Source organism: Mucilaginibacter glaciei (assembly GCF_014773245.1).
Classification (GTDB): Bacteria; Bacteroidota; Bacteroidia; order Sphingobacteriales; family Sphingobacteriaceae; genus Mucilaginibacter; species Mucilaginibacter glaciei.
In genome coordinates, this window is sequence record NZ_JACWMX010000005.1 from 402,887 (window position 1) to 457,801 (window position 54,915).

The 54,915-nt window shown below is 43.9% G+C and carries 65 protein-coding genes and 1 pseudogene (2 of these 66 only partly in view); 20 read left to right on the forward strand and 46 right to left on the reverse strand.

Annotated features, from left to right (window positions below; translation table 11 throughout):
• The 11 genes from IDJ76_RS14200 to IDJ76_RS14250 form a co-directional block, all read right to left on the reverse strand.
• Positions 1-191: the 5' portion of a hypothetical protein gene (locus IDJ76_RS14200; RefSeq protein ID WP_191163993.1), read on the reverse strand. 274 nt of this gene lie to the left of the window's left edge; only the first 191 of its 465 coding nucleotides appear in the window; it begins with the start codon at positions 189-191; its stop codon lies beyond the left edge, outside the window.
• 2 nt (positions 192-193) lie between these two features.
• Positions 194-4,366, reverse strand: coding sequence for a tape measure protein (locus IDJ76_RS14205; RefSeq protein ID WP_191163994.1), 4,173 nt, complete (start codon positions 4,364-4,366; stop codon positions 194-196).
• 5 nt (positions 4,367-4,371) lie between these two features.
• Positions 4,372-4,563 carry a hypothetical protein gene (locus IDJ76_RS14210; RefSeq protein ID WP_191163995.1) on the reverse strand — a complete coding sequence of 64 codons (192 nt, stop codon included), beginning with the start codon at positions 4,561-4,563 and terminating at the stop codon, positions 4,372-4,374.
• An 11-nt stretch (positions 4,564-4,574) separates the two neighbouring features.
• A complete protein-coding gene (locus tag IDJ76_RS14215) occupies positions 4,575-5,048 on the reverse strand; it encodes a hypothetical protein (RefSeq protein ID WP_191163996.1) in 474 nt (157 codons plus the stop codon).
• Position 5,049: 1 nt separating this feature from the next.
• The gene (locus IDJ76_RS14220; protein WP_191163997.1) at positions 5,050-5,823 is read right to left on the reverse strand and encodes a PKD domain-containing protein; all 774 of its coding nucleotides are present in this window, start codon (positions 5,821-5,823) and stop codon (positions 5,050-5,052) included.
• Positions 5,824-5,893: 70 nt separating this feature from the next.
• On the reverse strand, positions 5,894-6,307 hold the full coding sequence (locus tag IDJ76_RS14225) for a hypothetical protein (RefSeq protein ID WP_191163998.1): 414 nt from the start codon (positions 6,305-6,307) through the stop codon (positions 5,894-5,896).
• Positions 6,308-6,425: 118 nt separating this feature from the next.
• Positions 6,426-6,902: a hypothetical protein gene (locus tag IDJ76_RS14230; RefSeq protein ID WP_191163999.1), complete on the reverse strand. Its 477-nt coding sequence runs from the start codon at positions 6,900-6,902 to the stop codon at positions 6,426-6,428.
• Complete coding sequence (locus IDJ76_RS14235) at positions 6,902-7,417, reverse strand: lysozyme (protein ID WP_191164000.1); 516 nt, start codon at positions 7,415-7,417, stop codon at positions 6,902-6,904. Before IDJ76_RS14235 ends, IDJ76_RS14230 begins: the two co-directional genes overlap by 1 nt.
• 2 nt (positions 7,418-7,419) lie before the next feature.
• Positions 7,420-7,929, reverse strand: a complete 510-nt coding sequence (locus IDJ76_RS14240; RefSeq protein WP_191164001.1) for a phage holin family protein — start codon at positions 7,927-7,929, stop codon at positions 7,420-7,422.
• Between the two features lie 78 nt (positions 7,930-8,007).
• Positions 8,008-8,964 (reverse strand): phage major capsid protein, encoded by a 957-nt coding sequence (locus IDJ76_RS14245; RefSeq protein ID WP_191164002.1) that lies wholly within the window; start codon positions 8,962-8,964, stop codon positions 8,008-8,010.
• Positions 8,965-9,022: 58 nt separating this feature from the next.
• A complete protein-coding gene (locus IDJ76_RS14250; RefSeq protein ID WP_191164003.1) occupies positions 9,023-9,991 on the reverse strand; it encodes an HK97 family phage prohead protease in 969 nt (322 codons plus the stop codon).
• A gap of 127 nt (positions 9,992-10,118) precedes the next feature.
• On the opposite strand from IDJ76_RS14250, the gene IDJ76_RS14255 reads away from it, so the two are divergent.
• The 7 genes from IDJ76_RS14255 (at position 10,119) to IDJ76_RS14285 (ending at position 16,234) form a co-directional block, all read left to right on the forward strand.
• A complete protein-coding gene (locus IDJ76_RS14255) occupies positions 10,119-10,556 on the forward strand; it encodes a helix-turn-helix domain-containing protein (protein ID WP_191164004.1) in 438 nt (145 codons plus the stop codon).
• Positions 10,556-12,085, forward strand: a complete 1,530-nt coding sequence (locus IDJ76_RS14260) for a hypothetical protein (protein ID WP_191164005.1) — start codon at positions 10,556-10,558, stop codon at positions 12,083-12,085. Before IDJ76_RS14255 ends, IDJ76_RS14260 begins: the two co-directional genes overlap by 1 nt.
• Positions 12,086-12,087: 2 nt before the next feature.
• Positions 12,088-12,540, forward strand: coding sequence for a hypothetical protein (locus tag IDJ76_RS14265; protein ID WP_191164006.1), 453 nt, complete (start codon positions 12,088-12,090; stop codon positions 12,538-12,540).
• Positions 12,541-12,553: 13 nt separating this feature from the next.
• Complete coding sequence (locus IDJ76_RS14270; protein WP_191164007.1) at positions 12,554-13,858, forward strand: phage portal protein family protein; 1,305 nt, start codon at positions 12,554-12,556, stop codon at positions 13,856-13,858.
• A 332-nt stretch (positions 13,859-14,190) separates the two neighbouring features.
• Entirely contained in the window at positions 14,191-15,168 is a 978-nt protein-coding gene (locus tag IDJ76_RS14275) for a CdiA C-terminal domain-containing protein (protein WP_191164008.1), read from the forward strand.
• Between the two features lie 92 nt (positions 15,169-15,260).
• Positions 15,261-15,794: a phage virion morphogenesis protein gene (locus IDJ76_RS14280; protein ID WP_191164009.1), complete on the forward strand. Its 534-nt coding sequence runs from the start codon at positions 15,261-15,263 to the stop codon at positions 15,792-15,794.
• A complete protein-coding gene (locus IDJ76_RS14285; protein ID WP_191164010.1) occupies positions 15,791-16,234 on the forward strand; it encodes a hypothetical protein in 444 nt (147 codons plus the stop codon). Before IDJ76_RS14280 ends, IDJ76_RS14285 begins: the two co-directional genes overlap by 4 nt.
• Here the strand turns inward: IDJ76_RS14285 and IDJ76_RS14290 are convergent, their stop codons facing one another.
• Positions 16,235-16,453, reverse strand: a complete 219-nt coding sequence (locus IDJ76_RS14290; protein WP_191164011.1) for a hypothetical protein — start codon at positions 16,451-16,453, stop codon at positions 16,235-16,237.
• 256 nt (positions 16,454-16,709) lie between these two features.
• On the opposite strand from IDJ76_RS14290, the gene IDJ76_RS14295 reads away from it, so the two are divergent.
• Positions 16,710-17,024, forward strand: coding sequence for a hypothetical protein (locus IDJ76_RS14295; RefSeq protein WP_191164012.1), 315 nt, complete (start codon positions 16,710-16,712; stop codon positions 17,022-17,024).
• 9 nt (positions 17,025-17,033) lie between these two features.
• On the opposite strand, the gene IDJ76_RS14300 is transcribed toward IDJ76_RS14295, so the two are convergent.
• The 23 genes and pseudogenes from IDJ76_RS14300 to IDJ76_RS14395 form a co-directional block, all read right to left on the reverse strand.
• Positions 17,034-17,513: a DUF1643 domain-containing protein gene (locus IDJ76_RS14300; RefSeq protein ID WP_191164013.1), complete on the reverse strand. Its 480-nt coding sequence runs from the start codon at positions 17,511-17,513 to the stop codon at positions 17,034-17,036.
• 2 nt (positions 17,514-17,515) lie between these two features.
• Complete coding sequence (locus IDJ76_RS14305; protein WP_191164014.1) at positions 17,516-18,100, reverse strand: hypothetical protein; 585 nt, start codon at positions 18,098-18,100, stop codon at positions 17,516-17,518.
• Positions 18,101-18,115: 15 nt separating this feature from the next.
• On the reverse strand, positions 18,116-18,349 hold the full coding sequence (locus IDJ76_RS14310) for a hypothetical protein (protein WP_191164015.1): 234 nt from the start codon (positions 18,347-18,349) through the stop codon (positions 18,116-18,118).
• Positions 18,350-18,352: 3 nt separating this feature from the next.
• Positions 18,353-18,736: a hypothetical protein gene (locus IDJ76_RS14315; RefSeq protein ID WP_191164016.1), complete on the reverse strand. Its 384-nt coding sequence runs from the start codon at positions 18,734-18,736 to the stop codon at positions 18,353-18,355.
• A gap of 1 nt (position 18,737) precedes the next feature.
• Positions 18,738-19,325 carry a hypothetical protein gene (locus IDJ76_RS14320; protein ID WP_191164017.1) on the reverse strand — a complete coding sequence of 196 codons (588 nt, stop codon included), beginning with the start codon at positions 19,323-19,325 and terminating at the stop codon, positions 18,738-18,740.
• A 4-nt stretch (positions 19,326-19,329) separates the two neighbouring features.
• On the reverse strand, positions 19,330-19,719 hold the full coding sequence (locus IDJ76_RS14325; protein ID WP_191164018.1) for a hypothetical protein: 390 nt from the start codon (positions 19,717-19,719) through the stop codon (positions 19,330-19,332).
• Positions 19,720-19,723: 4 nt separating this feature from the next.
• The gene (locus IDJ76_RS14330; protein WP_191164019.1) at positions 19,724-20,068 is read right to left on the reverse strand and encodes a DUF4406 domain-containing protein; all 345 of its coding nucleotides are present in this window, start codon (positions 20,066-20,068) and stop codon (positions 19,724-19,726) included.
• 31 nt (positions 20,069-20,099) lie between these two features.
• Positions 20,100-20,276 (reverse strand): hypothetical protein, encoded by a 177-nt coding sequence (locus tag IDJ76_RS20835; RefSeq protein WP_224746340.1) that lies wholly within the window; start codon positions 20,274-20,276, stop codon positions 20,100-20,102.
• 82 nt (positions 20,277-20,358) lie between these two features.
• A pseudogene (locus IDJ76_RS21250) lies at positions 20,359-21,048 on the reverse strand (DNA cytosine methyltransferase); the annotation flags it as partial.
• Positions 21,049-21,053: 5 nt separating this feature from the next.
• Positions 21,054-21,185: a hypothetical protein gene (locus tag IDJ76_RS21015; protein WP_262892225.1), complete on the reverse strand. Its 132-nt coding sequence runs from the start codon at positions 21,183-21,185 to the stop codon at positions 21,054-21,056.
• Positions 21,178-21,363, reverse strand: coding sequence for a hypothetical protein (locus tag IDJ76_RS14340; RefSeq protein WP_191164021.1), 186 nt, complete (start codon positions 21,361-21,363; stop codon positions 21,178-21,180). The genes IDJ76_RS21015 and IDJ76_RS14340 overlap by 8 nt, the downstream gene beginning before the upstream one ends.
• Before the next feature lie 531 nt (positions 21,364-21,894).
• On the reverse strand, positions 21,895-22,104 hold the full coding sequence (locus IDJ76_RS14345; RefSeq protein WP_191164022.1) for a hypothetical protein: 210 nt from the start codon (positions 22,102-22,104) through the stop codon (positions 21,895-21,897).
• A gap of 7 nt (positions 22,105-22,111) precedes the next feature.
• Complete coding sequence (locus IDJ76_RS14350; RefSeq protein WP_191164023.1) at positions 22,112-22,300, reverse strand: hypothetical protein; 189 nt, start codon at positions 22,298-22,300, stop codon at positions 22,112-22,114.
• On the reverse strand, positions 22,300-22,947 hold the full coding sequence (locus IDJ76_RS14355; protein WP_191164024.1) for a DUF3164 family protein: 648 nt from the start codon (positions 22,945-22,947) through the stop codon (positions 22,300-22,302). The genes IDJ76_RS14350 and IDJ76_RS14355 overlap by 1 nt, the downstream gene beginning before the upstream one ends.
• Positions 22,944-23,249 carry a hypothetical protein gene (locus IDJ76_RS14360; RefSeq protein WP_191164025.1) on the reverse strand — a complete coding sequence of 102 codons (306 nt, stop codon included), beginning with the start codon at positions 23,247-23,249 and terminating at the stop codon, positions 22,944-22,946. The genes IDJ76_RS14355 and IDJ76_RS14360 overlap by 4 nt, the downstream gene beginning before the upstream one ends.
• Positions 23,239-23,622 (reverse strand): helix-turn-helix domain-containing protein, encoded by a 384-nt coding sequence (locus tag IDJ76_RS14365; RefSeq protein ID WP_191164026.1) that lies wholly within the window; start codon positions 23,620-23,622, stop codon positions 23,239-23,241. The genes IDJ76_RS14360 and IDJ76_RS14365 overlap by 11 nt, the downstream gene beginning before the upstream one ends.
• Positions 23,619-23,909 carry a hypothetical protein gene (locus IDJ76_RS14370; RefSeq protein ID WP_191164027.1) on the reverse strand — a complete coding sequence of 97 codons (291 nt, stop codon included), beginning with the start codon at positions 23,907-23,909 and terminating at the stop codon, positions 23,619-23,621. Before IDJ76_RS14370 ends, IDJ76_RS14365 begins: the two co-directional genes overlap by 4 nt.
• Positions 23,906-24,298: a hypothetical protein gene (locus IDJ76_RS14375; RefSeq protein WP_191164028.1), complete on the reverse strand. Its 393-nt coding sequence runs from the start codon at positions 24,296-24,298 to the stop codon at positions 23,906-23,908. The genes IDJ76_RS14370 and IDJ76_RS14375 overlap by 4 nt, the downstream gene beginning before the upstream one ends.
• Entirely contained in the window at positions 24,295-24,927 is a 633-nt protein-coding gene (locus tag IDJ76_RS14380; RefSeq protein ID WP_191164029.1) for a hypothetical protein, read from the reverse strand. Before IDJ76_RS14380 ends, IDJ76_RS14375 begins: the two co-directional genes overlap by 4 nt.
• A gap of 5 nt (positions 24,928-24,932) precedes the next feature.
• A complete protein-coding gene (locus IDJ76_RS14385) occupies positions 24,933-25,838 on the reverse strand; it encodes an ATP-binding protein (RefSeq protein WP_191164030.1) in 906 nt (301 codons plus the stop codon).
• 10 nt (positions 25,839-25,848) lie between these two features.
• Positions 25,849-27,873, reverse strand: coding sequence for a hypothetical protein (locus IDJ76_RS14390; protein WP_191164031.1), 2,025 nt, complete (start codon positions 27,871-27,873; stop codon positions 25,849-25,851).
• Between the two features lie 63 nt (positions 27,874-27,936).
• On the reverse strand, positions 27,937-28,068 hold the full coding sequence (locus tag IDJ76_RS21020) for a hypothetical protein (RefSeq protein ID WP_262892226.1): 132 nt from the start codon (positions 28,066-28,068) through the stop codon (positions 27,937-27,939).
• Positions 28,069-28,072: 4 nt separating this feature from the next.
• Positions 28,073-28,261, reverse strand: a complete 189-nt coding sequence (locus IDJ76_RS14395; protein ID WP_191164032.1) for a hypothetical protein — start codon at positions 28,259-28,261, stop codon at positions 28,073-28,075.
• A 74-nt stretch (positions 28,262-28,335) separates the two neighbouring features.
• Between IDJ76_RS14395 and IDJ76_RS14400 the strand changes: the two genes are divergently transcribed.
• The 7 genes from IDJ76_RS14400 to IDJ76_RS14430 all read left to right on the forward strand — a co-directional run bounded on the left by IDJ76_RS14400 (position 28,336) and on the right by IDJ76_RS14430 (position 36,687).
• Positions 28,336-29,208: a LexA family transcriptional regulator gene (locus IDJ76_RS14400; RefSeq protein WP_191164033.1), complete on the forward strand. Its 873-nt coding sequence runs from the start codon at positions 28,336-28,338 to the stop codon at positions 29,206-29,208.
• Positions 29,205-29,498, forward strand: coding sequence for a hypothetical protein (locus IDJ76_RS14405; protein ID WP_191164034.1), 294 nt, complete (start codon positions 29,205-29,207; stop codon positions 29,496-29,498). Before IDJ76_RS14400 ends, IDJ76_RS14405 begins: the two co-directional genes overlap by 4 nt.
• Positions 29,499-30,104: 606 nt before the next feature.
• Positions 30,105-30,473, forward strand: coding sequence for a BlaI/MecI/CopY family transcriptional regulator (locus IDJ76_RS14410; protein ID WP_191164035.1), 369 nt, complete (start codon positions 30,105-30,107; stop codon positions 30,471-30,473).
• A 72-nt stretch (positions 30,474-30,545) separates the two neighbouring features.
• Positions 30,546-32,576, forward strand: coding sequence for a M56 family metallopeptidase (locus tag IDJ76_RS14415; protein WP_191164036.1), 2,031 nt, complete (start codon positions 30,546-30,548; stop codon positions 32,574-32,576).
• A gap of 133 nt (positions 32,577-32,709) precedes the next feature.
• Entirely contained in the window at positions 32,710-34,431 is a 1,722-nt protein-coding gene (gene recN, locus IDJ76_RS14420) for a DNA repair protein RecN (protein ID WP_191164037.1), read from the forward strand.
• Between the two features lie 194 nt (positions 34,432-34,625).
• A complete protein-coding gene (locus IDJ76_RS14425; RefSeq protein WP_191164038.1) occupies positions 34,626-35,438 on the forward strand; it encodes an enoyl-ACP reductase FabI in 813 nt (270 codons plus the stop codon).
• A gap of 145 nt (positions 35,439-35,583) precedes the next feature.
• On the forward strand, positions 35,584-36,687 hold the full coding sequence (locus IDJ76_RS14430; protein WP_191164039.1) for a carboxypeptidase-like regulatory domain-containing protein: 1,104 nt from the start codon (positions 35,584-35,586) through the stop codon (positions 36,685-36,687).
• Positions 36,688-36,743: 56 nt separating this feature from the next.
• Here the strand turns inward: IDJ76_RS14430 and IDJ76_RS14435 are convergent, their stop codons facing one another.
• Positions 36,744-37,145, reverse strand: a complete 402-nt coding sequence (locus tag IDJ76_RS14435; protein ID WP_191164040.1) for a hypothetical protein — start codon at positions 37,143-37,145, stop codon at positions 36,744-36,746.
• Between the two features lie 98 nt (positions 37,146-37,243).
• Between IDJ76_RS14435 and IDJ76_RS14440 the strand changes: the two genes are divergently transcribed.
• Positions 37,244-38,380, forward strand: coding sequence for a carboxypeptidase-like regulatory domain-containing protein (locus IDJ76_RS14440; protein ID WP_191164041.1), 1,137 nt, complete (start codon positions 37,244-37,246; stop codon positions 38,378-38,380).
• Between the two features lie 108 nt (positions 38,381-38,488).
• On the opposite strand, the gene IDJ76_RS14445 is transcribed toward IDJ76_RS14440, so the two are convergent.
• On the reverse strand, positions 38,489-41,023 hold the full coding sequence (locus tag IDJ76_RS14445) for an ATP-dependent Clp protease ATP-binding subunit (protein WP_191164042.1): 2,535 nt from the start codon (positions 41,021-41,023) through the stop codon (positions 38,489-38,491).
• 543 nt (positions 41,024-41,566) lie between these two features.
• On the opposite strand from IDJ76_RS14445, the gene ettA reads away from it, so the two are divergent.
• Positions 41,567-43,249, forward strand: coding sequence for an energy-dependent translational throttle protein EttA (ettA, locus tag IDJ76_RS14450; RefSeq protein WP_191164043.1), 1,683 nt, complete (start codon positions 41,567-41,569; stop codon positions 43,247-43,249).
• Positions 43,250-43,318: 69 nt separating this feature from the next.
• On the opposite strand, the gene IDJ76_RS14455 is transcribed toward ettA, so the two are convergent.
• Positions 43,319-44,179, reverse strand: a complete 861-nt coding sequence (locus IDJ76_RS14455; RefSeq protein ID WP_191164044.1) for a DUF4349 domain-containing protein — start codon at positions 44,177-44,179, stop codon at positions 43,319-43,321.
• 97 nt (positions 44,180-44,276) lie between these two features.
• Positions 44,277-44,735: a nuclear transport factor 2 family protein gene (locus IDJ76_RS14460; protein ID WP_191164045.1), complete on the reverse strand. Its 459-nt coding sequence runs from the start codon at positions 44,733-44,735 to the stop codon at positions 44,277-44,279.
• Between the two features lie 136 nt (positions 44,736-44,871).
• Here IDJ76_RS14460 and IDJ76_RS20845 point away from each other — a divergent pair, with 136 nt between their 5' ends.
• A complete protein-coding gene (locus IDJ76_RS20845) occupies positions 44,872-45,207 on the forward strand; it encodes a transposase (RefSeq protein WP_224746329.1) in 336 nt (111 codons plus the stop codon).
• Between the two features lie 542 nt (positions 45,208-45,749).
• Here the strand turns inward: IDJ76_RS20845 and dnaA are convergent.
• From dnaA to IDJ76_RS14480, 3 genes are all read right to left on the reverse strand, one after another.
• Positions 45,750-47,174, reverse strand: coding sequence for a chromosomal replication initiator protein DnaA (dnaA, locus tag IDJ76_RS14470; protein WP_191164046.1), 1,425 nt, complete (start codon positions 47,172-47,174; stop codon positions 45,750-45,752).
• A gap of 308 nt (positions 47,175-47,482) precedes the next feature.
• Complete coding sequence (locus IDJ76_RS14475) at positions 47,483-49,030, reverse strand: acyl-CoA mutase large subunit family protein (protein ID WP_191164047.1); 1,548 nt, start codon at positions 49,028-49,030, stop codon at positions 47,483-47,485.
• Entirely contained in the window at positions 49,031-49,561 is a 531-nt protein-coding gene (locus IDJ76_RS14480; protein ID WP_191164048.1) for a DUF7935 family protein, read from the reverse strand.
• A 90-nt stretch (positions 49,562-49,651) separates the two neighbouring features.
• Here IDJ76_RS14480 and IDJ76_RS14485 point away from each other — a divergent pair, with 90 nt between their 5' ends.
• Positions 49,652-50,005: a HesB/IscA family protein gene (locus tag IDJ76_RS14485; protein ID WP_191164049.1), complete on the forward strand. Its 354-nt coding sequence runs from the start codon at positions 49,652-49,654 to the stop codon at positions 50,003-50,005.
• A 62-nt stretch (positions 50,006-50,067) separates the two neighbouring features.
• Here IDJ76_RS14485 and IDJ76_RS14490 read toward each other — a convergent pair whose 3' ends face one another.
• Complete coding sequence (locus IDJ76_RS14490; RefSeq protein ID WP_191164050.1) at positions 50,068-51,090, reverse strand: TlpA family protein disulfide reductase; 1,023 nt, start codon at positions 51,088-51,090, stop codon at positions 50,068-50,070.
• Between the two features lie 144 nt (positions 51,091-51,234).
• On the opposite strand from IDJ76_RS14490, the gene IDJ76_RS14495 reads away from it, so the two are divergent.
• Positions 51,235-52,473, forward strand: coding sequence for an ABC transporter permease (locus tag IDJ76_RS14495; protein ID WP_191164051.1), 1,239 nt, complete (start codon positions 51,235-51,237; stop codon positions 52,471-52,473).
• Positions 52,474-52,620: 147 nt separating this feature from the next.
• On the opposite strand, the gene IDJ76_RS14500 is transcribed toward IDJ76_RS14495, so the two are convergent.
• The 3 genes in view from IDJ76_RS14500 to galE are tightly spaced (at most 13 nt apart) and all read right to left on the reverse strand, a layout consistent with a single transcriptional unit that may run on beyond the window.
• A complete protein-coding gene (locus tag IDJ76_RS14500) occupies positions 52,621-53,361 on the reverse strand; it encodes a tyrosine-protein phosphatase (protein WP_191164052.1) in 741 nt (246 codons plus the stop codon).
• 3 nt (positions 53,362-53,364) lie between these two features.
• Positions 53,365-54,417, reverse strand: coding sequence for a dTDP-glucose 4,6-dehydratase (gene rfbB, locus IDJ76_RS14505; protein WP_191164102.1), 1,053 nt, complete (start codon positions 54,415-54,417; stop codon positions 53,365-53,367).
• Positions 54,418-54,430: 13 nt separating this feature from the next.
• Positions 54,431-54,915, reverse strand: the final stretch of a protein-coding gene (galE, locus tag IDJ76_RS14510) for a UDP-glucose 4-epimerase GalE (protein ID WP_191164053.1). 538 nt of this gene lie beyond the right edge of the window; 485 of the gene's 1,023 nt are visible here — the last part of the coding sequence; its start codon lies off the right edge, out of view; its stop codon occupies positions 54,431-54,433.

A 54,915-nucleotide genomic window follows, 5' to 3' on the forward strand; every position in this document is an offset into this window, starting at 1 on the left:
GCAAGCTTCATTGTGAATTCGCGCGGTTTGAACTTTGGTTCGGCCAAATCCTTGATAATGCCGTCCTCATCCTTAAAATCCTGTTCAAGGCTGTCCTTGACATCTGCCCACGCAATAAAAGGGTCTGAATCCCTGCGTGCAGTGACACCAAATAGTGCTTTAAAATCATATCCGTTCCAAGCGTATCTCATAACTATTTACCTGCTGCCCTGATGGCGTTTTCTAAATTTTTGGATGATGTATTGCTGTCGATATTCTTCAGGCTGTCCCGCATCTGATCGCTGTTGTCAGCGGTGCGTTTCGTGCTGGAGGCGATAGACATTTGTATAAGGGTTTGGGCTTTGCTCTCGGCCAGTTGATCCTGCAAAGTTTTAGCACTGCCGCTGTTAATAGCATTGGCTTGCACTACCGCCAACTGTACGCCACGCATTGCGCCTGCAACTACGTTCGCCTGATCAGCTGATATGCCGGTGATCCCACCCGATAAAGCTGAACTATTCGCCGGAGTGATCACTCCCGCATCGCCTATAACTTTTAGCACATCTGCATATTTTGTAGATGCACCATCAACCAGGCCTTTGTAAAGTTCTTTAAGCTGCGCCTGCTCTGCGCTGTCCAGACCTCCGCCGCTCTCGCTTAATTCGGCAAACTTTTTATAGTACTCCTTTACAGCATCATTCAAAAATCCGCTCTCAAATTGGCTGATGAAGGCTTCACGGATAGAATCGCCGAAATCGTCAGAGAAATCCTTAAAGCCGCGTTTACCTGCCTTTAGGCCGTCCAAAATGGCTTTAGCTAATGAATTTGATGTAGTGCCGGTAAAAACCTGATCAAGTTCATCCTTGACGGCTTTGGTTGCATCATCAATGCTGCCCATCTCGTCCTTTACTTTTTTCAATTGCTCAAACCAGGTCTTAGTAGCATCCGTCAGTTTGCCTTCAGTGTACAGTTTCTCGAGCGTGTCGTAATCCACGCCGCCTAAACCGGCAAGATCTTGCACCACTTTCTTCTTTCTGGCTATACCCAAAAAGCCGCCGTATTTTTCGGTGTGCTCGCCGGTGACCTGCTGCCCGGTAGCCTGTATCTTTGCGAGCAGGGTATTGTAATCAGCGGTTGCCTGTAGTTTTTGAGTATCGAGCAGTTTCTGACGGGCAGCTAATTCTTGTAAGGCAAGATTAGTCAGGTCGGTTTGCGACCGAACCCGGTCACGCAGCAATGCGTTGTAATTTATCTCGCCGGTGATCAGGCTATCCTGGTAACGTTCTAATTCTTTCGCTGATGCAATAGCACTTTCTTTAGCTGCCTTAAAAAGACCAACCACGGCACCGACGGCTTTTATTACGCCTCCCACAACTGCACCTGCAATAGGGATGACACTTGTAATAGCTGAAACCGTTCCTAAGAAGCCGCCGCCGTTATTCGCTTTTGTCGCAGCAAAACTGGCAAAGGCCGTTTTTAATTTTGAAACGTTGGCAGTTAGGTTTCCCACTGTGTCGAACGCACGGGCAAACCCGTTGATCGTATTAGCGAGGTTATCATCTAAACCTACTAAGGCCTGCCCGATCTCACCTAATGCGCCGGCAATGGCCAGTGCGCCTTGCGCAGCGGTATTGTTTTTTATCGTGTCCTGCGCCTGCCGGATATACGCAATGATCTTTTCATATTGCTCTTTTGTTATCCGGCCTGCTGCTAATTCGGCATCAGCGGTAACCTGGGCTTGCTTTAAACGGAAGTTAGCCTGTTCTATCGTAAGGCTTTCAATAGTCTGCGCAAGACTGCGGTAGGTGTCTACCTGGCTCTCCGCATTAAGCTTCAATTGCTCCAACTCTGCCTCACCCTGATCCAATGCCAATTGCGCTTGCTTGTCCTTACCGGCTTTACGCAGGTCAGCAGCACGCTTCAAATACTTTTCCCTGATGAGATTTGCTTGCTCCTCAAAATTCAACGTAGACGAAAGGGCCTCCAGGTACTGCGCGGCCTGTTGTTTCTTTTCATCAACACTTGCTTTCAGTATCAATTCTTTGCGGGCCTGTAATGCACCGCTCAACGGGCCTGCCGGTATTGATGCGGCAAGGTTGTCCAGGTATGTTTTTAAATCTTCTCCCGATTTAAGCAGGTCGGCATATTCTTTATCGGCAGCATCTTTGCCCAGTTTGGTTTTATAGTCGTTGTATTCGGCGTATAAATTCTTTTTGGTATCAATATCCTTTGCGATGAAATCATTCTCATTCAATAAAGCTTGATTATCTTCCGCGCTGTTCTCGTTTTTCTGTAGCGTACGTTTGTTGATCTTAACCTTATTAGCAGGGTTAGCATTGTACTTATCAATGTCTGCCCGCAGCTTATTATACCCATCACGGATAGCCTGTAATTTCTGCTGATCATCGCTTATTGAGCCGGTGTTATATTTTTGGTTGAGGTCATATATCTTTTGCAGGATAGCCGCCCGGCGTTGCGCTTCACTCTCCAGATCACGCAGGCCTTTCGCATCTGCCTTTGTGCTGTAGGTGTCGATCAGCTTTTGCAGGGCTATTAGTTTAGCTTTTAAAGCGGATTGTTGCTTATCACCCGGAGCAAGTGCATCTAACTTTTCCTGCAATGCTTTTTGCAGGCTTTCCAGATCATTTTTACCTGAAGCCTCGCTAACTAACTTATTATAGTCAGCAATTAGCTTACCGTTACCTTTTGCAGATACCGCAAGACTTAAATCAATTGTAAATTTGCTTGAAGTATTACCCTTATTGTTAGTATCAACGTTAGCTTTATCGATCTCTGTCTGATAAACTTTTCGAATGTCCTTTATTTGTTGATTTATCCTGTCTTTGTAATTCTGTAACGCTTTCTCATTACTAAATGTAGCTTTACCACTTAGCACATCAAGCAGTCCTGTGCCAATACGTTCAGTTAAAGGGATGCCTGAAAGCCCCTTTGTATCTACATCAATTAGCTGACCCTGTAAATCCTGTATCTTGCTTGCCGCCGCTGCTGTCTTTGCGCTTGCCACAATTGAGGCTGTATAAGCATCTATCGCGGCTTTAGCTTTCCCAGCCTTTACCTCTTCATCGCTATATTGTTTTAAACGATCACCGGTAATTTCACGCAATTTGCTTAACGCGCTTATCCTTAATTCTTCAGACTTGGTATGATCAGTAACCGTCCTTGTAAGGCTCTCGGTTTGCTGTTTCAATGCTAAAGCAGCCTTTTCTCCTTTTATGTTAATATCAGTCAGATTTTTCTGACTCGCTTCTGCTGTGGTAGTAGCGTTGTAAAGGCTATAAGCTACGAGAGCAAGAGCAGCTATACCCGCTGTATAGGCGGCGGTTGTTATAGCACCCGCAAGCATTTCGCTGTTTAAAAGTACTGTTGCAGCCGTTTGGGCTTCCATTGCTCCCTGTAACAATAAGTGCGATAAGCTCTGCGCAGCGTTGGCTATGGCAGAGGCTTTGCTTAAAGCGACCTGTACGAGCAACGCTGCACGGTAACTGCCGTACACCACAATAAGTAGCTCAATGGTATCAAGTAAGCGTTGATAGTTATTGATTAGATCAGCCGCAACTGAAATTCCGCCTTTTAAGAATCCATCCGAACTTGAACCTATTTTGTTTAATAATTGCTGGAATGCATCTTCGAGGTTGCTTAATTGCCCCGTTAGTGTCAGACTCTGCTTTTGCATCAGGTTAAAGAATATTCCCGATGAACCCGTAAGGTTGTTGAACGCTTTTTCTATTTGAGGGAAACCCACCTTCCCACTTTCAACCAGTTTGTTAACCTGGTCATCGGTCACGCCAAATTGTTTAGCTAATTCCTGAATAATCGGGATGCCGCGACCGGTGAACTGTCGGATATCCTGTGAATAGGCGCGTCCCTGTGTTTTAAGCGTGCCGTACAAATAAATGATATCACTTAACGGGGCGGATACACCGGCCGCAATGTTACCGGTAGTAGTTAACACACTATTAATGTCTTTTGCGGCAAAGCCGTAAGCCAATAGCTGCTTGGTGGCAGTAGCCACTTCGGTAAGGTTAAACGGAGTAGTTGCTGCAAACTTTACCGTTTCGGCAAATAGCGCATCGCCTTTGGTTTTGCTTTTAAGGATGGTTTCATACGCAACGTTCAATTGCTCAAACTCGCCACGCACTTTTACTACCTCTGATAAGAAGTTCTTAGCTGCACTAATGGAAAAGTATGCCGTAGCCGCCTGCGCTGCCTTCTGCGCCCACTTATCCAACTCGGCACCGGATTGTTGCGCCTGTTGAGTAACCTTACGGTTAGTACTTTGAAAATCCCGCTCGCCCTGCAATAAGGTACGCAGCAACGAGGGGTTGTCAATAAGTATCTGAATATCTATAGGGCCTAATCCGTCCATTTTGTTTAATCTTCAAAGGCTTTGAAATCTTCTAATGAATCAGCCTCTTTAATGTCTTCTTTATCGCTACTTTCATAGGCCGGTGCATCGGCCAGCATCATTTGCAGATTGATCCAACTGATACCCCACATGAGGTAATGCCAGGTGAAACCGAGTTCTTTAATAATGTTAAAATTGTAACCCCAGGGGCTATGCATGCCGGAGCATTTTAACTCCCCTGATTTTCGTGGCTCAGATTTGGCGCGGTGATTTTCATCGTGGCAATCAATCTGATAGAAGTCGTAAAACTTTCCTTACTGGATAGCATTACCAATAAGTTTACTATGGTAAGCATCTGCATATTGTTCAGGTGCCAGTAAAGCCACCTTGAAACGATCCTTGTAAATAGTTTACCTCTCCAGTAACCGTGCAACCAGGCTACGGCGATGATGCTGCAAAGCGTACGGCCATGTTTCGTAAACAGCGCATGCGCGTTGCCTTCATCCATTTCTTTTAACTCATCAGCCTGAATACCCGTTGAAAGATATAGTGCGCTGATGCGTAGTAATGTACCCTGATTGGGCGCGAGCATGACCAGCTCAATGATCTTCCTGCCGAAAACCCGAAACAATAAAGGTGCGGTTACCCGCACCTTTATCCCTTGTTCGAGCAGCGTTGCGGCCGCTTGCTGTTCAACTTTCATTTTATGGTAATGCTACGGTAATCGTTACGAGTGCTTTGTTCTCAAATCCGTTTTCATCGGCTACGGCCAACTGGAATTTGTAAACGCCTTGAACAAGGCCGGTAACGTTGGTTCCCAACGCCGCAGGGGTTGTAATAACCGGCGCAGCGGCGCCATCAGGTTTGGAAACGCAACTCCATAGTTTGGAAGTGATCATCCCTCTGTTAGCTACTGCGGTACCTAACAAGGCAACGTTATCAACGCCTATGTTCTGGGCATTTCCTGCACTAACAAGCGGGTTAGTGTATTTAGAGATGCGCAATGCAGGTATGCCCGCACCAGTTGGTTTTAAAACGGTAATGGTAATTTCCAATAGGGGAACGCCATCCTGTTTGAATTCAGCGTTGAAAACGGCGCGTAATACACCGCGAGGTATTTCGATCAGCGTACCATCTTTGGTAATCACCTGGAAGCTACGCTCGATCACAGGAGCATAAGAAGGCTCTTCCCATGCACCATCAGCGGCGATATTACCGCCTTTGTAGGCAACCAACATATCGGGCGAATAATCGAACGTGCTGAATGCAAGCGTTCTTTTACCACGTTTAGAAAAAGATGCTTCGGGATCATCAAACTCTTCCGATTCCACATCGAAAACTGACTGCGCTTCTTCTTTCATAGAGGCAGTACCTTTGTAAGTAGTACCGCGCTGTACAAGCAATACGGCCATAGTACCCAGATCGGGTATCAACCCGTCTTTGATGGACTTTAATGAGTATGCAATTTGCTTTGGCATTTTATGATTGAGTAGGTGTATTTTATTAACCTGCCCTCGGTATGAGCGAGGGCAGGTAGTTAATTAATGTTTAGGCTTTGTCGGCATCTGCCGAGGCTTTCGCTTTGTCGGCATTTTGCTTTTTAGTGATGGCGGTCTTTAGCACCGTATCGCTTTTGTCGGGATTGGCCTCTTCACCGATCACCTCGGCGTATAGGGCTTCGAGTTTCTGGCGGTCTTCTTTTTTCTGCGCCTCGATCTGCGCTTCAGTCAGGCCTTCTTCTTTCTCGTCCAGATCCGTCTCATCATCCTCGCTATCAGTACTGGGCATAACGTCGATGCGCTCCAGGCTCATAGTTTGCTTATCTACTAAGTTTTTGGCGTGGTTACGGCAATCGCTATCGCTTAAAAATGCCTGGCCATCACTGGTAAAATATACCGTGTCTTTGTCCGCGTACGCACCAAAAATCTCTTTAGCGCGCTCGGTGTTCTTTTCTTTATTCATATTGGGTTTTTGAAGTTTAAATTGAAAACAGCGGCGCAAGGCCCGAATGACAATAGGTAGGCCGCAATGGCTCGAGGTGTTTGACCTGCCCGCTGTTTAAATATTGTTTAATTGCGCTTTAAACGGCTTTTAAATAAAGGTTCTTGAAATAGTATTCTACCGCCATAACTGCATTGCTCCAGTTGATGCGGCCACCTGTAACAATCATTAGCATACGAGCTGCCAGGTTATGGGCAAATGCGTCCTGATCTGCCTGATCGCTTTCCTTTACCGTATTTAATGCAGAGTTTAATACCATGCCATCGGGAAACTTACCAATCAAGTTTTTAGCATAGGTTAGCCCCGCGCTGACAACAGGCAGCTGCTTAACCAATTGTTCCCTTATCGTATTGTCAATAGTACCTGGTATCAGGTCGGTGATCACTACGGCCAGTGGCGAAGCCATTGCCGCACGAACGTTATTAACGATCACGATCGCATGTTCAACTTCTGCAATGCTGATTCCATCAGGGATGCCGTCAGTTGATACGGGTTTCGGTTTGGATGCAAAAAGGCTTGTAATAACTGCCCATGCTACTTTAAAAAATGTTTTCATTATGCTGCTTTGTTAAATAATGCTTGTTCAATTGTACGTCTGTTGGTAAGCGTTTTAGAAACTACCTTCAAACCATTTTGGGTCACCTTATTCCATTTAAGGAACTCGGCAGATGCACCGGCGTAATCACCGGCATTTAGTTTTTTAAGTAGTGTACTGCCTGCAAAGGCACCTACACCGATATTGTAGATAAGGCTAAGTAATGCCGCGCCCTGGTTGTCATTGATAGCAACTTTAGTCAGGCGGCGAACATCCGCCTCAAATTCTTTCATTTTAAAGAGCAATAGCTCGTCGGCCTGCGCGCGACTAATGGTATCAGCCATCTTTACCCGTGTGCCGTTCTGGTACCTGGTATTACCCCAACCGATAGTTGGTACACCTGCTATATCCAGGTATGCTTTTAACCGCAGGCCTTCCTGTCCTCCGATCAGGTCTTTGTCGTTCTGATCAACCGCCCATGCTTTTGTAGCGGTGTTTTTGAAAGCGGTTACTAACGGTATGGCTATCTGTATCATGCTTAATTGAAAAAAGAGTTAAACTTATTGGTGATCTTGGTTACAATGGCATCTTTCTCTTTGCCATTAATGGTCGCTACGTTCTCGAGTATGCTGATTGTATTCTCAAAACCGACCTGCGTAACCAATGCAATATGCAGCCAGTTAAAAGCCCATCCGGCAGCGTTTTCATCATGTTTAATGAATGACCGGTAAAGCGAATAGCTTACGCCGATCATCACCAGGTAACAGGCTACCTTCAGACTGAACCGTGATAGTTTTATGCTACTGATCGTTTCCTGTCTAACCCTTGCCGCCCAGATGCCTGTAAACAGCTCTGTAACGAATATTACAAGCAAGGCAACAAAACCACCCTGATCTAAACCAAAAACCTTGTCTACTACCGTCCAACTAAATGTGATGATCAGCAATTGAGAAGTAAACCCGTACTTACCGCTCGGTGCCATGCTCAACATAAACTCGGTCACAGAGTGATAATCAAAGGTTTTTAATAGGCGGGTAAAGTGGTTCATTGCTTGTTTTAATTACCGCCCCGCGATTTGCGGGGCGGTGATGGTTTGGATCTATTTTATACTTGGAGGTTATCGGGCTTAAGCAGCAATACCTGACGTGATGGCTGCGATGTATTTCAATCGTTTCGGCACGGCCATAAAGTAATGCCTGTAATTTAATTTGTTGGTTTGCGAACCTGTATCGCCTGAAGCTATGCTGAAATACTGCTTTGTTAAGCCAGTCTTTACAGCAATGTTGGCTTCCTGGAAAGCAATAGACGCTTTATATTGCGTAGCCGTTGGGATTGCGCCGTAAGCAAGCTTATTAGTACCGTTATAATTAGGGTTATTTACATAATTGTAAATCTTAAACCCTAAGATTACGGGAGCAACCTCACCTGACTTATAATTCACCAACTGATCTCCGAAGTTCTCACGGTCGACTAACAGATCATTCCAATGATCATCACACAATACCAGCCTTACGCCGTCCATATCGAAGCCAGCTGCAACACAAGCCGCTCTGAAATCAACCAGGTCAAGGTAAGTCAGCATCAAGCGGCCACCCGGTGTCTTTTTGATGATCTCCGTGCCATCAGCTTTAAACTTACCAGTACGGCCAGTAGAAACTAATACAGGCGTAGCGGCGGTGTTACCTGCCGGGGCTATCGAGTGAATAGCTTTGCTGTATTTCTTTTTCAGTATGGCAGTCGTGTGGGAGGTCGTTGCCGCATCGATTTTATTATAAGACGATCCTATAATTGCATCGTCACTAATGGAAGTTTGCGCAGTTTGGTATTTATCCAGTTTAACGATCACTTCATCGTCGGTATAGTCAACCAATGCCAGCGGATATGCTGTATTGTTGATAAATACTTCCGGTTCAAAATCTGTGGTCGGGATGTGAATAAGGTTTAACTCACTTATATCACCTGAACCCGATACGATAACTGGCACGTCAAGTTCAGTAATACCATTGAGCCACGGGGCGCGGTCGGCACGGGTTAAATTGGCTTCAACCCTCTTTAACCATAATCCAGGGAAATTGGCAGGCATAATGTTTTTTTATTTAGTGTAAATTAATAGGGGTATTAAATCTTTATTTTAAGGCAGCTTATTCAAATAACTTATCGTAAGCCTCTCTGTGGTCTTTTTGGAAAGCAAGCTTCTTTTCGTAGCTCAATTTCTCAAAATCGTCAATCGTCTTAGGAATATCGGCTCCCAAAGTGGTATTGGCAACATTAGCGTTCAGGCTTACTTTACCTGGCTTTGCGCCGATTAGCTTCGCAGCAAGTTTGAAGTTGGTAGTAGCCAGACCGATATAGTCTTCGCGCTCACCCGCTAAAATCTTCTCTTCCAGTATCGCTCCATCTACCAGCGTTTCCGCTTGTAATTTCAATGTAGCATCCAATTCCTTTTGCAGGGTCTCGTTTTGGCTTTTTGCGCCGGTCAATGCCAGGTTAAGCCGTTCTATAGATGCATTCACATCGGATTCGCTCTCGGCGTTGGTTAATCCGTGCGCCACTAACACCACCAGACAGGCGGCGGATAATTTGAATTTTTCCATTTTTGGATTATTAAGTTTTGATTCTTTTGCTGATAAGTTTTGAAGTGATAGCTTAATGTCATCTTCCGCTATTAACTCCCCAGTATTCTTGTTATAAAGAGCAAGCGCGCTTGACAAGCTTGGTACGCCACAAACGGATAATTCCATTACCTCGGCTTTAACGAGATCCCAAATACCGTCTGGCTGACGAACAAAGCAATCTTCGGCGTCATTGTAATCGATGCCTAAACCAAACGATGCACCTTTGACGAAACCACGATCAACCTTACCGGCTAATATGGCCGATGTCGGATCATCCATATCAAAATTGGCATCCATCAAAACCTGCGCACCTTCTACCCGGCGATTAAGCCAGTTGCCACGTACGCTTTCCGTTTGATTGATGTGGCCATCCAACATCACCGGGTTTTGATCAAACCGGTCATAGTTAAGCCCTGCGTTTCGGACGCGGAAACCATAGCTGTTAACTACATTTTCATCATTTGCTACAAAGGTTTTTAGTTTCTTATCTGCCACTTGTTCGTTGTTGTTAAACCAAAGATGCAAGCATCTTTAGGGTTACTCAAATAACGCCGCAAGGGTTGCACAACTATTTAAATACCAGTCTGTTTAACTACACTTTTGCTACCATAAAACAAGTTTTATGGCATTAAAGAAGACTCAGGAACGGGAATACGCAAAGGTTTTGTACCTCTCTGAAAATATCAGTCAGAAGGATTTAGCGGCGCGTGTTGGCGTTACGGAGAAGACCTTAAGCGGCTGGATCGAGCAGGGAGGCTGGAAGAACCTTAAGCGCTCACTGCTAACTACAAGACAAAACCAGTTAAACATGCTTTATGATCAGTTAGATTTTCTAAACACAGAGATTTCTAAACGCGATAACAAAGCCGCCACAAGCAAGGAGGGGAATACTATTATACAGCTTGCCAACGCTATCAAAAAACTTGAAATACAAACCTCTGTTGGGGAAACGATAGAGGTTGCCAGGGCCTTTATTGGCTACGTAGGCAGTAGCGATATCGAATTGGCTAAAAAGGTTACCGTGTTCTTTGATCTGTTCATCCAAACCAAAATGAAGTAATGACCGCAGCTGATAAGAAATTCTGGGCTGAGTGGGAAACCTTCAGGGATAATATGTACAAGGCTACACCGGTAGACCTTAACGAAACGCCTTTAGAAAAACGCAAGCGTATTGCCAAACTGGAAGCAAACCCTGAACAGTGGTTTAAATTCTACCTCCCTAACTTTTACACCTCCGAGGCTGCGCCATTTCATATAGCCGCTACTAAAAGGGTTTTAGCCAACCCCGAATGGTACGAGGTGCGCTCATGGGCAAGGGAGCTGTCCAAATCAGGCCGTACCATGATGGAAGTTCTTTACCTGGTATTGACAGGTAAAAAGAAGAATATCCTGATGGTGTCCAGTACTTACGATGCCGCCGTTCGTTTGCTATTACCTTATAAAACCATACTGGAACTAAACGACCGGATCATCAACGATTATGGTGTGCAGCAAACCATCGGCAGTTGGGAAGCGGGCGAGTTCAAGACAAAAGGCGGCGCAGCGTTCCGGGCATTAGGTGCGGGACAGTCGCCACGTGGTACACGTAATGATGCTTTCAGGCCTGATGTTATCCTGATCGATGATATCGACACTGACGAAGAGTGCCGTAATAAAGAGCGAATTAAAATCAAGATCAAGTGGATTGAAGAGGCCCTTATTCCAACGCGTTCTATCTCTAACCCACTAATGATCATCGTTTGTGGAAACATCATTGCGAAATATTGCTGTGTAACCGAACTGGCCAACAAAGCTGATAAGCACGATGTCATCAACATCATAGACAAATTTGGCAATAGCACATGGGCAAAGAACACCCCTGAAATGATCGCACGTATTCGCAAGACGGTTAGCTCAAACGCTTTCCAGAAGGAATACATGAATAATCCGATCATAGAGGGCGGCACATTCAAAGAGATCACCTACGGCAAGCCCCCTAAAATTAATCGTTGTGATATGGTGGTTGCTTATAGCGATCCGTCGACCTCTGATAAAAACGGCGGGGTAAAAAGCGCGGCAAGTCACAAGTCTATTGTTATTGTCGGGTTTAAAAACTATCAATATTTCGTGTACTGGCTTCGGGTTGATCAGATCAATAACAGTGGCTTTGTCGATTGGCTCTTTGAAGCTGAAGACTACCTTGACCGCCACGATGTCGATCCTAAGAAAATCTACATCGAAAATAACAGCCTGCAAGACCCTTTCTACACACAGGTGATCCAGCCGCTTATTAAGACCCGGACAAAGGAGCGTAAACGCAACGACCGTCCGCCGATCACGCCTGACAGGCGGAAGAAGCCCGATAAGTTCTTCCGAATCGATGGAACGCTCGAGCCGATCAACAGGGAGGGCAATCTGATCTTTAGCGAAGAGCTTAAAAACAGCCCGCACATGACACGGATGGAAGAGCAGATGCTTGCCGTGAATGAAACGTCGAAAACGATGGACGGCCCGGATGCGCTCGAGGGTGCAGTCTGGAAAATACAAAAACGATCAACCAAAGAAGACAGCGACTACGCTTCGGAGCAACGCGCTGACAGACATCATTAAATATGGCATTTTTAGAGAAAACAGATTTTAGTTCGGTTATACGGATGTATGAACTGGACACCATTACAGCCAATGACGACACATTGGTTGACCAAGCAATTGAGGCCGCAATCGAAGAGGTCAGCGGTTACTTTGTTCCCAATGATAAAAAGCAGTGGGATGACGGAAGGCCGCATTATGATGTGGAAGCTATTTTCAATGCGACCGGCACAAACCGTAACGCGCTGATGATGGCAAACACCAAAATAGTTGCGATATGGCATTTGCTGATACTTTGTAACACAGGCTTTGAATATGAAGAGGCAAAAGACAGGTACGATAGATCAACAACTTACCTTAAGAAACTTGGAGCGGGAGAAATAAATAGCCGTACACTGCCGCGCATCACCGTTGAGCCACCTGAAGATGAGTTGCCTTTTCAGATGGGTAGCAGACCTAAATTTAATCACGAATAAAACCTTAATTAATATGAATTTAATGCAACGGGCCACGGCTGCAATTGCCGCATGGAACTTATCTGCAAATAGTGATACCAATACTAACCGTAAAGGAAACTTTCTGCCCCATGATCTGAAGAGCACGTTCCAAACGCGTCTTGACATTAAAGACTGGAAAGAGGCCGAGGCTCTTTACTATTCGCAGGATCCTAAAACTTTCGCCTTGCAAAACATCCTTACTAATATCATGAAGGATGCCTTTTTGACCTCGCAGGTTGAAAACAGGATGCAACAGATCTTCTCACTCGATATCAGGTTAACTAAGCTAAATGGCGATGTAGACGACGAGCAAAGCAAGCTGTTAAAGAATATGCCTATCTATCGCTTTTTAACGCGCAAATCGCATGAAAAGCTGTTTTATGAATACAGCCAGGTAGAGCTGAGTATTGGCCAGACCATAGAGGGGCGCAAGTACATGATCGGTGACCTGATACCACGTACCAACTTTGTACCGCAATTAGGTTTGTTCTATCCTGACTACGCAGATGACAGCAAGAAGATCGCCTATCGGGACATGCCGGAGTTCGGCACCTGGATATTAGAATTCTGGAATAAGGATATGCCGTTGCTGAACAAGGCCGTGCCGTACGTTTTGTTTAAACGTTTTGCCGAAAGCTGCCATAGCGAGTTATGCGAGATTTACGGCATCCCGCCGCGTTGGTTAAAAACCAACACGCAGGATAAAAAGATGATGACCCGCGCCACCAAGATGATGAAGGACATGGGTGCGGCCAGTTGGTTCATTATTGACGAGGAGGAGGAGTTCGGCTTTGCCGAAGCTGCTGTAAATACCAATGGCGATGTGTATGCCAGCCTCAACGGCACGTGCTGTAATAATCTGGGCTTATTGATTGTCGGGGCTATCTTAGGGCAGGACACTAAAAACGGGAGCAGGTCGAAAGACGAGGTCGCGCAGGATATGTTAAGCTTGTTGGTACAAAGCGATAGCGCGATGATTGCCGAGGATTGGAATAACATTATTTTACCGGCACTTAAAAAACATGGCTTACTTACGGGCGATCTGACTTTCGGTTTTGTGCCGTCAGAAAATACCGCGCAGCTCTTTGACCGGGTGATCAAGACCCTCGAATATTACGAAATCGACCCGAAATGGTTTGAGGAGAAGTTCGGCATCCCGATCACAGCGGTAAGGCAACAAACGCAGCCCTCTAAAGAAAAAGATAAGCAAAAATTAAAAGCAGACCTGTTAGCCGACAATGATTTTTTTGGGCAGGCCCGTCAGCGCTTAAATGCGGGAGCGGGCTTGGTGGGCTAAAGTTTGAAGAGCTGCAAGACCGGCTTTATGATCTATATACCGATTGCTGCGGGCACAACACCTTACAGCTAATTATTGACGATGCACCCAAAGACTATCAGGATCACATTGATAACCTGATCGATCAAATATTTAAAGCGAAGGCCGCACCCGACTCCGACCCGCTCCTGATCAGGACGTATGGTAAGCAGTTAGAAAACGCGGTATTTGAGGGCTATGGTAAAAAATTAGCTGGCGTTGATTGGGACACGCCTGATTATAAAACCATAACTGCTTTACAAAATAACGTTTGGCAATTCAGCGCGGCTAAAACGCATACCCAGTTACGGGATATGAGTAAAGCCCTTGTACGGCCAGACGGTGCCATCCGTGACTTTAAAGAATTCCAGATAGAAGCCCGCAATATAACCGGCAAGCATTTAACCTGGTTAAAAACGGAATATGATACCGCTTTAGCTTCAGGGCAGATGGCGGGTAAGTGGCAAACGATACAGGAGCAAAAAGACACCTTCCCGCTGCTTGAGTTTGATGCGGTGTTGGATGATCACAGCTCTACAATATGCCCGCCGTTAAACAAAGTGCGCCTGCCGGTCGATCACCCATTCTGGCTGAAGTATTACCCGCCAAATCACTTTAATTGCCGTAGTACAGTAAGGCAGGTTCGTGACGGTAAGATCACCGCTGATAAGGATATCGTTTACCCTGAAAAAATGGGTGCTATATTTGAGAATAACGTAGGGGTCACCGGTGTGATCTTCCCTCCGGGCCATGCGTACTATACCGATGTTCCGGCCCACGTGATCAATAATGCAACGCTGTATATGCCGGTTAAGGATCAATACATCGTGAAGTATAAAGCCACCGATGGCACGGAGCTTACGGTAAACCGTAAAACCGAAATTGCGAATAGTCCTGATTTAAATAAATTGATCAAGATCGGCAAAACGCTTACCGATAAAGGCTATACGATCGATCTCCTGCCGGAGATTTATGCAAAAGAAACGAGTTTGCGCAAAGCTTTGCTACCGGAAGTGGAGGCAGGCAAAAACCCCGATATGCTTTTTGATGGCAAATACACTGAGATCAAAACGCCTGGCGAACCGGTTACTTATAAAAAGCTATTGCGGAACATAGCCAATGGTGCGCAGCAGGCCGACAGGGTGATCGTTTTATTGGAAGAAGATTATGACGTTGCATTATTGAAGCAAGCAGCCGCAGACAGGTTTAAAAATGTGGCCGGGTTAAACGAGGTGGGCTTTGTGACGAGCGATGGTGAATACATCGAATATGTAAGAGGTAAAAATGAGTAAGGGCTAAAGAAATTAATCCTTAGCCCTTACTGCGCAGAGGTACTCGGCCCCTGCAATACAAATGTAAGGTAATTATTTTAATAAAAGCAAACATGAGCGAACAGCAGGGAGCGTTAGCCTTCGGAGTGATCAGGGCCAGGTTAGCCGCAGTTGTACAACAGCTGCCGCTTATATTGGGTAACGAGGCTGTAAACTATAGTTTGGATGCTTTCAGAAAGCAAGCCTGGGAGGGCAAACCGTGGCAGGCGCGTAAAAGCAAGAAAGATACGAGCCGCTCGATACTTGTTAAATCGGGTCGCGGGCGGCGCAGCATCCGCATTATCAGCACTACCGCTAATTCGGTCACCATCGGTTCTGACGTTGGCTATATGGCCGTGCACAACAATGGTGGCGAAATCAGTAGAGCTGCGCGATCAGAGACGTTCGTTCGTAACCGCTTTGTTAAGGGGACTAAAAAAGGGAAGTTTAAAAAAGGCACTACAGACGGGCAAGGCATGAGCTTTAAGGCTTATAGCTACCGGATGCCACAACGGCAATTTATAGGCCATACCGCCGCATTTGAATATCAAATGAAGCAAGTAGTAAGGCGCGAACTCATTAAAGCATTTAAAGGATTTAGAAAATGAAAATACCATTTTTAACAACACAACAGTTATTAAACGAGCTTAACCTGTTTAGTTGGATAGCTGAAGATAACGGGGAGCTTGATGAATATGAGACGAAACCAAGCGTGCCGCCGAACTGTGCGCTGATTACCATCAACGTGATCAGCACGCAGGACATTTCAGATACCCGCCAGATGGTCAAAGTCGCTATAGTGATCAGGTATTGGTATAGCCTGGCTAAAACGGAAACATCTAACAAAGCCCCGGTCGAAGCAGTAATGCGCAGCTTGGCTTACAACGATGTGCCGGATGCCGTTTACAAAAAGTTACAGGGCTATGCTGATGACGAGTTAGATACTTTTAGCAGGCAAAGTGATGTAAAGGAAACGCGAAGGGATAGTTTGCAGGTTAGGCGAATGACTTATACGACGAGTTACTTAGATCTGGGAGCAGAAGAGTAACTAAACTGCCTGAGCGAACAGGTTTAATTGTTCGGGGTTCAATTCAGAAGGCTTCATTCCTTTATAATACATCAGGGTTCGGTAGCTGATGTGAATGTTACGCTCAGGCAGTCTTTTTTTAACAATACGGGTATCAGGGATATCCGCCTCCTTTAATTCTTTGTAGACGGACAGGACGTGCGCTACATGCTTTAAATGATTTTTGTTATTGTAGGCCATTGATACAAAAATACCATAGCCCGTTCAATTTATTTGCAACACATTCCAGGGTAATAGTTTACTAAAAAGCTGCCTGTAAGGTTTGTTTGCCTCGTGGAGGGATTTACAGCCCTCACACTCGTATATCTTATCTTTCCCTGTATTATCTATCACTGTGAGCTTACCGCCACACTCCGGGCAGCAATTAAAGTTTAAAATCATGTTCCAAAGTTAAAAAACTGTTATTAGTTTTGCTAATATAATTAGTAAATAGGTTATGGGGACATCAATCAACTTTGACGGAAAAACTACAGCAAAGAAAATTGTAGAGCAAGCGAAATTTAACAACCTATGGATTCATCACAGGGGTTCTAACCAGTGGTTTACACCGGAAGAATTTGAAGAGTTTGCTATCGTGGATATTATCCAATACGGTAACAGATCGGAAAACTTTATACACTGTGTACTTTCAGACCCAAAAGACGAGATCAAGTCCCGCATGGAACGGCAAAACAAATTCGGCATCGAAACGAAAAGTTTTATTGACCGGGTGTTTACTTATTACAAGTTTAAGGATAAGCAGGAGAAGTAGAAATTTGATTTAAGGATTATAATTTACCGGCTTCACATTGCCCGGCACATACAATGGATGGCGCGGGCTCCCGTCTTTATTGATTATAAGTGCCTTGGCTCGAGGAAACATTTTTATCACTTCGGATGCGCGATCTTTAACGTCAAACGCACCCCAAGAAAAAATAACATCTACGCCTAAAGCACAAGCCATTCTTAAATACGTGTTGTTTTCTCCGATTGCATCAGCGCAGGTTTTAAGGTCTTCAGGGTAAGGTGATATAAACGCGAAAAGGTTCATCATACAAACACCACCGTAACCCCAATCAGCAGCAAGTTTCTTCACACGCCTAATGGTGGGATCGTCTTTTGATTGTGTTGCCGTGGAGGGGTTCAACCCAATAAATATCACAAAAGGCTTTTCACGGTTCCAATGTCGAAATAATAAATATCTGTACATTCCGCAAGGGCTGAATATGGCAGAACGACTGTTGTCATCAAATAAATCCATACTTATTTTTTAATATAATCTTTGACGTTACCGGCTCGGTCGTAAACCGCTTTAAGGCCTTTGCTATGCAGGTGCTTTATATAGTCGCTTTGCTGCTTGCTGTCCAATTTCTCAAAATGCTTTACACTCCAGTAATCCGGGTGTGTTGATTTAGGGCCTGCGGCGATTTCGGCAAGCAGCTCGTTATAATTCCTTACCAGATTACTAACCGTATGCTTATTGGCAAACAGAAAGTTCTTTGATGTGAAGTAACTATCCAATATCGGGGCATCAATTTTTATCAGTTTGATCTTGCCGCTATCGGCTGCGCTTACCATGTATTTAATGCCTTTATGCTCCAGGTACTTATTGCAGAACAGTGCAAGCTTTTTATTTGCAGGCATGGCAGGCTCAACCGTCAAACGTAAGAGTTTAAGGTTCTCCACGTCCTTTTCGCTCTGCGGTACAGATGATAAGAGTGTATTGAATTGAACATCATTTAAAGGCTGTTTAATTGCTATTGAAATGCAGGTTAAAATACCGGCAGTATATTGCAATTCGATACTGCCGGTTATTTTTGGTGAGGTAAGTGTGTAGTTGGTAATCATTTTATATCCTCGTTATCAAGACCATTGAACAACATCTTTATACTCGATGTCAACGTAATCCTCTATATCAGATTTATTGATAAATCGATGAAAAAATTTACTATTGTAAAATACGATTTGATCGCCGGAGCTTACGACTGTACGAGCTTTGACCACCTGGCCGTTGGCAGGTAATTTATCTTTAACATTTATCCATTCTGAAAGTAATGCTTCACTTTTTGCATCACTTAGGGGTTTTTCTTCTGTCATAATTTATTTATTTAATCCCCGTAAATAGTCCGGGTAAACGTTTGTTTCGTAAATATTGACCATAATGCCAAGCTGCTGAAGGTCGAGCTGCATAAGCGGTTTTTCGTACTTCTGTTTTAACAGCCACTCGTCAATTATCTGCAAGATTTCGGCGGTTTGCTTGCCTTTATGCATCAGCTTGCAAATGGCTATCATCTTTTTGCGTTGCTGATCGCCGGGCGGTGGTGTATTGTATCTGGCCATGCGCCGCATCAGCTCGTTATACTCGGGATCCGTTAAAGCTTTCAGGCTTTCCGTACGGCCTTTTGTGAATTCAGAAACAACGTCTTTGTATTCTAATCGGTTCTTTTTGCAGATGGCAAATAGTTGTGAGTAATTGCGTTTCATTTTATTTAAAGAAATCTGGTAATTCGTAATTATCTTCAATTAATCTATCATGTAAATTTTGATCTGTAGCAACGTATTTTGGGGTTTCTAATGTCATGGCCAGTTGTGGGAATTTTCGTCTTTGTTCGTAAAGCTCTTTAACTATTAATTCTAAGGCTGACTCGGCACCTCGCCTTAGAACGTCATCAAAAAACCATCCTTCATTGCCGCTGTCGAGTATCAGTGCGTTATAGATAAAATTATGTGCCTCATACTCAGGCAACGTTATAGGGATATCTACTTTGTGTAATTCCCGTTTTAAATACAAATAGAGCTTTGCCTTAACTAACATGATGTTATCGTTAAAGCTTTCTGTACGGTGATTTAGACGCTCGTACTCAGCCAAAAATCGATGTTCTTTGGAAGTTTTATCTTTTGGTGTTAGGTGATCTATAACGAACGTGTTAATAATCGTTCTGATATCTTTTGCCTGCGATTCTACGCTGTCCTCGATGCCATCATCGCCACTTCTAATGGTTTCGGCAATACCTGTCAACAAAAACTTAATTTGATTAAAACTATCAAGAACGACTGTAGCTTCAACTTTCATGATATCAATACTTAATATTTGTCCAATGAATTACTCTGCCCTTATATTTTAGTTCAGGGTCATTCATCAATATTGGAATCCACCATTTCTCAAAATCTTCCCAATCGGCAAAGCCGTCACTAATTGCAAATTCGTTCCGTTCAGGATATCCATAAATCAGGGTATCATCTACCGATACCTCGAGCTTACCATTATAGTAAGTCATGTACACGTCCTGCACAGAGCGGCAATCCATTTCAATAAACTGTCGGTATTCTTTGGAAAAGCGGCCACCTGTGTACATGTGCATGGTTATGCCTGGCCGCCAACGTCCTTTGGCATCTTCCCTGATCGTGTGAATTTTAGAACCTGTTAGAATTGGCTCTACAAATTTTTTGTTGAATGATATTACCATGTTGTTAATCTGCTATTATGCTAATCCCCAAAATCATTGCTAAAGAGCGTTCGAGTTTTGCGCCTGGGCTTAAATACCAGTTTGGAAGCAGGGCCAAATACCTTGCACATACAAGAGCAACTAAAGCTACCCTCATTTCTCTTTTCCAGTTATTCAGATCAGACGCGACCAGATCGCAGGGGTTGAGTACGAAGTAGCCTTTCTCCTCCAATTCGATCTGCTTTACTTTAAAGTTGTTGTAAGCTTCCGAATAGTCCATTCCCGTAACCTTACCAGCCACGTAGATCACGGGCTTGTCTTGTGTGTTTTCTGCCAGCCGGGCGGCGATGTTTTGAATTTCTGTGATCATATATTGTGTTTTTTAAGAAGGTCTATAAATGCTAATTCTGCTGTTTGTTCCACAACTCCGTTTCCGAGCATCCGAAGAAGATCTTCTCTAAAGTTGTACCCATTAACTGTGCATCCCACGCCGGATTCAACGATGCGGGGGTGTTCCCATTCGTGTTGCTGTTCTCCAGGCCTGGCAGGCCATTTTTCAACTCTCCGCGAAGTACCATTCGTGTTAAGCTGTTTTGATTGTCTCCTTTCACGCACTTGGTAGCTTCCGATGCAACTGGAGTCGGATATTGTTTCACCATTGTCCTCAAATCCGGGCTTTTTCGTTCCCTCTCTGACGGACAATCGCCCCGGTATGAAGCTTTCGGTGTAGCCCAAGCTTTTACTGCCCCCGTCAATTTCAACGCAATCCCTTTTGACCGGCCGCGCTTGTCTCGATTCACATTTTGATAATCTCCGGAACTTGCAATAGCTGTCGGCCACTGCAAGTATGAAGAGCCGTTTCCGCTCATGTGGTGCGCCAACTTCTCGCGCACTGTATATGCCTGCTTCAACTCTGTAACCCAATGCTCGTAAGTCTTTGTAAACAGTATCAAATCCCAATGACAAGTGATCGTCGACGTTTTCGAAAAAGCACCAAACAGGTCTAATTGAGTTGATATGAGATTGTAAATACGGCCAAAGGTGTCTGGGGTCATCTTCGCCAAGTCGCTTACCGGCTGTGCTAAATGGCTGACAGGGATATCCGCCAATAATTCCGTGTATTTTTCCGTGAAAGCTATGTGCCGGAAAGGTTTTAGCATCCGTCCATATAGGTGACGCATCCACCAAACCCTTTTCCATCTGAGCAACCAAGTTGAAAATGCAAAAGGCTTCGATCTCCACATAAGTCGCAACGGTAACATTTCCGATAGCTCGTTCAAGCCCTCTTTCGAGCATACGACCTCCTGTGCAAAAGCTGATGATAGTTGGTGATTTGAAGGTATTATCCACATTTTTTATTTTATTTCTGAATGATATTGGAGGTTGTAATTGATGCGGGCCTTTTCGCTCACTTTGCACCAAACCACTAAAAAGGTCAGTACCATAGCTACGATAATGAGTATTACCCTGTATTGTGCGTTAGTCATGCTTAAGCCCTCCCTTGAACTCTTTAATAGCTTTACAGATAGTTATTACAAGCAGGGTGATAAAGCCACCCTGAACGGCCATGTAAACCCACCGGAAGAGCGGCGAGTAAAACAGCAAGCCGTATGTAATGATAAATAGCACGATGGCCAGTAGGATGATTTTAGTTGATGCTTTCATGTAGTTAATTAGGTTAAGAACCCGGCAGGGGAAACGAACCCCTGCCATGCTCCAAGCGGGTTAAATTTATTTAAAGTGAATACTCACGCCTGTCCCAGACCGCCCAACTTGTATATCGCAATCGAAGTCGATAACTAATGCTGAAAGCTCCTTTAACTGCCTTGTATTAAGTTGGTGTGTGTTTACTTTAACAGCTATGATTTGGCAATCTTCTGTTATAATTTTAGGTGTCGCATCATCAAACACTACTTCTAAATTCCTTGTTAGCTTGTTCTTGTGTGAAAATCATTTTATTATTATTTAATTGTGGCATTATTACCATCGAACCTGCCCCGGTATCGAACCGGGATCGTTCCAAACCAGATTATCGCTCGTCAATTGTTAGGTCATCGACATTAAGAAAGGTGAAGTGCTTAGTGCCGCACTCCCCGCACACGACTTGTATATCGATCAAGCTTTCTCCGCCTATGTCCACTATCTCTGTGTCTAATTGATCAGTGGTTAATAGCGCATCGCATTTTTTGCAAGTCATCATACTTCAGCTCCCCCTTCCAGGTAATGCTTAATACTGCCGAAAAAGGATATCGTACTTTCCTCGGCCCTGCGCTTTGCTTTATTCTTGGTTTGACCTTGTGCCAGGTTTCTGTTAGCATCATTGATCATGGCGTTGATAGTGGTTAAGAGCGTTGACTTTGGGCGTAGCTCTGTGTGAATTCCGTTTACTTCGATTTTTATTGGCATTTTATTGTTATTTAAAAAGTTCTGGACTGGTATCTCTACAGCGGACTGTCGCAACAATCCGCTGTGCATCGTGTATAGCTTTTCTGAAGTCGGCCTCGTCGTCAGGGTGTACGGTTTTATCCGGATCATCTGCAACGTCATTCCAGGCGTTCCATGCCGCTGCCAACAGGTTCATTACCTTATTCTCGCGTTCCATTATATCGATGAGAAATTGAGTTGAATATTCTTGTACTGGCCGTCATCCCCTCGCACCCACACGCGGTAATACTCTTTGCTTGTAGGGCGGTTGATAGCCTGATCAATGAAGCCCATTGCCTTATCATAGCGGGGCTTAATGTGTGCAGGAACGCGTGAGGCATGTTTTTTAAGACTCAATACCTTGTCAGTGTCTAACTCGCCACGGTTCTTTTCAAAGGCATCGCTAATGATATCCCTGATCCACGCCGATGCGCTCTCCAGCTCGTCGGCAAAAATTGCGTCTAATTCGGCCTTGGCCAGTTTGATAAAGCTTTCGTCAAAGTGGATCGGCTCGTTGATCGATACCTCTACCTTGATGCTGCGATCAAAGTTGTAAAGTGTGATACCGCCTTTACCTTTACCCTGTATCTTGCCATTATTGGAGGCTAAGAACTCACTGTAAAGCTGTTCGCAGGTTGTTTTGATGAACTGTTTAAAAGAAGATAATTTGTCGTTGATTAATAAGGCATCTTTAGCCATTTTAAAGATGCTGACCTCCCTTTTACGCTCGAACTGTGTGATACGTGCGTAAGGAATAGTTGTGCCTTCTTCGTCAAGCCAAATCTTATCGGCGGGTTTTTGTTGTTGAATTGTTAATGTGCTCATGCGTATGTTTTATCTAATAAATTGATTTGCTGTGTGATTAAATTCTCTTCGTAAGTCCATCCTGTACCGAGGTGCCGGTTTTGGAAATACAGGTAATAAGCTTTGCCTTCGATGTCTGTTAAGCTGATGCTGTAGCCGTCTTTTTTTTTGGCTTCAAGACGCGCTCGCAGCTTCTTATAAACCGAAGTCATGATGTCTTTTAAAGGGCTCTCGGCCATATCGTAAGGCACTTCGGGTATGATTACTTTATCAAAAACCTCTTTAAGTGCCACCGCCTGTTGATAGGTTAGTTTAATTGTCATTTGCTCTTCCTTCCATTATCATTAGCTTGGTAAAGAGTTTATTGTAATGCTCTCTGAACTTTTTATCTGTATCGGTAAGGTCTTCTACCTTGGCCATCGACACGCTTACTGTTGAGTGATCCCGTCCGAAATATTCGCCGATTGTATTCACGGTTGCTTTCAGCACGAACTTTTTCATCAGATACATACCCATGTGCCTCGCATCGGTATAAGTACGCATCCGGGTTGCGCCTATTAAGCCGCGTTTGTATACATTAAAATGGGCGCACACTACTGATGATATATCATCGTAGCTGAGTAACCTTAGTGGCCGTTTAGGCACTGTCAGCCTTACTCTTTCAATAAAATACATAGTTGGTTGGCAGTATATCATTTTGACTCCTCCAGTCTTGTCATGGCCTCGATGCATGACAGGTACATCCTTTTAAATTGTTTATTAGTAATTAGCAGCTCACTTGCACGGTTCAAGGCTCTGTGCGTATGGCTTCTTGTAAGCGTTAATGCAGTGGCGATTGCGGTATTCGCATAGTTCTCCTCGTCCATCAACACTATTGCGATTAGTCGCGCAAACGTTGGGTATTCGGCTTCTTTTCGCTTAAGCTGATCGACCTGAACACCGGTTACCGCTTTTACCAGTATGATGGTTTCTTCTATAGTCATATCATCGCCCTCACGTGTTCAAATCGCATCATGAATAGCTCGTCATTCAAGAGCCGCTTATAGCTGTGAATAAACAGATACTCCTCCAGCATGTAAGGCACATCGAACTTGCAGTCATAAGAAAATGGCAGGAAGTCAGTATCATTACGGCTACTCCATTCGTTGTTAAAAAACCCTCTGAATAGCGGCGAGTACTCAATCTCAAACCGTACGGCCGGCCATCCCTCGCAAAGGCTTTTTACGAACATCTGATACTGATAAAACTGATGTTTACAGTAATGCTCTTCCGTCCATTCAAGCAGTTCGCATACCTCCGACAATTGGCTGTTGTTTTCCGCTCTTACCAGTGCGATGTGGGTTCTTTTAATGATCAGCTCCTTGGTTTTCATATGGCATTCATTGTTTTTTGGCCGTAAATGAGCGCGGCCCGCTCTTCATCAATCGTTAATTTGCAACCTTCAACACGGCCACTTACGCTTACCGTAAGCCCCTCCACATAAAAGATCAGCTTTGATAGTTTTTTCACAAGCTTCGCGCTTGCAGTGTAAGGCTCACCTTTCTCTTCGTGAGCGAGGAAGATGAAAAGCACGTCTGGGAAATCCTTTAGCAGCTTCTCGTATTTTCCGTTATTCAATTCTTTCGTGTAAACTGTTATGTTATCGATCACTACTATTTTCGGTGCGCCTCTCTTCTTCAGCCTGACGTAAAGGGTTTCGATACTTTCGTATCTCTGCCATTGTATTTGTTCGTTGAAAGGATTGATCCTTGCACGTCTTAAGCTGTCTACAAAGGCCTTACCCGTGCCCTCCTCGGCACTGATATAATGCACCTTTAAGATGCCGCTTAACATTTGCGCGAGGAGGAGAGCAAACCAGGTCTTGCCGTTTTTCTCTCTTCCCCAAATCATCCAAGACCCGTGTCGCTCCGGCTCGCCCATCGCTTTTTTCCATATCCCCTCCAACTCAAATACATCATGCTTGATATCGAAGAGGTTTTGCGTTGTTAATGCCCTCTTCATGCCTGTTAGTCGTTTAATAGTAAAAGACTTTCTGCCCTGCGCAAGCCGCCGATGGTTTCCTTTTTGAGGTCTTTTGTATTACCCAGGCATTTGATTACGATATCGTTTAATTGGCTTGTATCTTCCATATTGACGATTAGAACCTGTTCAATCAAGTTCTTATGGAATGCGATTCTCTCTTCTCGACCTTGCGGTACGGTAGATGAATAGCTTTCGCTAAATCGGCTGAATATCTCACGATACCCTACTTTTTTATTGCGAATACCTTTTTCGATTTGCTTGCGCAGGCCGTCAGCTCCCATCAGGTACCAGCCGCAGACATTTTCCGTGGCATTCCATAGTTCTTTTAATTCTAAAAATGCGTTGTACTCCAAGTCTCCTGCCTCGTCGACAATAATTATAGGCTCCGGTACCATTGTAAGCCAGTATTTTATGTTCGCTTTTACCTCGACATATCTATCGTTGTGGTCTACACCGATAGTCCGGGCGATCTCACGAATAAAGGCCTGCTTGGTTTTGCATTGGGATGCATCTACATAGAAACAGTTGATAAGCGAACGGCATAGATACTTAGCTGTGAACGTTTTGCCTATACCGCACTCATCAACGTATATCCGGGCTTTAGAATGTTGCTTGCAGAAAAGCACGTCCTCCTTGATTGTCACAAATACGTCAGTCTCGGCAAGGTGCCATTTCTTGTCATTCATTTTAACGTCCAACAGGCGTGCTATTGTTAACCACTTGCCATTGGATAAAAGCTTGTCTGTTTTGCCGCTTTTTAAAGTGCTAAAGACCGCTTCATTAATGCCATACTTATTTGCGAATGTGGTGTCAAAACCACTGTATTGTGCCCTTGCTTCCATTAAGGCAGCAACTATCTTCTTTTTAAATTCGTCGGTTATTTGTATCATTTAATTAGGGTTAAAATCTGTCTTTAAGTGATTTTCTAAAGCTTTGGGAAGGAATATTCTCTACTTCGGCCTCCTCAAATTCAGGTAATATTTCACCTGATCCGATTAGCCTTGCTTGTAGCCCGCGCATACCAGGCATGGTAAATGTTTTAGGTTCGGGAGGGGTATTATTGATGATGGTAACAGGTTCTATTTGCTGTTTGCGGCGGCGGCCATAGCTATCGATAGTTGCTACGTATGCGCTCATGATTGACCGGGCCGTATAATCTTCAGGGGTTTGTTCGATAGTAGCTCTTCCGTAAACAGGCTTAGCAATAGCCTCGCAGATGTATTGTGTGCCGATAAATACAAGTGCTTTAAATACCTGCCCCTCATGGTCATCAAGCCAGTATATGCTTATTTCCTGCCCTTCAACTTGTTTCATCAAGCCGATCAATCGATCACCTAAACTAATCTTGCCCTCATTGCCTAAAAGAAACTCCTTACGTTGTAGGCGAATTATGCCAACGTTGCAGCTCGTTTTAGTATGGTAGCCGATATAAGGCAGAATTCCGATATAATTCGTGGGCTTAATATCTGGATGCTGCATTTCGCAAAAGACCTCCCAACGGGTCATGTGTGTATGAACGCTGTGCTTGCGGGAGTTCCATGTTTCAATGTCATCAATAGCGTTGTCAACTATCTTCTCATAAGGTAAGCGCGGTATTTTCTCGCTATCGGTAACGGCTTGGTTATTTTCGCTTTTAGCATGTGGCCTGGCTAACCATCCCTCTTTATCTTTTTCGTACTCATACCGCAGCGTTCTGAAGTACCGCTCTATGCGCTTACCGCGTGGGTTATTCGCTTCTATACGTACATACTGGAACATTTCCCCTTCTCGTAAAAAAGTATCTTTAAAAGAGCTGTTTAAGCTCATTTCACATTCGAGTTCTGCGGGAAGATGAAAACCCCAGTGATGGTAATTTCTTACAAGTTGGCGATAGAATTCCATTATGATACCGTCCTTGCTATCGCCATAAACTGAACAGGTAAAAGCCTCACTGCCTAAGTCAATACCGTTATAGAACCATACACGTTTACCGCTTAAATCTTTGAAAGGTGGCTGCCTGTCATCTATCGAAATGATACTGCCTGCAAATTTTGGTTTGTTAAGAGAGTGGTGAGGTTTAAATTGAGTCATCAACTTCTCGCGATCTGTAGACCGGTGCTGATAGGTGCCTATCTTATTAGCCCACTGGCTCATGTATTTCTTTACAGTCGTATCACTTAGCTTTTTAAATTCAGCTGGATTATATATCTCGCTTGTATCGTTATTAACTACCGACACATATCCACCAATGAATGCATCGTAACGCTTGTGAACATCTGTAGCGGTAGGTTTCCGCTTATCACCACCAAACATATTGTTTAGCAATTCAAGTGTCTTATCGGTTACCTTCCTTGTATTTTGGTTCTTGTGCTTACCGCTGATCAGAGTGATATAACCGTCAAGCTCATATTTTTTGAATACCTCGATAAATGATCGGTTATTTTCAGGAAGCGTATGTTGTAAGCTATACTTCGCTTTTAACGTTGCCTGAAAGCTGACCGCATCTTCCCACAGAGTAGTATTTACGCCGTGCAGGCTGATGCCCTTTGTCTTACGTTCGCGCTCACGTACTTCTTTTAATGCCTTGACCGCCTCTAAAACGCTTGCGTTGATAATGTATCGCTCCTGAAATTCGAGATCCAGGTAACTGCCGTCACTTTCAAATCGGAATGTTTTGTAATAGTTAACCGCGCCGCCATCTACTTTGTAAAACCGCTCGAGTATATGATCACACTTGCGGGGATCACCGAGCGCGTCCTGGATCTCTTTTGGCAAGCTGTCGTAGGAGATAAGCATCGGCGAACCTAAGTGCGCCCGCTGAACACGCTTGATGCCGTAAGACTTCTCCTTGTACCGCTGTATCGTGGTTTTCAAGTTATTGTCGCTATACCACGGCTTAAGCTCGTCTTTTGTTACTACTACTGTATTATTCCAAAATGATGGCATAGTATAAATCTGTTATTTGCTCCCGCCCGGCTGCGATGACCGGGTTACGCTTTCGGGCGAGTGTTATTTTGAAAATTGAGTTGGATTGATCAGGTAAAGGCTTACAGTGATCGCTGTGAAGAAAATAGCCGCTAATACTAAAACCTGCGTTAGCGATAGCCCTTCATCCTGTATTTTTTTAATTTGAGTTTTCATGCTTTTATTGAGTTAGTAGTAGGTTAAGTTTAGGTACGATGTTGGTACCCTTATAGTGTCCGTTGATTGTTTGACTTACAGTTTGGCGATCAACGCCTATCTGTTGTGCATACCATCTGATTGATCTGCCGGACTTTTTCACCTCCGCTTTTAGCGGCAGGTTTTCAGGGAATTTTACTTTTTTCTTTGCCATTCGTTTATATTATTACATTTGCTAATACACAGACAAATATATACACAAAATGTGTATATGCAAGCCTGATACTGATGAAAAATACACAAAAAGAGTTTATTTTAGATAAGTCGTTGGTTTTAAACAAGATAAAATCTTATTACCAACTCAAAAACGATATAGATTTAGCTAATTTTTTGGATATTAGACCTAACACGCTTAGTAACTGGAGAGCAAGGAATAGTTTCGACTACGAGATCTTATACACGAAATGTGTAGGAATAGATGCCAACTTTCTCATAACCGGCAAGGGCAGAATGTTCAGGCTAAATAAAACCGCAGATGCTTTAAACGAGCCTGAAATGGAATATACCATTGATAATAATCCTGAGATCAGTAAGAATGACAAGACAATATTCCTCACTCCACAAATAGTTACAGTAGACGGGTCTGGTAGTGAAAACATTACTTACGTACCAGTGAAAGCAGCGGCAGGTTATTTAAACGGGTACAAGGACAGGGAGTACATAGAAAGCTTAACTTCATTTAACCTGCCGGGGCTTACAAATGCCACGTATCGCGCCTTTGAAGTTTCTGGAGACAGCATGTTTCCTACATTGGAAGATAAAGAAATGGTAATCGGTCAATGGGTTGAGAAATTAGAGTACATACGCGAAGATCGAGTGCACATTGTGGTTACTAAAAATGATGGGGTAGTTGTTAAGCGGTTATTGAACAGAATTGACAAATACGGTTACATAGTGGCCAAATCTGATGCGGTTAATGATCGCGGGCTTTATAAGAACAAAGAAATTTACCCTGATGACATCCTTGAAATTTGGTATGCGGTCTGGCACGGTGGTTTTAACTTCAAATCACCAAGTGATCTATGGAAAAGACAAAACAATCTGGAGGCTGATCTTACGGATGTTTTAAAAAGATTAAATCAATTAGAAGAAAAATTATGAAGAAAATTATCCTGACAGCATTTATCCTAATAAGTGCTTTTTCATTTTCAGGTTGCAAAGGAAAATCTGATTATAAACTAAGATTATATTACATAACTACCAATAGTAAAGGGATGGCAATTCTTGTGAACCGGGCCAGTGATCTAACAGCACCGAGTGATACTGATGCTTACAAAAAGGCTTCTGAAATTTTTGATGAGCATATGGCTTTAAAGGGTGATGATAACCACGTGCTTGATCATTTTGAGTTGTACAATTATAAAGATGAGCGAGTTATTGCTAAATACTAATACTCTGTTTATTTTATAGCTAAAAAATGCTTTAACTATTGTTTTAACGGGTATGCTAACGCCGTTTTTTTGTTTTTTAAGTACTTTATTTTTGATTTATAGGTATTGCAGGTCTATAAAAAATACACTCATATGTATAAGCATCTGTATACCCATCTGTGTCTGCAACCGTATCAAACACTAAAATCGTTTATATATTTTGTAACATCTAATGAATTACTCGTAGTGGCTTAATACCGCTTTAATTAAAACAGAAAACCCGTTTAAATGGCCTTTAAAGGTTAATTAAACGGGTTTTATAGCTAACTATGGTACTACCGGTGCAGTAATGGTAGTATGCTCACTGATTTATGGTAGCATAACGGTATATAAGGGTAGATGTATATTTCGTTTCTTTTTAATGCAGTTTATATATTGGCTCAAAAATGCCTCCTACGGTATCAAAAACGCAGTTTTTTCTCATTTTGCCGTTTTCTCTTCTTTGTATAAATGGTTTAACCCCCTATACCTGATAAATAATCATAAAAAATAATTTTGATTTTATTTTGATATACGAAAACTATCGTACATATTTGTACGAAGGAATTCGTATAACGAGAAAACAACATGGATTTGAAACCAACAGAAAGCGAGCTGGAAATATTACAAGTGATTTGGAAGAGGGGACAGTGCAGCGTGCGCGATGTGCACGAGGAGTTGGCCAAAAGCAAAGATGCAGGTTATACTACTACACTTAAGTTGATGCAAATAATGCACGAAAAGGGCTTGGTAGAGCGTGATACCAATGCAAAAACCCATTTATACAAAGCCGTAATAAGCCGCGAACAGGCGCAAAAAGGTGCTTTGGATAAAATTATCTCGACGGTATTTAAGGGGTCTACGTCTGATCTGGTGATCCAGGCGCTGGGCCAGCACCGCGCATCAAAAGATGAAATAGATGCGATAAAGGATTTTTTGAAAAAGTTTGAAGAATAGCTTAGAGGTATCAGTTATCGGTTATTTAATAATAGGATTCAGCATTAGGGTTTAGATTTTAGCATTTACAACATGGAAAACATACTGTACAACATCAGTCAGGTTATAGGGATTAGCATTATCCACTCGCTGTGGCAGGGTTTGCTTATCTACTTTCTGTTGCGTTTGGCGCTGCTGTTCGCCGCGTGTTTGCCGTCATCAAAAAAATATTTGCTGGCGGTGAGCAGTCTGCTGGCTATTACCGCCTGGTTTGCCTTTACCCTGTTTAACGAAGTGCAGGCCTATAACTGGCTTGCTGTAAAGCCTGCTAATCTGGCCAATATGCCTTTACTGATGGAGCTGCCCAGCAACATGCGTCGGTTGAATGAACAAAGCATCCGTTACTATTACAGTATTGAGAGGTATCTGCCCTATGTGGCGTGTTTGTATGTTTTAGGCTTGTTATTAAATGCGGGTAAGCTGATTTGGAGCCGTAGCAGGATCAATACCATTAAACACACCATGAGTTTAGATGTGGTATTACAGCAGCAGATAACCCGCTTTGCAGAACGGTTTGAAATCACCAAAAAAGTAAAAGTCGGCCTCAGCAAAATGGTTGATGTGCCCTGCATTGTAGGCTATTTAAAACCGGTGATCTTGCTGCCGTTCACGTTATCAACCTATTTGTCTGATGAAGAAATAGAGGCCATTTTAATGCACGAACTGGCCCATATTAAACGCAACGATTATTTGATGAACGTTGCCCAGCAGGTAATAACCACCCTGTTGTTTTTTAACCCTTGTGTACTACTGATAAATAAAATAATTGGCGAAGAGCGCGAAAACAGCTGCGATGATCTGGTAGTTGATGCCACACAAAACCCAATTATATATGCCAAAGCTCTATTTAAATTAGAACAAACCCGCCAGAATGAGTTACAGTTAGCGCTGGCTGTAACAGGCAAAAAGTATCATTTATTAAACCGAATTGAACGTATCATGAAAACTAAAAAACAAACTCAAAGCGTGCGCCCAACTTTAGTGGCCATGCTGATATTAACTGCAGGCGTTGGCTGTATGGCCTTACTTAATCCCGAAATTGCCCAGGGGAAGATCTCGGTGAAAGCGATAAAGCCGGCTATCGAAAATTTACTGGCAGACACCATCCGCAAACCGGCGGTAAGTGCCAAAACTAAAACTGATAAAACAGCAGCCAGGGCTAAGTATAAGGTGATTAAATTTAACCAGGTGAGGGTTGACGGTAAAGACAACGTTTATTACAACAATGGAATGAAAGACCCGCAATTAGAAAGGTTGGCCGCCGATGTTGACAAGCACGCGAAAGTGATAGGTGAGTACTACGACAGCGATAAATTTAAAGCCTTTAGCGCCGATATGGAAAAGCACGGTAAAGACATCGACGCTTTTTATAATAGCGACCGGATAAAACAGGCGACCGCCGCACAGGAAAAAGTCGCTAAAGAATTTGAAGCCAAATGGGGCGGCAAAAACAGCAAAATGGAGCAAACCGGCAAACAAATGGAAGCTTTAGGCAAGGAGATGGAAACCTACTTCAACTCACCTGCATTTAAAGAGGCGGATAAAAAGCTGAAAGCGAAGTACGACATCAAAAACAACTATGGCGATAGCCGTGACGAGAATTACAGAAAGTACCAGGCCGAAATGCAAGCCAACCTATCGCCCGAAATTAAGGAGACAACTGCCCGCATGAAAAAATTAGGCGACGAAATGCGAAACGTTTACGGTGCCGATATGCGCAAAGATGCCGACAAGATGCGCGCTATGGGCGATAGCATGCGCCGCGCTTTCCAAAACCCTGATATTAAAGTAGAGCAAGATGAAATTCGCAGAGCAGGCGATAAGATGCGTGCCTATGCCGATAACCCAGAGATAAAAAAGCAAAAGGAAGAACTGCGCAAAGCCAGTGAAAAGTTACGAGCCTACACCCAAACCCCTGAGTTTAAAGCTAAGGTAAAGGAATGGCGGGCAACCCACCCTGAGGTTTACAACTGGAACAACAACGAGAATGAAATTCCGGCACCTGCTGCACCCGCTGCCCCGCCCGCAGCACCCGCAAACCCGGATTCAATAGTGAAGCCGTAATCATTAGTTATTTATTTGAATAGCGGGAGGTGAAAACCTCTCGCTATTTTTTTTAGCATTTGTTGATGGTAAAACAGATAACTAAGCATCTTTTTGTAATTTAGTACTTTCAATAAAAGAGGGTACTTTTTTTATGCTTCAAAAGCTAACCATACAAAATTACGCGCTGATAGATAACCTGGAGATCAATTTCGATAAGGGTTTGAATATCCTCACCGGTGAGACAGGCGCGGGTAAATCGATCATATTAGGGGCACTATCATTGATATTAGGGCAGCGGGCCGAAAGCCGTTACTTTTTTAATCAGCAAAAAAAATGTGTGATAGAGGGCTATTTCAAAATAGCCGGTTTTCACCTCAATACTTTTTTTGAAGAGAACGACCTGGATTATGAGGGCGATACCGTGCTGCGCCGCGAGATCTCTGCCGATGGCAAATCGCGCGCATTTGTGAACGATACCCCGGTAAACCTCACACAGATCAAAAACCTGGGCGAACGCCTGATCGATATCCACTCGCAGCATGCCACCCGCGAAATTGCCGACCCTGATTTTCAGTTATTGGTGGTTGACGGCGTTGCCGGGCACCACGAGTTATTGGCAGGATACCAATCCAAATTTAAAAGTTACCGTAAATCGCTTACCCAACTGCGCGACCTGATAACGCAAAACGATAAAGCCAAAGCCGACCTGGATTACTACCAATTCCAGTTTGACGAGTTGGAAAAGGCCGCGATTAGTGGTGATGAACAGGAATTATTAGAGAAGGAACTTTACGCGTTGAACAATGCCGAAGAAATAAAACGCAATTTATCCGGTGCGTTCTTCCTGATGCAGGACGGCGATGCATCGGCCATCATACAACTGCGTGACGCCGGGCAGCAATTATCGGCCATAGAGAAATTTAATCCTGAAGTGGAAGAAATGCAGGAACGCCTGAAAAGTACGCTTATTGAATTGAAAGATATTGCTGCCGAAATAGAAGGTATCGAACAAAAAACATTTACTAATGAGGCCCGCGCAGAGGAGGTAAATACCCGTTTAAGTTTGCTGTATAACCTGCAGAAAAAACATCGGGTTAATAGTAACGACGAGCTACTGGCTATCCAGGATGATCTTTCTGAAAAGATACGGCAGGCGGTATTTGGCGACGAGGTTGTCGAGAAGTTACAAAAGCAGATCGGTGCGGATAGACAGGAGATGGAGACTATTGCTGCGGAATTATCTGCCAACCGTAAAGCGGCGATCCCGATTATCCAGGATAAAGTATTGGCCAACCTAACCGAAATGGGCATGGGGAACTCGGCTTTGGAGATTGAGCAGGTAGTCGGTAAGTCGGAAAGTCAGAAAGACGGGAAGATAGCTTCTTCTTCGGACTTACGGTCATCCGGCCTTGCGGACCCTCTAACAAAAACAGGTATTGATGCCATTCGCTTTATGTTTTCGGCAAATAAGGGGCATGCCCTGGCAGATATGAGCAAGGTTGCATCGGGCGGCGAGTTGAGCCGGCTGATGCTGAGTATCAAATCTATCATTGCAGAATATACCGCCTTGCCCACCATCATTTTTGATGAGATAGATACCGGCGTAAGCGGAGAGGTGGCCAACAAGGTAGGGCAGGTGATGGAACGCCTGTCGCGAAACCTGCAGGTAATTACTATTACCCATTTGCCGCAAATAGCAGGCAAGGGCAAAAGCCATTACTTTGTTTATAAAGATGATTCGGAATCTATCACCAAAACCCGTCTCAAAAAATTGAACGACGATGAACGCGTGCTGGAAATAGCTAAAATGCTAAGCGGCGACAAACCCGGCGAGAGCGCCCTGCAAAATGCACGGGAATTGTTAGCAGGGTAAAGTCGATATAAAATTGCCAATATGTCATTGCGAGAAGCGTAGCGACGTGGCAATCTCACAGGATGTTCGGATATGCTAAGATTGCCGCGATATCGCTCGCAATGACATGTAGACTTGTTCTGTTCAATCAAAAATCGTAATTCTTAAATCGTAAATAAAAATTTACCTTTACAGCACTTACTAAAATAAAAACAATGGCTTACAATTTATTAAAAGGTAAAAAAGGGATCATCTTTGGTGCGCTTAACGAGCAGTCTATCGCCTGGAAGGTAGCCCAGCGCTGCCACGAAGAGGGTGCCGAAATAGTTTTAACTAACTCGCCGCTGGCTTTACGCATGGGCGAACTCAATAAACTTGCAGCGGACTGTAACGCACCTGTTATCCCGGCCGATGTGACCAGCAATGAGGATGTTACCAACTTGTTCACTAAAAGTATGGAGCATTTTGGCGGCGGGGTTGATTTTGTACTGCACTCTATAGGTATGAGTGTAAACGTACGCAAGAGCATCCCTTACACCGAAAATAACTACGATTTTACCCACAAGGGTTTAGATATATCTGCACTGAGCTTTCACCGCGTATTGCAAACAGCCATGAAAATGGATGCTATAAATGAGTGGGGATCGGTACTGGCCTTAACTTACATAGCATCTCAGCGCGTATTCCCTGATTATAATGATATGGCCGATAACAAGGCCTACCTGGAAAGTATAGCCCGTAACTTTGGTTATCAGTATGGTGTTAAAAAGCACGTACGTGTAAACACCATTTCACAATCGCCAACCCGCACTACTGCAGGTAGCGGTGTTAAGGGTTTTGATGGTTTTATCAACTATGCAGAGAAGATGAGCCCGCTTGGTAATGCCGATGCCGATCAGTGTGCCGATTATTGCGTAAGCCTATTTAGCGACCTTACAAAAATGGTTACCATGCAAAACCTGTTTCATGACGGTGGTTTCTCTTTCACGGGTGTAACCGCTGCCGTTATCGAGCAGATGGAGAAATAATAACCGTTCGATGCCGAAATAAAATTCGACACCACAAACAATACTTAACAGCACAGGCATCCACAGGATGCCTGTGCTGTTAAAAAGATTCTTTTTATACTCACCAATCTAATTAAACTAATTATTTAGTTAATTTGTGATCGTGATGAGATTTGGTTTGCTATTGTTTTTGTTGTTACCTGTTGTATGCCTGGCGCAGCTAAGGATAATGGGCCGGGTTGTGAACGCCGCCGATAAAAAGCCGGTTGATAATGCCAGCGTGTTTTTGAGCAACGCCACCGTAGGCGGTAAATCAAATAACGATGGCGCTTTTACACTAACCAATGTACGGGGCGGCCAATATGAGTTGGTTGTGAGTGTTGTTGGTTATGAAACGTGCCGGCAAACGGTGATGGTAAATAATGCCGACATCGTTTTGCCTGTAATTGCAATAGTTGCCAAAACTACAGAGCTGAATGTAGTTAACATCCGCCCGGACCCTAACTGGGAAAGAAACTACGATAATTTTAAGAGGGAGTTTCTCGGGTCATCAGAAGTAGCTAAACAATGCAAGATCTTGAATCCCGAAATGCTCGACCTGGAATTCGATCCTAAAACGGTTAAGCTAACCGCATCCTCCTATGATTTTTTGGAGATAGAAAATAAGGCTTTGGGCTATCGTGTTAAATACCTGTTAACGCAATTTATTAAAGACGGCAAAAAGAATACGCTTTACTTTGAAGGATCGGCATTGTTTGAAAACATGAAGGGATCTAAAGCCGATCTAAAGCGCTGGGAAAAGAAGCGGAACCAAGTGTATATCGGCTCGTCCATGCATTTCTTAAGATCAATAATTGCTAACACTGTACCCGAAAATAATTTCCAGGTTTTTCGGTTGATCCGAACGCCTAACCCCGCCTATAACGGGTTTAACCACCGATACTTTCAAACGTTGGTCAACACGCCACTGTTGGCCGAAGAATACGTGAAGCAAACAGACCAGAGAGGCCTTTTCGCGCTGAAATATCGGGATTGCCTTTACATCGACTATAATAAAAAGGCGGCTAAGGACAAGGGCGACGGCGCATCCCTTGATATTGACCAACCAGAGCAGGCCGCAACCATAGTAGCATTTGCCGAAGCTTACGCCCTGTTTGATAACAATGGCGTCATCACTACACCATCGGCTTTAATATTTGAAGGCAGCTGGGGTAAAGCCCGAACTGCAGAAATGTTACCTGTTGATTTTGAACCGGCGAAAAAACAGTAATAGCAAAGGCGCCCATTGAGCGCCTTTACTGTTGAAATTTAATTAATCGTAACTATTTAGTTGGAATCAACCAACACGATCTTTACACCAGCCGCAGCAGGGCGTGCTACTGTTTGCAAACCATTGTAAGTTTGGGCGTATAGCACCACTTTACCGGTATTGTGCGTAAAACTGTAACTGGTGCCATTGTAAACCTCGGGCACCTGTTCCCAAACGCCATTGGTGAATGATAAGTACACCAATACACCGGCATGGTCATTGGCATAGCTATCCAGTTCGGGCACGTTAATTTCTGCCGAGTAGGTTTTGCCATTGTCAGTAGTTACCCAAGAGTTTGAACTTAGGTTGGTTAAAATGGTTAAATTGTTGTTGGGTGCTACAACGGTTTCTTTTTTGCACGAGGTAGCCGTAAATAATACGATGACAGCTACACACAGGGTAGATAGAATTTTTTTCATTGGGTGTTAGATTGTTAAGTTTTAACGTTAGGGATTTGTTTGTAATTGCACCTGCACGTTTTATATGATTAGGAATAAATTTTTACGGAAAGGTTTAAATGAAAAAGCAATTGGTTAATTTTATTTTCAGCATGAAACATCTGGCCCTAATTGCTTTTGTATTATTACCGTTTGCCTGCTTTGCGCAAACCAGAATAACAGGGATTGTTATCAATTCTAAGGATAAGCAACCCATAGTTAGCGCAAGTGTTTATTTAACTAATACCACCATTGGGGTGCAAACTAATGCCGACGGTACTTTTGCCTTAACTAATATTCCCGCCGGGCAGTATGAGTTGATAGCGAGTTTTGTAGGCTTTGATTATCATATGCAAACGGTATTGATAAATGGTAGTGATATAAAGCTGCCCGCTATTGAACTGACTGAAAAAACCAAGGAGCTTAAGGTTGTAACGATTAGGCCTGATGTTGACTGGGCACGGAATTACGATAATTTTAAAATTGAATTTTTGGGGCGTTCCGATCTTGCCAGGCAATGTAAAATATTAAACCCCAATGTCCTTTCTATAGATTATGATAAAGCGGCCAACATACTTACCGCATCATCGAGTGAATTTTTGCTGATTGATAATAAGGCATTAGGTTACCGGATCAAGTATATGCTTACCCGTTTCGTTAAGGACGATAACCAGGGTGAGGTTTCCTATCAGGGCTCGGCGTTGATAGAGAACCTGAAGGGCTCCAATACAGAACTGCGCCGGTGGAAAAGAAAACGCGCGGAGGTATACGCAGGCTCGTCCATGCGCTTTTTACGGGCCGTAATTGCTAATAAGGTGGCCGAGAGTGATTTTCAGGTTTATCCCCTTATCCGGTCGGTCAATAAAAATTCGCCTGGTTTACAAGAGGGTTATGTGCAGACTTTGGTTAGAAGGAAACTGGAGGTGCATGAATATATTAGCCGGACAGATAATACTGGGTTATTTGCTATAAAGTACCCCAATTGTTTATATATAGATTATAATAAAACGCCTTTTGCAAATTACGGTTCTGACACTTCTTTTAAAATAAACCAGATAGGCCGGTATGCCACTATCGCAGATCTTAAAGACGATTTGGCCCTGTTTGACAGAAATGGAAATGTGACCACACCCGGTGCAATTATTTTTGAGGGAGTTTGGGGGCAAAGACGGATAGCGGAACTATTGCCTATGAACTTTGACCCTAAAAAGGATTAAAGAGACGAATAGTAATATAAATAAAAAGCCATATTGATTTTGGAAGCCGACAACAAAAAGCCCGCTTGCTTTCGCAAACGGGCTTTGATTATCTATGCTGTTTAAGAATTACTTCTGTTCTTCTTCTTCAGGTTTTTTGTTCTCGTTCTTTTTGTCGGTAACGGTTATTTCCTGCGTTTCGGCATTAAAATCAACCATCAAAATATCGCCTTCGGTCATTTCACCTTTCAATATCTCTTCTGCAATTGGGTCTTCCAAATACTTCTGGATGGCGCGTTTAAGCGGCCTTGCACCAAACTGCGAGTCATAACCTTTCTCGGCAATAAATTCTTTGGCGGCTAATGTGAGCTCAATTTTGTAACCTAAGCTGTTTACACGGCCAAATAAGAAACCTAACTCAATATCGATAATCTTGAAGATCTCGTCTTTACCTAAAGAGTTAAACACGATCACATCGTCAATACGGTTCAAAAACTCCGGTGCAAATGCACGTTTTAATGCGTTCTCGATCACACCGCGTGAGTGAGAATCAGCCTGGGTAGTTTTTGCGTTAGTGCTAAAGCCTACACCTTGCCCAAAGTCTTTCAACTGGCGTGCGCCGATGTTTGATGTCATGATGATGATGGTGTTCCTGAAATCAACCTTACGGCCTAATGAGTCAGTCAGCTGGCCTTCGTCTAACACCTGCAGTAGGATGTTGAATACATCCGGGTGAGCTTTCTCAATCTCATCCAATAATACTACCGAGTAAGGTTTGCGGCGTACCTTTTCGGTTAACTGCCCACCTTCTTCATAACCTACATAGCCCGGAGGCGCACCCACTAAACGTGATACAGCGAATTTCTCCATGTATTCGCTCATATCAATCTGGATCAGCGCATCTTCGGTATCAAACATAAAACGGGCAAGCTCTTTGGCCAACTCTGTTTTACCAACACCGGTAGGGCCCAAAAATATGAACGAACCAATTGGTTTTTTAGGGTCTTTCAACCCTGCCCGGGTACGTTGGATAGCGCGGGTAAGCTTTTTGATAGCATCTTCTTGACCTATGATCTTAGTAGCAATCGTATCGCCCATAGCTAACAGCTTTACGCTGTCTGCCTGGCCAACACGCTGTACCGGGATCCCGGTCATCATGCTTACCACCTCGGCAACATTATCCTCTGTTACGGTGTAACGTTTAGATTTTGTTTCTGCTTCCCAAGCGGTTTTAGCCTGCTCAAGCTCTTCTAACAAATGTTTTTCGGTATCGCGCAATTTGGCAGCTTCTTCATATTTCTGGCTGCGAACTACTTTATTCTTTTCAACCTTGATCAGTTCGATCTTTTGCTCGATATCCAAAATCTCCTGCGGAACATGGATATTGGTCAAATGCACACGCGAGCCTGATTCATCCAACGCATCAATCGCCTTGTCGGGCAAAAACCGGTCGGTAATATAACGGGTGGTTAAAGCCACACAAGCGTTAATAGCTTCGTCGGTATAAGTTACACCGTGGTGCTCTTCGTACTTCTCTTTGATGCGGTTTAGTATCTCAACGGTTTCATCCGGTGTTGCAGGCTCAACCATCACCTTCTGGAAACGACGGTCTAAAGCACCATCTTTTTCGATATACTGGCGGTACTCATCTAAGGTAGTCGCGCCGATACACTGGATCTCGCCACGGGCCAGGGCCGGTTTGAACATGTTTGAGGCGTCCAATGATCCCGAAGCACCACCCGCACCAACAATGGTGTGGATCTCATCAATGAACAGAATCACATCCGGAGACTTTTCCAGCTCATTCATTACGGCTTTCATGCGCTCTTCAAACTGGCCGCGGTATTTTGTACCGGCCACTAACGAGGCCAAATCTAAAGTAACCACCCGTTTGTTAAACAATACGCGGGATACCTTACGTTGTACTATCCGCAGGGCAAGGCCTTCGGCAATGGCACTTTTACCAACACCAGGCTCGCCTATCAGGATAGGGTTATTCTTTTTACGGCGTGAAAGGATCTGCGATACGCGTTCAATCTCTTTCTCGCGGCCTACGATTGGGTCAAGCTTACCGTCTTCGGCAGCTTTTGTTAAATCACGGCCAAAGTTATCCAATACCGGGGTTTTAGACTTAATGTCAGACACTTTTTTAGGCTGGCTAAATGAGTCGTCCTCTTTAAAGTCGTCATCACCACCGGTTGATGAACCCGGCATCTCATCGGTAACATCGTTTTTATGTGATTCCACTTCGCTTTTAAATACTTCGTAGTTAACGTTAAACTGCATCAATATCTGCGAGGCGATGTTGTCTTCATCGCGCAGGATAGAAAGCAGTAAATGCTCGGTTCCTATTACATCGCTTTTGAAAATCTTAGCTTCCAGGTAAGTGATCTTTAAAACTTTTTCGGCTTGTTTGGTTAACGGGATACTGCCAATATGTACGTTGGTGCCAATGGTGCCTTTCACAGCATCTTCAACGGCGCGGCGTAATTTAGCGGTATCTACAGTTAAGCCCTTTAATAATTTAATTGCCACACCATCACCATCGCGGATGAGGCCCAGCAGCAGATGTTCTGTACCAATATAATCATGGCCAAGGCGTAACGCCTCTTCCCTGCTGTACTGAATTACATCCTTAACACGTGGCGAAAATTTAGCTTCCATATATACCTTTTTGATTATGATCGTCCTAATCTATAAATTTGTTTTTATCTGTCAAGGCCGATCGTTGTATCATTTATCAACAATATTGCCAACTTTTTGGGTTTGTAGTAAACAGACAGTATTATGATAAGACCACCGTTTAAAGGAAAGCATTATCTACAAACATTCTGCTAAAAACCTAAATAAGGGACCTGATAACTAATATAAAACGTTAAAAACTATATTATTTGATAACGCAATATTAAAAAACTTTAAAGGAGCAGTTAATACTTTTCCATTTAAAATTGAGCAGGGCAAATAGTCATTTCGTATGACAATACGGCATAAGCGGTGATTTGCTTTCGTTAGTTACGTACTTAATAACAAACCAAATCATTTATATGGAAAGATACAAATTAAACCGTGAAAATATAATGAAAATTGTAAACACGAGGTGGAAAAGTTATATCATACACCATTAGGTTGTAACGGATTTTGTGTTTATTCGTTTAAACGCCAACCAGTAATTCCATTATATTTGCTACACTAAATTATAAACGCTACATGGCTGACGAGAAGATCATATTTTCAATGGCAGGGGTAAGCAAAGTTTACCCTCCGCAAAAAACAGTACTCAAAAATATTTACCTGTCGTTTTTTTACGGCGCTAAAATTGGCGTGATCGGTTTAAACGGTTCGGGTAAATCGTCCCTTTTAAAGATCATTGCCGGGATAGATAAAACCAACATCGGCGAGGTGGTATTTTCGCCGGGCTACACCGTAGGTTATCTGAGCCAGGAGCCCGAACTTGATCCGGACAAAACGGTAAAGGAAATAGTAGAAGAAGGTGTTGCCGAAACTACCGCCTTATTAAAGGAATACGAAGACATTAACGAGAAGTTCGGCTTAGAAGAATACTACGGCGATGCCGATAAAATGGATAAACTAATGGCCCGCCAGGGTGAACTGCAGGATAAAATTGATGCAGTGAATGCCTGGGAGCTGGATGTGAAATTAGAGCGTGCCATGGATGCCCTGCGCTGCCCGGAACCTGATACCAAAATATCGGTATTATCTGGTGGTGAGCGCCGCCGGGTTGCCTTATGCCGCCTGTTGCTGCAAGAACCGGATGTTTTATTACTGGACGAGCCTACCAACCACCTGGATGCGGAGTCTATAGACTGGTTGGAGCAGCACTTAAAACAATATAAGGGAACGGTAATAGCGGTAACGCACGACAGGTACTTCCTGGATAACGTGGCCGGTTGGATCCTGGAGCTTGACCGTGGCGAAGGCTTACCATGGAAGGGTAACTACTCATCCTGGTTAGATCAAAAATCAAAGCGGTTAGCGCAAGAAGAAAAAAGCGAAAGCAAACGCCAGAAAACGCTGGAGCGCGAGCTGGAATGGGTGCGGATGGGGGCAAAAGGCCGCCATGCCAAATCAAAGGCCCGCTTATCCAACTACGATAAATTAGCATCTGAAGAAACTAAGGAAAGGGAAGAAAAGCTGGAGCTGTTTATCCCACCGGGCCCGCGTTTGGGTAATATCGTGATAGAAGCCAACAACGTTACCAAAGCCTATGGCGATAAGGTATTATTCGAGAATTTAAACTTCTCGCTGCCGCCGGCCGGAATAGTGGGCATCATTGGCCCCAACGGTGCAGGTAAAACTACATTGTTCCGCCTGATAACCGGGCAGGATCAGCCTGATGCGGGCACCTTCCGCGTTGGGGATACGGTAGCGTTAGGCTATGTAGACCAGATGCATGATGACCTTGACCAAAATAAATCTGTCTGGGAAAACGTAACCGACGGACTGGATAATATTATGGTAGGTAACCGCCCGCTTAACTCACGTGCCTATGTTTCTAAGTTCAACTTTAACGGTGCAGATCAGCAAAAGAAAGTTGGCGTACTATCGGGTGGTGAGCGTAACCGTGTGCACTTAGCCATCACGCTCAAAAAAGGGTCGAATGTGTTGCTGCTGGATGAGCCTACTAATGATATCGACGTAAATACTTTACGATCGTTAGAGGAAGCATTGGAAAACTTCGGTGGTTGCGCCGTGATCATCAGTCACGACAGGTGGTTCCTGGATAGGGTTTGTACCCACATTCTAGCGTTTGAAGGTAACTCGCAGGTTTATTTCTTTGAAGGTAACTACAGCGATTACGAAGAGAACCACAAAAAACGCGTAGGTGACGTAACGCCTAAGCGGATCAGGTATAAAAAACTGACAGTGTAAAAAGAAGCAAGATTTTAAAGAACGATACAACACCAAAAAGGCCGGGCAATTTACCCGGCCTTTTTGGTGTTATGCTTTTAGTACCGGGTATCGTTTTTTGTACATTTTGAACAACATCCATAATCCCAAACCAAATAACAGTAGCATCCACAAATTAGCCAAGCCAATGATAAACGCGGTGAACATAAACCAACCATTGGCAAAAGCCATTAATAATCTTTCAGCAAATGGCAGCTGATATGCAGCCGGGTCATCATTAGCGATCATCTCTTTCAAAATAGTGTTGCTCTGATAAAAGTTCAAAGTAACCATGCTGTATTTTACCGATTGATCGATTTGCTGATTGCCGATCTGGCCATCAACTAAATCATCCTTTAACCATAAAACCGCCGAGGGATCTTTTATCGTGATCTTGCCTTTCTTCTGTTGTGCAACCAGTTCCTGCCGATTGTGTACCTTTAGTTTGGCTGATAAATATTCTAATGATTTATCTTCAATATCCATTTTTCGGGCAGTGATATACAGGCCTAAATGGCTTACCTGATTCATGAATAGCTCCAGTTTTTCTGATGGGATCTTCACATTCATATCTGCGCTGGTGTTAATGGCTGATATCCGCATAAGCGAATCATCACTAATGTGAATATCCTGGCTGTTATTGATGCCGGAGGTCATTTGGTGATGCATTACCATCCCGTTATACCGTGCAGTAAGGGCAGCAATAGTATCGCCGGTTTTTTGCACACTTTTTACCTTGAAACTTATTTCGGCCGTTTTAATCAGCTTAGGAGAAGACCCCGTGCTGTCTGTCGCCATCGCCGTTGTGTCGGCAGCGTTGCTTTTATTATTTACAAACTCATAACCTTGTTTTCCTTTACAGGCAGCAAGCAGGGCAACGCCCGCCAGCAGGATGATCGCTTTTGTTTTCATGATTATAATTGGTTTAGTATTGATATCAATCATGAAGCAATAGTAACCCTATGTAAGTGAGGTATTTAAAATGTTACAAATAGCGATAGTCGGAATTCTACTCCGGGCAATTGTCTTTTCTGCGCGTATCGATAATATAAATGATCTTCCAGCCGGCTTTGGTTTTCAAAAGCTGGAAATAATCGATGCCGCAATGGCTGAAAGCCTGGCCCAGGTAGAATTTGTAGGGTGTCCATACACTGGCTAACGGTCCGTCCACCTTGATGTCTCCCCAGGTAATCCGTTCATCCCAAACATCTTTATGCGGAGTGCCCACTGCTTTGATAAAGCCATCAGGATTTTCGTTCTCAACCATGTTGTCGCCGCCTTTACTGGCCACATCCTGGAAAACGATCCTCTTAGCGAATACCGAACGCAGCATAGTGCTATCGCCTTTTCGCATGGCATCAAACATGGTGGTGATAGTTTTTTTGATGTCGTCCCTATCGGTAGTTTGGCAAAAGGATTTGGCGGTTGTAAGGCTTAGTGCAATAAAAAGGATGAACAGCTTTTTCATGTGGTTGGTTATTTGGTTGATGCAATTTACAAGTCTTTTTATAAATTCACCATATAGTATCACTCGCTCGGCTGCAGCCGGGTGAAAATTATTGTTAGGCCTCCAGCCGCCTCATAAAAACCATTACATCAGAACTATGTCAGAGCTAAGAAAGGCAAATTCCGACAGGCCGTTTTTTGTAACCTTCCCCGTGGTTGGTTGGATAGACGTTTTCACAAGGGCTGCATATTGCGATATATTTTTATCCAGTCTGGATTTTTGCCGAAAGCATAAAGGACTAAAAGTTTATGCTTATTGTATTATGAGCAGCCATGTGCATTTAATTATTTCACACGAGGAAAGCCGTTTGCCGGATATCCTCCGGGATTTAAAAAGTTTCACCGCTAAGCAGATAATAGCTGCAATTGAATCAAACCCACAAGAGAGCCGTAGAGATTGGCTGTTGTATTTGTTTAAATTCTTCGCAAATTAAACGGCGCAAAATAGCGAATATCAGTTTTGGCAGAAAACGAGTTTCCCCATAGAATTGATCACGGCCGCGGTGTTTGATCAAAAGGTCGGTTATATCCATCAAAATCCGGTTAAAGCAATGCTGGTGAATGATGAGACTGCTTATGTTTACAGTAGCGCTAATCCTGATTCGCCCTTTACGGTTGATGAAAGTTGAGGCGGCCGGAGGCCTTGTAATAGTTGTCACTTGGCGGAGCCGAGCGAAGGCGCGGGTCGCTAATAAAAAAACTGCACTCTCACTCGGTGTAGCCGAGCGACTGCTATGAGGCTTGAGGCGGCCGGAGGCCTGATAATAGTCGTCACTCGGCGGAGCCAAGCGACTGCTATGAGGCCTGATAATGGTCGTCACTCGGCTGGAGCCGGGCGACAGCGCGGGTCGCTAATAAAAAAAACTGCACTCGCTCGGCTCCAGCCGAGTGAGGATTATTACGAGGCCTCCGGCCGCCTCAAATAAACAAAAAAGCCCCGCATTTGCGAGGCTCTCCAATATTTTGAAAATATCAATTACGACATTTTAAGTTTCTTTTGGATATCGGCTACATAGCCTTTGAATTTTTTATCGGTATCGATCAGGTCTTCTACCGTTTGGCAGGCATAGATCACGGTAGAGTGGTCGCGGCCGCCGAAGAAGTTACCGATTGATTTTAAAGAGCTTTTGGTATGAGCCTTGGCCAGGTACATCGAGATTTGGCGGGCCTGTACAATTTCGCGTTTACGTGTTTGTGATTTAACCATCTCTATAGGTACTTCAAAGTACTCGCAAACCAGGCTCTGGATATATTCCATTGAAATTTCCTTGGCAGAATTCTTTACAAAATTCTTCAGCATTTGCTTGGCCAGGTTCAGGTCGATCTCCTTGCGGTTTAGGGTTGATTGCGCCAGTAATGACACCATTGCACCTTCCAGTTCACGCACATTATTATCAATATTGTGGGCAACATATTCAACCACATCGTTAGATAATTCGATACCGTCCTGATAGATCTTATTTTTCAGGATCGCCATCCGGGTTTCCAGGTCTGGGATCTGCAGATCGGCCGAAAGGCCCCATTTAAAACGGGATAACAAGCGCTCCTCTAAACCGGCCAGATCTTTAGGCGCTTTATCTGATGTGATGATCAGTTGCTTGCCCGATTGATGCAGGTGGTTAAAAATATGGAAGAAGAAATCCTGGGTTTTTTCTTTACCGGCAAAGTTATGCACATCATCCATGATCAGTACATCAATGGCCTGGTAAAAATTCACAAAATCATTAATGTTGTTATGCTTCAAGGCATCAACAAACTGCTGGGTAAATTTTTCGCAGCTTACGTATAAGACCAACTTATCGGGCAGGGTGCGTTTTATTTCGTTACCAATGGCTTGTGCCAGGTGGGTTTTGCCCAAGCCAACACCACCATATATCATCAGCGGGTTAAATGAGGTGCCACCGGGTTTGGCAGCGACAGCGTAACCGGCCGAGCGGGCCAGGCGGTTACAATCACCCTCAACAAAGTTTTCGAAGGTGTAGTTGCGGTTAAGCTGCGGGTCAACATTCAGTTTCTTTAACCCCGGTATCACAAACGGATTTTTGATATCCTTATTTATAGAGATTGGTATCGGCATAGACTGATTTTTAGCTTCGGCACCATTCCCGTTAGAGGGCATATTAGTAGTGTACGGCTTAGCGGATGATTGCTCAACAACAATGTTGTATTCTAAACGACCTTCGTCGCCTAATTGTTTCTTAATTGTTTTACGCAGCAGCTGTACATAATGTTCCTCTAACCATTCATAAAAGAACAAACTTGGTACCTGTATAGTCAGAACGCTACCTTCCATACGCAAAGCTTTAATTGGCTCAAACCAGGTTTTAAAGCTTTGTGCCGGTATGTTGTCTTTGATGATCTGAAGGCAGCTATTCCAAACGTTAGTACAAGTTTTTTCCATAGAAGTATTAGTAATATCTTGATTTACAGTACCCGAAGCGGCAGGATTTTCGGCCGTTTCGGAACATCGAATATTCAAAAAATAAGCGGATAAAAAAACATATTTAGAGAAATATATTTATAAAAATTAACCTTTTGCATTAGGAATATTAAAGTTATTAACACTATATTTCGCATGCAAAGCGGTGTTTTATGCACCAGTTTGCTTGTATCGCGCTTTTGAAAGTTGTAACACCTTTCTGTTTAAAAATGTTGATTAATTTTCGATGTAATGTTTTAAGAAATCCTTAATTAGGAAGATAAAATTTCTCAATATTCTCCAAAGATATTACGCAGCGAATCGGCTATCTCGCCAAGGGTTGCGTAGCATTCTACTGCGGTTAAAATATAAGGCATCAGGTTATCGGTACCCTTTGCTGCAACTGTTAAATTTTGCAGGGCCCGCTCAACCTTATCGTTATCGCGCTCCTCTTTTAAACGGATAAGTTTTTCTATTTGTTGCCTGCGGATGGCATCATCAACCCGGAATACGTTTTGGGCAACTTCTTCTTGCTGGGTAAATTTGTTAACGCCTACTAATATTTTGTCGCCGCTTTCCAGGTCATTTTGATACTGGTAGGCAGCCGCGGCAATTTCCTGTTGAATATAATCCTGCTCAATCGCTTTTACAGATCCGCCTATGGCGTCAATCTTGTCAATATATAATTGTGCGGCCGCTTCCAACTCATCGGTAAGGGCCTCTATAAAATAGGATCCTGCCAGTGGGTCTACCGTATCTGTTACGCCACTTTCAAAAGCGATGATCTGCTGGGTGCGTAAGGCTATCTTGGCTGCTGCTTCGGTAGGGAGGGACAGGGCTTCGTCGTAACCGTTTGTATGTAAGGATTGTGTGCCGCCTAATACAGCAGCCAACGCTTGCATGCTTACCCGCACCACATTATTCATAGGTTGTTGTGCGGTGAGCGTAGAGCCCCCCGTTTGCGTGTGGAACCGTAGTTTTTGTGCCCCCGGGTCGGTTGCGCCCAGGTTTTTGGTGATATGTGCCCACATCCGGCGAGCCGCACGGAATTTGGCAATCTCTTCAAAGAAATTATTATGGCAGTTAAAGAAAAATGACAGGCGCTTGGCGAATACGTTGATGTCGAGCCCTTTATCCAAAGCCGCCTTTAAATACGTTTTACCGTTGGCCAATGTAAAGGCCAGTTCCTGCACGGCGGTTGAGCCAGCCTCACGAATGTGGTACCCAGATATAGATATGGTGTTCCATTTAGGCACCTCTTTACTGCAATATTCAAAAATATCGGTAATTAAACGCATGGATGGCGTAGGCGGGTAAATATAAGTGCCCCTCGCCGCGTACTCCTTTAATATATCATTTTGGATAGTACCCGAAATCTGCTTTAGGTCGGCGCCTTGTTTTTTGGCTAAAGCAATGTACATGGCCAGCAGGATAGATGCCGTAGCATTTATAGTCATGCTGGTGGTGATATCCTTTAACTGGATACCAGCAAAGAGGATCTCAATATCCTTTAAAGAATCTATCGCTACACCTACTTTGCCTACTTCACCTTCCGATAATTCATGATCGCTGTCATAACCTATCTGAGTAGGCAGGTCAAATGCTACCGAAAGGCCCATGGTGCCCTGGCTTAATAAATAGTGATAGCGTTTGTTGCTTTCTTCGGCGGTAGAAAAGCCCGCATATTGCCGCATGGTCCACGGTTTTCCGCGGTACATGTCTTTCTGAATGCCCCGGGTGTAGGGAAATTGGCCGGGAAGTTCTGCCATGCCCGATGGTTCGGTATAAACTTCCTTGATATCTATCCCGGATATGGTGGTGAATTTTTTATCAGCCATTTAAAACAGGTCCTCCAGGTCTTTACGGATCAGATCGGTAGCGATATCGTAAGGGTTTTGTTCCAGCTTACTCAAATGGTTCAATATAATACGGCCCAGGTCTAACCCGGTGGCATTCTCGGGCAGGGCTTTTATGGCAGTATTCACTACGCTCAGCGTATCTTCTTTTACACGTTTGGTTACTGCCCATGCGCGTTCGCTCACGTAAATTTGCTGGGTAACGTTATGCTGAAATTCGTTGCGGATATCGGCTACTATCAGGCTATGGAGTTCGGCAGCGGTGTAACCGTTACCGCTCAGGCGGATGAGCAGGTTGGCAGGGTTGATCCTGTCAGCAAATAACACCAGGCGTTCATAAGCTTGCAGTCGCAGCGGCAGGGTTTGGCTGCTGATGGATTTCTTCAGTTCGGCCAGTTGGATCGTGGCCGATCTGTCCATGTACGGTTTAAACAGGTAAAACGCAATGTAAACCACGCCAACACCGGCCATGGTATATTTTAATATATCAATGAGTAAGCTGTAAAGTACCATCTTGAAAATGTTAGGCAGGGGTCATAAATAAACCGGCTGCAACAAAAATCCGCATTTTACCTTATATTTGTATAGTTAATTACAAATAAGATGAGCACTACTGTCGAAACCTTAACTGCCCCGGTAACCTTTACAGAAGGTGCCGTAAAAGAACTTTTTAAACTAAGAGACCAGCAGGAACTGACCGAAGATTTTGGGTTACGTATCGGCGTTGAAGGCGGCGGCTGCTCGGGAATGAGCTACGTTTTAGGCTTTGATCAAAAGAAAGACGGCGATCAGGAATTTATTATCGACGGATTGGTGGTGTTTATGCATAAAGCACATGGATTATATCTGGCTGGCATGCAGATAGATTTCCAGAACGGACTAAATGCACGTGGCTTTACCTTTAATAACCCTAACGCAGCGAGTACCTGCGGTTGCGGTACTTCATTCTCAGTATAAATCCCAATACATTTAGATATTAAAACGGCTCTCTGAAAATCAGGGAGCCGTTTTTTGTTGGGCTATTTTGCGGCTAAACTTTCTTCGATCGTTTTTTTGATCCAGTAGGGGTTGGCTGGCTGATTGCTGACACTGGAGAAGGCTACCTTACCTTCTTTATTGATGATCACATTTGTGGGATATAGATGCACCCCATATTTATTGGTTGCGTAGGTCCCTTCAGATATGATATCATAACTAAACGGATGGGTTTTTAAAAAATCCTTTATCTCGTAACTTTCATCTAACGCGATAGCAACAAATATTACGTCTTTGTTGTCTTTATATTGTGCGGCAATTGCATCCAGGTCGGGTATTTCGGCGCGGCAGGGCGGGCAGCCAATAAACCAGAAGTTAAGCACAATCACTTTGCCTGCCATTGTTTTAGCGTTAAGTTTCTCGCCGTTTAAGGTTTTTCCGCTAAAGTAGGAAAACTTGTCCCCCTTTTTAAAACGGTCACTTTCAGCAGGTTTTGGCAAGCTTGCCATCCTTGCGTCTTTCTCAGCCTGTGTTCTTTTCACCAGGGTAAATGAAGCCGAGTCGGCAGCGCTTTTTCTAAACCAGCGCAAAGTATAATCGTTCGTACGTATCATGGCGCGCCAAATTGCGTAAGGGTAAACTGTCCCGGCCGAATCTTTAACGATTATGTTTTCATCTATAACAGGAGGCCTCATAACAGGTTGTGTACCCGCCATTTTAGGTTGCTCATTACTACCTGCCGATGAGTTTGCTAATGCTGCATTTCTTCGGCCGGTTAAAAATTGTTTTTCGGTAGCGCTTAACCTGACAAGAGAAAAAACGGGCTTTTCATTCAGGCGCTGTGTGCTTCTGATAGAGTAATTACCGCTTCGTAACAAAGGCTGCCAATCTTTATACGCCAACATTTGTCCGGTAGAATCCTTTACTACCGTATTTTCGTCAATAACAGGTGTTGTGAAACCTGGTTGTTTTGGTATTTCGCTACGTGTCACAACTGTTGTGGTCTGCGCATTGCTCTGACCCATAAATATTGCGCCGGTTATAATCAGCAGTAAAAATTTCTTCATCAATTTGCTTGTTGGTTAAGTTGAAGGTAGCTTTTGTTTTGTAACCGCGCAAATCTGTTTGGTAATCTTAATAATTTAATAACAGTACGCTGTAACAAAACGCTTTGTGTTACAGTCAAACCCTCAAGATTTTATATTTATAGCATGCCGGTAAAAACTACTTACAAAGAAAACATTGCTATAGCGTTGCAGGCCATAGGTGGTAACCGGTTGCGTACCTCGCTTACGGCACTCATTATTGCTATTGGTATTATGGCGCTGGTGGGTATCCTCACCGCTATTGAGGGGATCCGCCAATACACCAACGATGCCTTTGCCGGCTTGGGCGCCAACTCGTTCACTATCCAAAATCGGGGGTCGGGCATTAGTTTTGGCCGGGGCGGACACCGTAAAATGTACCCCGCTATTAGTTATCAGGAGGCCGTTCGTTTTAAAGAAACGTTTAAGCTCCCGGTGCGCACCAGTATTGATCTTACCGTATCCGGTACGGCCATTGCCAAGTACAACAGCATAAAAACTAACCCTAACATACAGGTAATAGGCAGTAACGAAAATTACTTGGCTATTAAGGGGCACAAAATGGCTTTTGGACGTAATTTTTCGACCGCCGAGGTTGACCATGGCGGTAATGTAGTGATCATTGGCGATGAGTTAAAACAAAAACTTTTTAAGAACGACGACCCTATCAATAAATCGATATTATTAGGCAGTAATAAGTTTCGCATCATTGGCGTGCTGCTTTCAAAAGGCAGTAACAGTTTTGGCGGCGATAAATTCTGTATTATCCCGGTACAAAAGGCCAGGCAGATCGTAGCCTCATCTAAACCGTCATTTTCTGTAACAATACAGGTAAGCAACCCCGGTGCATTGGATGCCAGCATTGGTGAAACCACATCGCTTTTCCGTAACATCCGCGGCCTGCGTATTGGCCAGCCAGATAATTTTGAGATCTTCAGAAGCGACTCGATACAACAGGAACTCAGCGGGCAGTTGGCCGGGATAACCGCCGCCGGCTTTGGTATTGGCATCATCACCTTATTAGGTGCTGCCATAGGGTTGATGAACATTATGCTGGTATCGGTGACGGAACGCACACGGGAAATTGGTTTACGTAAAGCCATAGGCGCAACGCCATCTGTAATACGTAAACAGTTTTTAATTGAAGCGATTGTGATATGCCTGATAGGCGGTTTCGGCGGTATTATATTGGGGATGGCCGTGGGTAACCTGATAGCCGTACAAATTAGCGGAACGTTTGTAGTGCCCTGGTTCTGGCTGCTCGCTGCAATAGGCTTATGCTCTTTTATCGGCCTGGCATCCGGGTTTTACCCCGCCAAAAAAGCATCCAAACTTGACCCGGTAGAGGCTTTGCGATACGAGTAAAAAATGTGCGGATGTGCAGATGTGCAGATGTGCAAATGTGCGGATGTGCAGATTACAAATTTCGGATTTCAGATGTGCAGATGTTAAGACAATATCGATATACAATTGCAAAGCGTCTGCACATCTGAAATCTGCACATCCGCACATCTACTTCAGCAATACATTCTTCAACGGATAATCAAACAGCAGCTTATGCAGGTGCGGGTATTGCAGCGCATCCTCTAATGCGTGGGCATGGCGCGGGTGGTGCATATCGCTCGATATAAAATCAACCATGTCATTGTCCACCAGTTCTTCGGCCATTTTTTTGGTAGTTTTACCGTAGTAGCCCGTTAACGATATAGTATTTAATTGCAGGTTGCACCCCATCATCCTGATGCAGCGCAGTTGCTCTATATCCATATAAGTGTATCGTTCCGGGTGGGCAAGGATGGGCTTATGGCCCAGGTCTATCATTTTTTTGATGATCTGAAGCAGGTTTGGCGGCGGGTTAACAAACGATACCTCAAACAAAACGTAACTGCCGGGCATGGTTAACAAATGGCCGTCGTCTATCCGTTTCTCAAAACTTTCGTCAAAGTAATGTTCGGCGGCAGCACTAATGTCAATAGTTATGTTTTGGTTTTTTAACTCATCTTTAAGAATTGTAAGCGCGTTATTGATGCTTTCATGATCGTTACGATAGTAATCGATCATCACATGCGGGGTAGCAATTATCTTTGTGATACCCAGCTCCATCAGCTTTTTGATCAGCACGATAGATTCTTCGGGCGTTTGGGCACCGTCGTCAATTCCCGGCAACACATGCGAGTGCATATCAACCATAACACCGCTATAGTTAAAGTCTACCGTTTTTTTTACTTCCTTCTTCTTAAAAAGTCCAAACATCAATTAACGGTTAGTGTACTGCTCGCTGTAATAATCCTGGTAGTTGCCAGATGTTACGTTATTCAACCATTCTTCGTTGTGTAAATACCAGTCTACCGTTTTCTCTAACCCTTCTTCAAAAGTTATAGATGGTTCCCAGCCCAGTTCATCTTTTAATTTAGTGGCATCGATAGCGTAACGCAGGTCATGGCCGGCACGGTCTGTTACGTAAGTGATCAACTTTGCCGATTCACCCTCCGCCCGGTTAAGTTTCTTATCTAAAATGCTGCAAAGCAATTGAATTAGGTCTATATTCTTCCACTCGTTGTGGCCGCCAATATTGTAGGTGGTACCATTAGCAGCTTTGTGGAATATTACATCTATGGCCCTTGCATGGTCCTCTACCCAAAGCCAGTCGCGCACATTCTCGCCTTTGCCGTAAACCGGTACCGGTTTTTGCTGCGTAATATTGTGAATAGCCAGCGGGATTAGTTTTTCAGGAAAGTGAAAAGATCCGTAATTGTTAGAGCAGTTTGATATCACGGTGTTCAATCCGTAAGTATCATAATACGCCCTTACAAAATGATCTGAACTTGCCTTTGATGCCGAGTAGGGTGAGTGTGGGTCGTAAGCCGTTTTCTCGGTAAACATATCTGTATCGCCCAAAGTGCCGTAAACCTCGTCGGTTGATACATGGTAAAAACGTTTTTGGTCGTACTGGCCCTTCCAAAGGTTTTTGGCGGCGTTTAAAAGATTAACAGTACCCACAACGTTGGTCATCACAAACTCTAAAGGGTTGGTAATAGAACGGTCCACGTGCGACTCTGCCGCCAGGTGGATCACAGCATCCGGTTGTTCCTGTTCAAAAAGCTTATTGATAAATTCCAGGTCGACAATATCGCCCTTTACAAATTTGTAGTTAGGCTTATCCTCAATATCTTTCAGGTTGGCCAAATTACCGGCATAGGTAAGTTTGTCCAGGTTGATGATCTGGTAGTCGGGATAGTTAGTAACAAAACGGCGCACCACATGTGAGCCGATAAAGCCGGCACCGCCGGTGATAATAATTTTCTTGATCATAATAATATACTTATAACGGGTTTTGGGAAATATAATTTTCCCAGTTCCAGGCAGACGACATCATGGTGTTGAGGTCAAGCTCCGCCTTCCAGTTTAATTTTTCTGTTGATTTAGTGGCATCGCCCCAAACTTGTTCCACATCGCCATCGCGGCGGGGGGCTATTTCATAGTTCAGTTTAACGCCGGTTGCTGCTTCAAATGCTTTAATCACTTCCAATACCGAGCTACCCTTACCGGTGCCGATGTTAAAAAAGTCTATACCTGTAAAATCTTGTTGCTCCATTAACTTTAAAGCAGCAACGTGTGCGCGGCCCAGGTCTACCACGTGGATATAGTCACGAACGCAGCTACCATCGGGCGTATTGTAGTCGCCGCCCCAAACCATCAGTTTTTCGCGTTTGCCAATGGCTGTTTGGGTGATAAAGGGTACCAGGTTTTGCGGCACACCGATAGGCTGCTCGCCAATCAGGGCCGACTCATGCGCACCCACCGGAT

Excerpts from the sequence above, each read along its gene's own strand:
- IDJ76_RS14205 (WP_191163994.1), bottom strand. The coding sequence starts at position 4,366 with ATGGACGGATTAGGCCCTATAGATATTCAGATACTTATTGACAACCCC.
- IDJ76_RS14210 (WP_191163995.1), bottom strand. The coding sequence starts at position 4,563 with ATGCATAGCCCCTGGGGTTACAATTTTAACATTATTAAAGAACTCGGT.
- IDJ76_RS14215 (WP_191163996.1), bottom strand. The coding sequence starts at position 5,048 with ATGAAAGTTGAACAGCAAGCGGCCGCAACGCTGCTCGAACAAGGGATA.
- IDJ76_RS14220 (WP_191163997.1), bottom strand. The coding sequence starts at position 5,823 with ATGCCAAAGCAAATTGCATACTCATTAAAGTCCATCAAAGACGGGTTG.
- IDJ76_RS14225 (WP_191163998.1), bottom strand. The coding sequence starts at position 6,307 with ATGAATAAAGAAAAGAACACCGAGCGCGCTAAAGAGATTTTTGGTGCG.
- IDJ76_RS14230 (WP_191163999.1), bottom strand. The coding sequence starts at position 6,902 with ATGAAAACATTTTTTAAAGTAGCATGGGCAGTTATTACAAGCCTTTTT.
- IDJ76_RS14235 (WP_191164000.1), bottom strand. The coding sequence starts at position 7,417 with ATGATACAGATAGCCATACCGTTAGTAACCGCTTTCAAAAACACCGCT.
- IDJ76_RS14240 (WP_191164001.1), bottom strand. The coding sequence starts at position 7,929 with ATGAACCACTTTACCCGCCTATTAAAAACCTTTGATTATCACTCTGTG.
- IDJ76_RS14245 (WP_191164002.1), bottom strand. The coding sequence starts at position 8,964 with ATGCCTGCCAATTTCCCTGGATTATGGTTAAAGAGGGTTGAAGCCAAT.
- IDJ76_RS14255 (WP_191164004.1), top strand. The coding sequence starts at position 10,119 with ATGGCATTAAAGAAGACTCAGGAACGGGAATACGCAAAGGTTTTGTAC.
- IDJ76_RS14260 (WP_191164005.1), top strand. The coding sequence starts at position 10,556 with ATGACCGCAGCTGATAAGAAATTCTGGGCTGAGTGGGAAACCTTCAGG.
- IDJ76_RS14265 (WP_191164006.1), top strand. The coding sequence starts at position 12,088 with ATGGCATTTTTAGAGAAAACAGATTTTAGTTCGGTTATACGGATGTAT.
- IDJ76_RS14270 (WP_191164007.1), top strand. The coding sequence starts at position 12,554 with ATGAATTTAATGCAACGGGCCACGGCTGCAATTGCCGCATGGAACTTA.
- IDJ76_RS14275 (WP_191164008.1), top strand. The coding sequence starts at position 14,191 with ATGAGTAAAGCCCTTGTACGGCCAGACGGTGCCATCCGTGACTTTAAA.
- IDJ76_RS14280 (WP_191164009.1), top strand. The coding sequence starts at position 15,261 with ATGAGCGAACAGCAGGGAGCGTTAGCCTTCGGAGTGATCAGGGCCAGG.
- IDJ76_RS14285 (WP_191164010.1), top strand. The coding sequence starts at position 15,791 with ATGAAAATACCATTTTTAACAACACAACAGTTATTAAACGAGCTTAAC.
- IDJ76_RS14290 (WP_191164011.1), bottom strand. The coding sequence starts at position 16,453 with ATGGCCTACAATAACAAAAATCATTTAAAGCATGTAGCGCACGTCCTG.
- IDJ76_RS14295 (WP_191164012.1), top strand. The coding sequence starts at position 16,710 with ATGGGGACATCAATCAACTTTGACGGAAAAACTACAGCAAAGAAAATT.
- IDJ76_RS14300 (WP_191164013.1), bottom strand. The coding sequence starts at position 17,513 with ATGGATTTATTTGATGACAACAGTCGTTCTGCCATATTCAGCCCTTGC.
- IDJ76_RS14305 (WP_191164014.1), bottom strand. The coding sequence starts at position 18,100 with ATGATTACCAACTACACACTTACCTCACCAAAAATAACCGGCAGTATC.
- IDJ76_RS14310 (WP_191164015.1), bottom strand. The coding sequence starts at position 18,349 with ATGACAGAAGAAAAACCCCTAAGTGATGCAAAAAGTGAAGCATTACTT.
- IDJ76_RS14315 (WP_191164016.1), bottom strand. The coding sequence starts at position 18,736 with ATGAAACGCAATTACTCACAACTATTTGCCATCTGCAAAAAGAACCGA.
- IDJ76_RS14320 (WP_191164017.1), bottom strand. The coding sequence starts at position 19,325 with ATGAAAGTTGAAGCTACAGTCGTTCTTGATAGTTTTAATCAAATTAAG.
- IDJ76_RS14325 (WP_191164018.1), bottom strand. The coding sequence starts at position 19,719 with ATGGTAATATCATTCAACAAAAAATTTGTAGAGCCAATTCTAACAGGT.
- IDJ76_RS14330 (WP_191164019.1), bottom strand. The coding sequence starts at position 20,068 with ATGATCACAGAAATTCAAAACATCGCCGCCCGGCTGGCAGAAAACACA.
- IDJ76_RS20835 (WP_224746340.1), bottom strand. The coding sequence starts at position 20,276 with ATGGTACTTCGCGGAGAGTTGAAAAATGGCCTGCCAGGCCTGGAGAAC.
- IDJ76_RS21015 (WP_262892225.1), bottom strand. The coding sequence starts at position 21,185 with ATGACTAACGCACAATACAGGGTAATACTCATTATCGTAGCTATGGTA.
- IDJ76_RS14340 (WP_191164021.1), bottom strand. The coding sequence starts at position 21,363 with ATGAAAGCATCAACTAAAATCATCCTACTGGCCATCGTGCTATTTATC.
- IDJ76_RS14345 (WP_191164022.1), bottom strand. The coding sequence starts at position 22,104 with ATGCCAATAAAAATCGAAGTAAACGGAATTCACACAGAGCTACGCCCA.
- IDJ76_RS14350 (WP_191164023.1), bottom strand. The coding sequence starts at position 22,300 with ATGGAACGCGAGAATAAGGTAATGAACCTGTTGGCAGCGGCATGGAAC.
- IDJ76_RS14355 (WP_191164024.1), bottom strand. The coding sequence starts at position 22,947 with ATGAGCACATTAACAATTCAACAACAAAAACCCGCCGATAAGATTTGG.
- IDJ76_RS14360 (WP_191164025.1), bottom strand. The coding sequence starts at position 23,249 with ATGACAATTAAACTAACCTATCAACAGGCGGTGGCACTTAAAGAGGTT.
- IDJ76_RS14365 (WP_191164026.1), bottom strand. The coding sequence starts at position 23,622 with ATGATATACTGCCAACCAACTATGTATTTTATTGAAAGAGTAAGGCTG.
- IDJ76_RS14370 (WP_191164027.1), bottom strand. The coding sequence starts at position 23,909 with ATGACTATAGAAGAAACCATCATACTGGTAAAAGCGGTAACCGGTGTT.
- IDJ76_RS14375 (WP_191164028.1), bottom strand. The coding sequence starts at position 24,298 with ATGAAAACCAAGGAGCTGATCATTAAAAGAACCCACATCGCACTGGTA.
- IDJ76_RS14380 (WP_191164029.1), bottom strand. The coding sequence starts at position 24,927 with ATGAAGAGGGCATTAACAACGCAAAACCTCTTCGATATCAAGCATGAT.
- IDJ76_RS14385 (WP_191164030.1), bottom strand. The coding sequence starts at position 25,838 with ATGATACAAATAACCGACGAATTTAAAAAGAAGATAGTTGCTGCCTTA.
- IDJ76_RS14390 (WP_191164031.1), bottom strand. The coding sequence starts at position 27,873 with ATGCCATCATTTTGGAATAATACAGTAGTAGTAACAAAAGACGAGCTT.
- IDJ76_RS21020 (WP_262892226.1), bottom strand. The coding sequence starts at position 28,068 with ATGAAAACTCAAATTAAAAAAATACAGGATGAAGGGCTATCGCTAACG.
- IDJ76_RS14395 (WP_191164032.1), bottom strand. The coding sequence starts at position 28,261 with ATGGCAAAGAAAAAAGTAAAATTCCCTGAAAACCTGCCGCTAAAAGCG.
- IDJ76_RS14400 (WP_191164033.1), top strand. The coding sequence starts at position 28,336 with ATGAAAAATACACAAAAAGAGTTTATTTTAGATAAGTCGTTGGTTTTA.
- IDJ76_RS14405 (WP_191164034.1), top strand. The coding sequence starts at position 29,205 with ATGAAGAAAATTATCCTGACAGCATTTATCCTAATAAGTGCTTTTTCA.
- IDJ76_RS14410 (WP_191164035.1), top strand. The coding sequence starts at position 30,105 with ATGGATTTGAAACCAACAGAAAGCGAGCTGGAAATATTACAAGTGATT.
- IDJ76_RS14415 (WP_191164036.1), top strand. The coding sequence starts at position 30,546 with ATGGAAAACATACTGTACAACATCAGTCAGGTTATAGGGATTAGCATT.
- recN (WP_191164037.1), top strand. The coding sequence starts at position 32,710 with ATGCTTCAAAAGCTAACCATACAAAATTACGCGCTGATAGATAACCTG.
- IDJ76_RS14425 (WP_191164038.1), top strand. The coding sequence starts at position 34,626 with ATGGCTTACAATTTATTAAAAGGTAAAAAAGGGATCATCTTTGGTGCG.
- IDJ76_RS14430 (WP_191164039.1), top strand. The coding sequence starts at position 35,584 with ATGAGATTTGGTTTGCTATTGTTTTTGTTGTTACCTGTTGTATGCCTG.
- IDJ76_RS14435 (WP_191164040.1), bottom strand. The coding sequence starts at position 37,145 with ATGAAAAAAATTCTATCTACCCTGTGTGTAGCTGTCATCGTATTATTT.
- IDJ76_RS14440 (WP_191164041.1), top strand. The coding sequence starts at position 37,244 with ATGAAAAAGCAATTGGTTAATTTTATTTTCAGCATGAAACATCTGGCC.
- IDJ76_RS14445 (WP_191164042.1), bottom strand. The coding sequence starts at position 41,023 with ATGGAAGCTAAATTTTCGCCACGTGTTAAGGATGTAATTCAGTACAGC.
- ettA (WP_191164043.1), top strand. The coding sequence starts at position 41,567 with ATGGCTGACGAGAAGATCATATTTTCAATGGCAGGGGTAAGCAAAGTT.
- IDJ76_RS14455 (WP_191164044.1), bottom strand. The coding sequence starts at position 44,179 with ATGAAAACAAAAGCGATCATCCTGCTGGCGGGCGTTGCCCTGCTTGCT.
- IDJ76_RS14460 (WP_191164045.1), bottom strand. The coding sequence starts at position 44,735 with ATGAAAAAGCTGTTCATCCTTTTTATTGCACTAAGCCTTACAACCGCC.
- IDJ76_RS20845 (WP_224746329.1), top strand. The coding sequence starts at position 44,872 with ATGTCAGAGCTAAGAAAGGCAAATTCCGACAGGCCGTTTTTTGTAACC.
- dnaA (WP_191164046.1), bottom strand. The coding sequence starts at position 47,174 with ATGGAAAAAACTTGTACTAACGTTTGGAATAGCTGCCTTCAGATCATC.
- IDJ76_RS14475 (WP_191164047.1), bottom strand. The coding sequence starts at position 49,030 with ATGGCTGATAAAAAATTCACCACCATATCCGGGATAGATATCAAGGAA.
- IDJ76_RS14480 (WP_191164048.1), bottom strand. The coding sequence starts at position 49,561 with ATGGTACTTTACAGCTTACTCATTGATATATTAAAATATACCATGGCC.
- IDJ76_RS14485 (WP_191164049.1), top strand. The coding sequence starts at position 49,652 with ATGAGCACTACTGTCGAAACCTTAACTGCCCCGGTAACCTTTACAGAA.
- IDJ76_RS14490 (WP_191164050.1), bottom strand. The coding sequence starts at position 51,090 with ATGAAGAAATTTTTACTGCTGATTATAACCGGCGCAATATTTATGGGT.
- IDJ76_RS14495 (WP_191164051.1), top strand. The coding sequence starts at position 51,235 with ATGCCGGTAAAAACTACTTACAAAGAAAACATTGCTATAGCGTTGCAG.
- IDJ76_RS14500 (WP_191164052.1), bottom strand. The coding sequence starts at position 53,361 with ATGTTTGGACTTTTTAAGAAGAAGGAAGTAAAAAAAACGGTAGACTTT.